General features: G+C 51.3%; 50 protein-coding genes (2 of these 50 running past the window's edge). 23 read left to right on the top strand and 27 right to left on the bottom strand.

Annotated elements, in window-relative coordinates:
- Together ACYVIY_RS06855 and ACYVIY_RS06850 are read right to left on the bottom strand one after the other, a co-directional pair.
- Positions 1-1,315, bottom strand: partial view of a tetratricopeptide repeat protein gene (locus ACYVIY_RS06855; protein ID WP_460975558.1) — the 5' portion only. Its footprint begins 89 nt before the window's first position; 1,315 of the gene's 1,404 nt are visible here — the first part of the coding sequence; it begins with the start codon at positions 1,313-1,315; its stop codon lies off the left edge, out of view.
- Positions 1,316-1,428: 113 nt separating this feature from the next.
- Positions 1,429-2,454, bottom strand: a complete 1,026-nt coding sequence (locus ACYVIY_RS06850; protein ID WP_460975557.1) for an NAD-dependent epimerase/dehydratase family protein — start codon at positions 2,452-2,454, stop codon at positions 1,429-1,431.
- Positions 2,455-2,766: 312 nt separating this feature from the next.
- On the opposite strand from ACYVIY_RS06850, the gene metG reads away from it, so the two are divergent.
- Positions 2,767-4,815 (top strand): methionine--tRNA ligase, encoded by a 2,049-nt coding sequence (gene metG / locus ACYVIY_RS06845; RefSeq protein ID WP_460975556.1) that lies wholly within the window; start codon positions 2,767-2,769, stop codon positions 4,813-4,815.
- Between the two features lie 90 nt (positions 4,816-4,905).
- Here the strand turns inward: metG and ACYVIY_RS06840 are convergent, their stop codons facing one another.
- A complete protein-coding gene (locus ACYVIY_RS06840; protein WP_460975555.1) occupies positions 4,906-6,153 on the bottom strand; it encodes a DUF2264 domain-containing protein in 1,248 nt (415 codons plus the stop codon).
- A 252-nt stretch (positions 6,154-6,405) separates the two neighbouring features.
- Between ACYVIY_RS06840 and ACYVIY_RS06835 the strand changes: the two genes are divergently transcribed.
- Positions 6,406-8,181, top strand: coding sequence for an ABC transporter ATP-binding protein (locus ACYVIY_RS06835; protein ID WP_460975554.1), 1,776 nt, complete (start codon positions 6,406-6,408; stop codon positions 8,179-8,181).
- A 4-nt stretch (positions 8,182-8,185) separates the two neighbouring features.
- Here the strand turns inward: ACYVIY_RS06835 and ACYVIY_RS06830 are convergent, their stop codons facing one another.
- Both ACYVIY_RS06830 and ACYVIY_RS06825 read right to left on the bottom strand, forming a co-directional pair.
- Positions 8,186-8,521 (bottom strand): hypothetical protein, encoded by a 336-nt coding sequence (locus ACYVIY_RS06830; protein ID WP_460975553.1) that lies wholly within the window; start codon positions 8,519-8,521, stop codon positions 8,186-8,188.
- A 62-nt stretch (positions 8,522-8,583) separates the two neighbouring features.
- A complete protein-coding gene (locus tag ACYVIY_RS06825) occupies positions 8,584-9,873 on the bottom strand; it encodes a hemolysin family protein (RefSeq protein ID WP_460975552.1) in 1,290 nt (429 codons plus the stop codon).
- Between the two features lie 118 nt (positions 9,874-9,991).
- Here ACYVIY_RS06825 and ACYVIY_RS06820 point away from each other — a divergent pair, with 118 nt between their 5' ends.
- Positions 9,992-10,699 (top strand): NUDIX hydrolase, encoded by a 708-nt coding sequence (locus ACYVIY_RS06820; RefSeq protein ID WP_460975550.1) that lies wholly within the window; start codon positions 9,992-9,994, stop codon positions 10,697-10,699.
- Between the two features lie 37 nt (positions 10,700-10,736).
- Here ACYVIY_RS06820 and coaD read toward each other — a convergent pair whose 3' ends face one another.
- The 4 genes from coaD to ACYVIY_RS06800 form a co-directional block, all read right to left on the bottom strand.
- The gene (coaD, locus tag ACYVIY_RS06815; RefSeq protein ID WP_460975549.1) at positions 10,737-11,204 is read right to left on the bottom strand and encodes a pantetheine-phosphate adenylyltransferase; all 468 of its coding nucleotides are present in this window, start codon (positions 11,202-11,204) and stop codon (positions 10,737-10,739) included.
- A 56-nt stretch (positions 11,205-11,260) separates the two neighbouring features.
- Positions 11,261-12,151, bottom strand: a complete 891-nt coding sequence (locus tag ACYVIY_RS06810) for a DUF3822 family protein (protein WP_460975548.1) — start codon at positions 12,149-12,151, stop codon at positions 11,261-11,263.
- Between the two features lie 104 nt (positions 12,152-12,255).
- Positions 12,256-12,741: an NUDIX domain-containing protein gene (locus ACYVIY_RS06805; protein WP_460975920.1), complete on the bottom strand. Its 486-nt coding sequence runs from the start codon at positions 12,739-12,741 to the stop codon at positions 12,256-12,258.
- 147 nt (positions 12,742-12,888) lie between these two features.
- Positions 12,889-13,326 carry a CBS domain-containing protein gene (locus ACYVIY_RS06800; protein WP_460975547.1) on the bottom strand — a complete coding sequence of 146 codons (438 nt, stop codon included), beginning with the start codon at positions 13,324-13,326 and terminating at the stop codon, positions 12,889-12,891.
- Positions 13,327-13,478: 152 nt separating this feature from the next.
- Here ACYVIY_RS06800 and ACYVIY_RS06795 point away from each other — a divergent pair, with 152 nt between their 5' ends.
- Positions 13,479-14,966 (top strand): ATP-dependent DNA helicase, encoded by a 1,488-nt coding sequence (locus ACYVIY_RS06795; protein WP_460975546.1) that lies wholly within the window; start codon positions 13,479-13,481, stop codon positions 14,964-14,966.
- Between the two features lie 85 nt (positions 14,967-15,051).
- On the top strand, positions 15,052-15,687 hold the full coding sequence (locus ACYVIY_RS06790; protein ID WP_460975545.1) for a DUF4126 domain-containing protein: 636 nt from the start codon (positions 15,052-15,054) through the stop codon (positions 15,685-15,687).
- 151 nt (positions 15,688-15,838) lie between these two features.
- Here ACYVIY_RS06790 and ACYVIY_RS06785 read toward each other — a convergent pair whose 3' ends face one another.
- The 3 genes from ACYVIY_RS06785 to htpG all read right to left on the bottom strand — a co-directional run bounded on the left by ACYVIY_RS06785 (position 15,839) and on the right by htpG (position 23,001).
- Positions 15,839-17,611 carry a RagB/SusD family nutrient uptake outer membrane protein gene (locus tag ACYVIY_RS06785; RefSeq protein ID WP_460975544.1) on the bottom strand — a complete coding sequence of 591 codons (1,773 nt, stop codon included), beginning with the start codon at positions 17,609-17,611 and terminating at the stop codon, positions 15,839-15,841.
- A gap of 18 nt (positions 17,612-17,629) precedes the next feature.
- The gene (locus ACYVIY_RS06780; RefSeq protein WP_460975543.1) at positions 17,630-20,920 is read right to left on the bottom strand and encodes a SusC/RagA family TonB-linked outer membrane protein; all 3,291 of its coding nucleotides are present in this window, start codon (positions 20,918-20,920) and stop codon (positions 17,630-17,632) included.
- 236 nt (positions 20,921-21,156) lie between these two features.
- Positions 21,157-23,001 carry a molecular chaperone HtpG gene (htpG, locus tag ACYVIY_RS06775; protein ID WP_460975542.1) on the bottom strand — a complete coding sequence of 615 codons (1,845 nt, stop codon included), beginning with the start codon at positions 22,999-23,001 and terminating at the stop codon, positions 21,157-21,159.
- A 166-nt stretch (positions 23,002-23,167) separates the two neighbouring features.
- Between htpG and ACYVIY_RS06770 the strand changes: the two genes are divergently transcribed.
- Together ACYVIY_RS06770 and ACYVIY_RS06765 are read left to right on the top strand one after the other, a co-directional pair.
- Positions 23,168-23,542: a hypothetical protein gene (locus ACYVIY_RS06770; RefSeq protein ID WP_460975541.1), complete on the top strand. Its 375-nt coding sequence runs from the start codon at positions 23,168-23,170 to the stop codon at positions 23,540-23,542.
- Between the two features lie 52 nt (positions 23,543-23,594).
- Positions 23,595-23,903 (top strand): rhodanese-like domain-containing protein, encoded by a 309-nt coding sequence (locus ACYVIY_RS06765; protein ID WP_460975540.1) that lies wholly within the window; start codon positions 23,595-23,597, stop codon positions 23,901-23,903.
- Here the strand turns inward: ACYVIY_RS06765 and ACYVIY_RS06760 are convergent, their stop codons facing one another.
- The 3 genes from ACYVIY_RS06760 to rplS form a co-directional block, all read right to left on the bottom strand.
- Positions 23,904-24,833, bottom strand: a complete 930-nt coding sequence (locus ACYVIY_RS06760; RefSeq protein ID WP_460975539.1) for a bestrophin family protein — start codon at positions 24,831-24,833, stop codon at positions 23,904-23,906.
- Between the two features lie 51 nt (positions 24,834-24,884).
- Positions 24,885-25,658 carry a diaminopimelate epimerase gene (dapF, locus tag ACYVIY_RS06755; protein WP_460975538.1) on the bottom strand — a complete coding sequence of 258 codons (774 nt, stop codon included), beginning with the start codon at positions 25,656-25,658 and terminating at the stop codon, positions 24,885-24,887.
- Positions 25,659-25,819: 161 nt separating this feature from the next.
- Entirely contained in the window at positions 25,820-26,191 is a 372-nt protein-coding gene (rplS, locus tag ACYVIY_RS06750; protein WP_460975537.1) for a 50S ribosomal protein L19, read from the bottom strand.
- 113 nt (positions 26,192-26,304) lie between these two features.
- Between rplS and ACYVIY_RS06745 the strand changes: the two genes are divergently transcribed.
- Positions 26,305-27,807 (top strand): NAD(P)H-hydrate dehydratase, encoded by a 1,503-nt coding sequence (locus ACYVIY_RS06745; protein WP_460975536.1) that lies wholly within the window; start codon positions 26,305-26,307, stop codon positions 27,805-27,807.
- Between the two features lie 465 nt (positions 27,808-28,272).
- Here the strand turns inward: ACYVIY_RS06745 and feoB are convergent, their stop codons facing one another.
- From feoB to ACYVIY_RS06730, 3 genes are all read right to left on the bottom strand, one after another.
- Positions 28,273-30,384: a ferrous iron transport protein B gene (feoB, locus tag ACYVIY_RS06740; protein WP_460975535.1), complete on the bottom strand. Its 2,112-nt coding sequence runs from the start codon at positions 30,382-30,384 to the stop codon at positions 28,273-28,275.
- An 88-nt stretch (positions 30,385-30,472) separates the two neighbouring features.
- Complete coding sequence (locus tag ACYVIY_RS06735; RefSeq protein WP_460975534.1) at positions 30,473-30,697, bottom strand: FeoA family protein; 225 nt, start codon at positions 30,695-30,697, stop codon at positions 30,473-30,475.
- A gap of 206 nt (positions 30,698-30,903) precedes the next feature.
- Positions 30,904-31,674, bottom strand: coding sequence for a sulfite exporter TauE/SafE family protein (locus tag ACYVIY_RS06730; protein WP_460975533.1), 771 nt, complete (start codon positions 31,672-31,674; stop codon positions 30,904-30,906).
- A 111-nt stretch (positions 31,675-31,785) separates the two neighbouring features.
- Between ACYVIY_RS06730 and ACYVIY_RS06725 the strand changes: the two genes are divergently transcribed.
- The 7 genes from ACYVIY_RS06725 (at position 31,786) to ACYVIY_RS06695 (ending at position 38,355) form a co-directional block, all read left to right on the top strand.
- Positions 31,786-32,460, top strand: a complete 675-nt coding sequence (locus ACYVIY_RS06725) for a heme exporter protein CcmB (RefSeq protein ID WP_460975532.1) — start codon at positions 31,786-31,788, stop codon at positions 32,458-32,460.
- 87 nt (positions 32,461-32,547) lie between these two features.
- Positions 32,548-33,207 carry a cytochrome c biogenesis protein CcsA gene (ccsA, locus tag ACYVIY_RS06720; protein ID WP_460975531.1) on the top strand — a complete coding sequence of 220 codons (660 nt, stop codon included), beginning with the start codon at positions 32,548-32,550 and terminating at the stop codon, positions 33,205-33,207.
- 68 nt (positions 33,208-33,275) lie between these two features.
- Positions 33,276-33,536 (top strand): CcmD family protein, encoded by a 261-nt coding sequence (locus ACYVIY_RS06715; protein WP_460975530.1) that lies wholly within the window; start codon positions 33,276-33,278, stop codon positions 33,534-33,536.
- A 6-nt stretch (positions 33,537-33,542) separates the two neighbouring features.
- Entirely contained in the window at positions 33,543-33,983 is a 441-nt protein-coding gene (locus ACYVIY_RS06710) for a cytochrome c maturation protein CcmE domain-containing protein (RefSeq protein WP_460975529.1), read from the top strand.
- Between the two features lie 61 nt (positions 33,984-34,044).
- Positions 34,045-36,729 carry a cytochrome c biogenesis protein CcsA gene (gene ccsA / locus ACYVIY_RS06705; protein ID WP_460975528.1) on the top strand — a complete coding sequence of 895 codons (2,685 nt, stop codon included), beginning with the start codon at positions 34,045-34,047 and terminating at the stop codon, positions 36,727-36,729.
- 55 nt (positions 36,730-36,784) lie between these two features.
- Complete coding sequence (locus ACYVIY_RS06700) at positions 36,785-37,012, top strand: hypothetical protein (protein ID WP_460975527.1); 228 nt, start codon at positions 36,785-36,787, stop codon at positions 37,010-37,012.
- Positions 37,013-37,077: 65 nt separating this feature from the next.
- Positions 37,078-38,355 (top strand): hemolysin family protein, encoded by a 1,278-nt coding sequence (locus tag ACYVIY_RS06695; protein ID WP_460975526.1) that lies wholly within the window; start codon positions 37,078-37,080, stop codon positions 38,353-38,355.
- Between the two features lie 53 nt (positions 38,356-38,408).
- On the opposite strand, the gene ACYVIY_RS06690 is transcribed toward ACYVIY_RS06695, so the two are convergent.
- The gene (locus ACYVIY_RS06690) at positions 38,409-40,316 is read right to left on the bottom strand and encodes a sensor histidine kinase (RefSeq protein ID WP_460975525.1); all 1,908 of its coding nucleotides are present in this window, start codon (positions 40,314-40,316) and stop codon (positions 38,409-38,411) included.
- Between the two features lie 178 nt (positions 40,317-40,494).
- Here ACYVIY_RS06690 and pyrE point away from each other — a divergent pair, with 178 nt between their 5' ends.
- The 3 genes from pyrE to ACYVIY_RS06675 all read left to right on the top strand — a co-directional run bounded on the left by pyrE (position 40,495) and on the right by ACYVIY_RS06675 (position 42,057).
- Positions 40,495-41,133 carry an orotate phosphoribosyltransferase gene (pyrE, locus tag ACYVIY_RS06685; RefSeq protein ID WP_460975524.1) on the top strand — a complete coding sequence of 213 codons (639 nt, stop codon included), beginning with the start codon at positions 40,495-40,497 and terminating at the stop codon, positions 41,131-41,133.
- Positions 41,134-41,197: 64 nt separating this feature from the next.
- Complete coding sequence (locus ACYVIY_RS06680) at positions 41,198-41,593, top strand: OsmC family protein (RefSeq protein WP_460975523.1); 396 nt, start codon at positions 41,198-41,200, stop codon at positions 41,591-41,593.
- A gap of 14 nt (positions 41,594-41,607) precedes the next feature.
- Positions 41,608-42,057 (top strand): (4Fe-4S)-binding protein, encoded by a 450-nt coding sequence (locus ACYVIY_RS06675; protein ID WP_460975522.1) that lies wholly within the window; start codon positions 41,608-41,610, stop codon positions 42,055-42,057.
- Positions 42,058-42,129: 72 nt separating this feature from the next.
- On the opposite strand, the gene ACYVIY_RS06670 is transcribed toward ACYVIY_RS06675, so the two are convergent.
- Entirely contained in the window at positions 42,130-43,761 is a 1,632-nt protein-coding gene (locus tag ACYVIY_RS06670) for an ABC-F family ATP-binding cassette domain-containing protein (RefSeq protein WP_460975521.1), read from the bottom strand.
- A gap of 162 nt (positions 43,762-43,923) precedes the next feature.
- Between ACYVIY_RS06670 and ACYVIY_RS06665 the strand changes: the two genes are divergently transcribed.
- The gene (locus ACYVIY_RS06665) at positions 43,924-44,595 is read left to right on the top strand and encodes a DUF2461 domain-containing protein (protein ID WP_460975520.1); all 672 of its coding nucleotides are present in this window, start codon (positions 43,924-43,926) and stop codon (positions 44,593-44,595) included.
- A 57-nt stretch (positions 44,596-44,652) separates the two neighbouring features.
- Here the strand turns inward: ACYVIY_RS06665 and murI are convergent, their stop codons facing one another.
- Together murI and alaS are read right to left on the bottom strand one after the other, a co-directional pair.
- A complete protein-coding gene (gene murI / locus ACYVIY_RS06660; protein WP_460975519.1) occupies positions 44,653-45,486 on the bottom strand; it encodes a glutamate racemase in 834 nt (277 codons plus the stop codon).
- An 83-nt stretch (positions 45,487-45,569) separates the two neighbouring features.
- Entirely contained in the window at positions 45,570-48,242 is a 2,673-nt protein-coding gene (alaS, locus tag ACYVIY_RS06655) for an alanine--tRNA ligase (RefSeq protein ID WP_460975518.1), read from the bottom strand.
- 81 nt (positions 48,243-48,323) lie between these two features.
- Between alaS and ACYVIY_RS06650 the strand changes: the two genes are divergently transcribed.
- Together ACYVIY_RS06650 and dprA are read left to right on the top strand one after the other, a co-directional pair.
- The gene (locus ACYVIY_RS06650) at positions 48,324-48,728 is read left to right on the top strand and encodes a MerR family transcriptional regulator (RefSeq protein ID WP_460975517.1); all 405 of its coding nucleotides are present in this window, start codon (positions 48,324-48,326) and stop codon (positions 48,726-48,728) included.
- Between the two features lie 229 nt (positions 48,729-48,957).
- Positions 48,958-50,070: a DNA-processing protein DprA gene (gene dprA, locus ACYVIY_RS06645; RefSeq protein WP_460975516.1), complete on the top strand. Its 1,113-nt coding sequence runs from the start codon at positions 48,958-48,960 to the stop codon at positions 50,068-50,070.
- Here the strand turns inward: dprA and eutC are convergent.
- From eutC to ACYVIY_RS06630, 3 genes are all read right to left on the bottom strand, one after another.
- Positions 50,003-50,809 (bottom strand): ethanolamine ammonia-lyase subunit EutC, encoded by an 807-nt coding sequence (gene eutC / locus ACYVIY_RS06640; protein ID WP_460975515.1) that lies wholly within the window; start codon positions 50,807-50,809, stop codon positions 50,003-50,005. The two genes, dprA and eutC, sit on opposite strands and share 68 nt — an antisense overlap.
- A gap of 14 nt (positions 50,810-50,823) precedes the next feature.
- Positions 50,824-51,153, bottom strand: a complete 330-nt coding sequence (locus ACYVIY_RS06635; RefSeq protein ID WP_460975514.1) for a DUF4377 domain-containing protein — start codon at positions 51,151-51,153, stop codon at positions 50,824-50,826.
- Between the two features lie 77 nt (positions 51,154-51,230).
- A complete protein-coding gene (locus tag ACYVIY_RS06630) occupies positions 51,231-53,840 on the bottom strand; it encodes a glycosyl hydrolase (RefSeq protein WP_460975513.1) in 2,610 nt (869 codons plus the stop codon).
- A 221-nt stretch (positions 53,841-54,061) separates the two neighbouring features.
- Here ACYVIY_RS06630 and ACYVIY_RS06625 point away from each other — a divergent pair, with 221 nt between their 5' ends.
- Complete coding sequence (locus tag ACYVIY_RS06625) at positions 54,062-55,060, top strand: glycoside hydrolase family 43 protein (RefSeq protein ID WP_460975512.1); 999 nt, start codon at positions 54,062-54,064, stop codon at positions 55,058-55,060.
- Between the two features lie 58 nt (positions 55,061-55,118).
- On the opposite strand, the gene ACYVIY_RS06620 is transcribed toward ACYVIY_RS06625, so the two are convergent.
- Positions 55,119-56,498, bottom strand: coding sequence for an ethanolamine ammonia-lyase subunit EutB (locus ACYVIY_RS06620; RefSeq protein ID WP_460975511.1), 1,380 nt, complete (start codon positions 56,496-56,498; stop codon positions 55,119-55,121).
- On the opposite strand from ACYVIY_RS06620, the gene ACYVIY_RS06615 reads away from it, so the two are divergent.
- A complete protein-coding gene (locus ACYVIY_RS06615; protein ID WP_460975510.1) occupies positions 56,484-56,738 on the top strand; it encodes a 30S ribosomal protein THX in 255 nt (84 codons plus the stop codon). The two genes, ACYVIY_RS06620 and ACYVIY_RS06615, sit on opposite strands and share 15 nt — an antisense overlap.
- A 61-nt stretch (positions 56,739-56,799) precedes the next feature.
- On the opposite strand, the gene ACYVIY_RS06610 is transcribed toward ACYVIY_RS06615, so the two are convergent.
- On the bottom strand, positions 56,800-57,671 hold the 3' portion of the coding sequence (locus ACYVIY_RS06610; protein WP_460975509.1) for a gliding motility-associated C-terminal domain-containing protein. 241 nt of this gene lie beyond the right edge of the window; the window shows 872 of its 1,113 coding nt (coding positions 242-1,113); its start codon lies off the right edge, out of view — the gene reads right to left on this strand; it ends in the stop codon at positions 56,800-56,802.

The following is a 57,671-nucleotide window of genomic DNA, read 5'->3' as shown; positions in this document are numbered from 1 at the left end:
CGTGGTTGAGCGACAAAGCCGCTTCCAGCTGAATCAGAGCTTCGCGGTAATAGCCGGCATGAATCAGATAAACCGCCGAGCGATAATACAGATCAGCCTCGGTGGGCATATCTTCAATACCCATTTGAATGATCTCATTCGCCCGCAGGAAGTCGCCCTGATCAAACGGCACTAGTGACCACGTCAGGTATACATCCGGATTTTCTGAATCGACCTCTGCCGCTTTCTCGAATGCCTCTACGCTCGAAATAACGTTTCCGATCTTGTACTCCGTTTCGGCCAGCGCTAGCAGGTACTCCCCGTTGTTATCGTTCAGCTTAACCGCCTTCTGCAGGAACGGTAATGCTTCGTACCACTTACCCGAGTCGCTCAGGCAAACGCCAATGCCGTACCAGGCTTCATCCCACATAGGGTCGAGCTTAAGCGCTTCGCGGTATTCTTTAACGGCTTCGGGCAGACGGTCCTGCTTTTCCAGACTTGCGCCCAGGTGGCAGTACGTATCAGCGGTAGCTTCTTCGTATTTGAGCGTCTCCCGATAACACACTTCGGCTTTTTCGAACAACCCTAAGTTCATGTAGGTGTTGCCTAAGTTAAAGTGTGCCGATGCGAAATCGCCTTTGATGATCACCGCGTAGTCGTAGGCTTCAGCCGCTTCAGCGTAGCGCCCCAGCTTGCTGTAAGCAATACCGATGTTGTACCAGGCATTGTACGAATACGGCTCCTGATCGATTAGCTGCTGATAGTACGAAAGGCTGTTTTCGAGCTCACCCGTTACGTCCAGACAAAATGCCAGTTCGTAGAGCGCATTCTCGTTATTAATGTTTAAGGCAATCGATTTTTTGTACTGTGTGATAGCCTCATCGTACTTACCCCAGTTCTGATAGCTTTGTCCTAACTGAAATAAAATATCGTCTTTATCGTCGGCTCGATCGAGCAACTCTTCCAGTACCTGAATCGACTCCTCATACCGGCCAGCCATGTTCAGGACAGAGCCCTGCATAAAGGGTACGTCAAGATCACCGGGGTTAAACAAAGAAGCCCGTTCCAGCAAATCCAGCGACTCATCAAACCGTTGGAAGTTAGCCAGAATCTGGGCTTTGTCGAGCATTAACTCCAGGGCGTAGGGGAAGTTCTCCAGACCGAATTCGGCGGCTTTAAAGGCCTTGTCTAAATCACCGTGGTTGAGGTAATGTTCAACCATTTGTTCATAAACGTCCAAATCGAAAAACTGGCTCTCCTGCTGGTCCAGCATCTGCTCAAAACGCCGGATTGATTCTTTTATGTCACCTTCTCGTTCTTCGAACTCTTGCTCCATGCTATTGCCTTCAAAATGTGGGGCGGATAGGGGCCGCGCCATCGGCGCGATTTATCCTTTGGCAGTGTAATATAAATTCAAAAAAGCGAAACTCCAACCCCTTTTCTGATTATTTACCCAGGGTTTGGGGCTGTTCTGAACGCGTCTGCCACGCGCTTCAGGGTGTCACTCAACGGTCGGTACTGAAAACCAAGCACCTGCTCAATTTTGTGACCGTTATAGGCATACAACGAACTTGCTGACCGGGCAGTCTCACGCGTGATGAGCTGAGATTTTCCCGTTACCCAAGCTCGTAGTGCTTCTAACGGCCAAAGTACCCGTGTTAAGGCGGGCGGCACCTGAATAGTCGGTGCCCGCTTGCCTACCGCAGCCGCTATCTGTTCTAACAAGGAACGGTACGGAATGGTGCCCCCATTCAGGATGTAGCGTTCAGCTGTAACATCCGACTGCATCAACGTAACGAGTGCATCCACCACATCCAGTACGTCTACGTAGTTCACCAGCCCCGCGGGGTAGAATTGTTTTTCGTCGTAGACGTATTTAATCAACTGTAAGCTGCTCCGGCTCCAATCACCCACGCCTAAAACGACCGATGGATTTACCATAACTGCCTGTAGCCCTTCGGCCACACCACGCCAAACTTCCAGTTCTGCCCGGTACTTGCTTTTTGCGTAAGCCGAGTTATTGGGCGATTCTTCCCACTTTTGATCCTCAGCAATGGTCACGGGTTCGTCGCTCTTTCCGCCTTTCGCCGTCGGACGACCTAATGCAGCAACCGAACTTACGTAACCGAGTTTTCGTACGCCCGCTTTCAGGCACACGTTTACTACGTTCGCCGTGCCCTCCACATTGATTCGCTCCATCTGGTCACGGTCTTTGGGTAAGAACGAGACAATGGCGGCTGCATGAATTACATCACAATTAGGCAGTATAGCGGCTTCGAGCGACGGAATATCGAGTATGTCGCCCTCCTGCCAGTTGATTTGATCGGCCACATCGGTTAAAAGACCATACCCACTTTCGGGACGTTTCAAGGCTGAAACCGTATACCCCAGATTCAGGTAATGCCGTGCGAAATGGGAGCCGATAAAACCCGTCGCGCCGGTGATAAAAACTGTATTAGGTAGTGATGATATCATTCAGAATTCGAAAGTAATTGGCGTCAGTTTGGTTTGCCGATGAAGATATGTATGCGCTTGCAGTCGAGCCGGATATCTTTGATCGATTTGAAGTTTTTGATTTCGACCACATCGGCGGCCCGGCCAGTTGAGGAAATTATTTGTATTCGACGTAGTGTTCTCTATAGCGCCCTTTTTACTCTTCGCGTAAACATAACAACGTTCGGGTCTGAATTGCTAATTTTGCGTCCGAATAGTGAATCTGGCGCTCTTTCGTTGTTACTACCACATAGATTCGATTAGCCGGTTGCTATTGACCACTGAACACAAAGCATGTTAGAAAATCCCCAACGCTATACCGTTACGGCGGCCCTCATCTACGCCAATGGCCCGATTCACATCGGCCACATCGCTGGTTGTTACCTACCCGCCGATATCTACGTACGTTATCTTCGCTCGACGGGCAAAGACGTTGCCTTTATCAGCGGTACCGACGAGCACGGCGTACCGATCACCATCAAAGCCAAAAAAGAAGGCGTTACGCCCCAGCAGGTTGTCGACAAGTACTACGTCCAGATCAAGAAAGCGTTTGAAGATTTCGGTATTTCGTTCGATATCTACTCGCGTACATCTAATCAGATTCACCACGAGACATCGCAGGAGATTTTTTTAAATCTCTACAACAGTGGCAACTTCGATGAAGAAGTGACTGAACAGTATTATGATGAAGTGGCTGGTCAGTTCCTGGCCGACCGTTACATCGTTGGTACGTGTCCCGTCTGTGCGAACCCAAACGCCTATGGTGACCAGTGCGAGCGTTGTGGAACGGCGCTAAGCCCTACCGAACTGCTTGAGCCTCACTCCACCTTATCAGGCTCTAAGCCCGTGATGCGTTCGACCAAGAACTGGTTTCTGCCGTTGGATCGGATGCAGCCGCAGATTGAAGAATACGTAAATAGCCACACCGAATGGAAAACGAACGTATTTGGTCAGTGCCAGTCGTGGTTGAAGGAAGGTCTGAAACCCCGCGCCATGACCCGCGACCTCGACTGGGGTATTAAAGTTCCACTACCCAACGCGGATGGCAAGGTGCTTTACGTCTGGTTCGACGCCCCCATTGGCTACATCTCCATGACCAAAGAGTGGGCCGAGCAGCAGGGCCGCGACTGGGAACTGTACTGGCGGGATGAGCATACCAAACTGGTGCACTTTATCGGTAAGGACAACATTGTTTTCCACTGCATCATCTTCCCGGCCATGCTGATGGCCGAGGGCAGCTATATTCTGGCGGACAACGTACCAGCAAACGAGTTTATGAACCTCGAGGGCGACAAGATCAGTACGTCGCGTAACTGGGCGGTTTGGCTGCACGAATACCTCGAAGAACTGCCGGGCAAGCAGGACGTATTACGTTACGTTCTTGCCGCAAATGCGCCGGAGACAAAAGACAGTGAATTTACCTGGAAAGACTTCCAGACCCGCAATAACGCTGAACTAGTCGGCATCTTTGGCAACTTCGTCAACCGGGCCATTGTCTTGACGCAAAAATTCTGCGACGGCAAAGTTCCGGTTCGAGGTGAGTTGACGGATTACGACTTACAAGTTCTAGATGCACTTGCAGAGTTACCTGATCGCATTGGCCAGGCCATCGGACAATATCGGTTTAGGGAAGCATTGGGTTATGTAATGGACCTGGCGCGACTCGGCAATAAGTATCTGGCTGAAACGGAGCCCTGGAAAACGGTTAAAACCGACCCGTTACGTGTCAACACGATCATGAACATCGCTCTACAGATCACAGCAAATCTGGCGATCGTTTGTGAGCCGTTCCTGCCATTTACCGCCCAGAAACTATGCGACCAGCTAAACATTCAGGACCGGCTTGACTGGCAGAATGCGGGCCGGGCTGATCTGTTGACCGAGGGCCACGAGCTAGGTAAAGGCGAGCTGCTATTCGCAAAGATTGAAGACGACGAAATCAACAAGCAGATTCAGAAACTGCTGAACGCAAAACGCATGAATGAGTTAGAAACGAAGACCGTACCGGCGCTACGTGGCGAAATCACGTACGACGATTTCGCGAAAATGGACATCCGTATCGGAACGATCACGGAAGCAGAACGCGTGCCTAAAAGCGATAAACTATTAAAGCTACGAGTTGACGACGGTATGGGCGGTCGGCAGATTTTAAGCGGTATCGCTAAGCACTTCGCTCCAGAAGATATCATTGGCAAGCAAGTAACTTTCCTGGCAAACTTAGCTCCCCGTAAAATGATGGGATTTGAATCGCAGGGCATGATTCTGATGGCCGAAGATCGCGACGGTAAACTCTCCCTAATCGCTCCCGGTGATTCCGTCTGGAACGGCGGAACAGTTTCCTAGCCTGAACCAGAATTTAATAGATTTGAGTGATCAAGCTGACAATCAAAAAGCCATGTGCAACCTGTACATGGCTTTTTAATTGTATGAGCTTTAGCCCTTGATGGCATGATCGGCTTTTACATCCTGCCCCGACCAAATTTTCTTGGCTGTCCAGTCTGCCGTAGGTGCTGACCAGAACGCGTCGGTAGCGGGTAAGCCAAGTGGAAGGAAAGCGACCGAACACAAATACAGGCTGCCCGTCGAAATATAGGTCTCTCCAATAGCTGGTTGATGCCCACACAGGCCGATTTGCAGCCAACCGTTTTTGTCGAATGTACCCGGCGCATCCATTGTGCGGTGGATCACGGCCGTTAAGGCGGATCGAACTTGCCCTGGCGTTACGTCAGGCGGTAAATATCCTTGCAACGCTATCTGTGATAACAACTGAAAAGCGCCACATCGATACGCCAATGATCGCCCAAAAGCCGCAAACGAGCCATCAGCGCCGATCATACGTTCCTGAATAATAGCATACCGCTGGGCTCTTGCCAGCAACGTATCGAACAGGCTCTTTTCGGCTTTACCAGCATCCAGCAGCGTCTTGACGACATCCAGCAGCATCGGTTGAATAACGTAGCTGTTGTAGTTGTCCCAGTGAAAATCGGGGCCATCGCCATAGGCTCCGTCTCCCTTATACCAGTTTAAATGTTGCTTAATGGCGTAATCCATGCGCAGTTCATCGCCCGAGCCCATAAACTTCAGCAAAGCGGCTTCTATCATGGCACTAAACAGCAACCAGTTGCTATAGCCTGGCTTAATCACCCGAGTCGACTGCAACGCCTTGATCAGATTCGTCTGTTCCGAGGCACTCAATGCACTCCACAATTTAGGTGCCCGCAGTAAGCCATGCGCCAGAAACGCGGCATCCACTAAGGGCTGACCACCTATCGTAAAATTCAGATAATCGGGCGAATTGGGGTTGACGCCATTGGCAATAGCAGCACATGTCAACTCGAAATAACGCTGCCGCAAACGCCCCTCTGCCGAATTATCAGCCGTTAGCTCAAGCCAGGGAGCTAGTCCAGCCACTGTTCGGCCGAGGGCTTCGAGGTGTGATACCGCTTTTCGACTTTCCAACTGTCCCGGTGCTGATTCAACCGGCATCGTTGCCTTTAGCTTGTTCTGCGACAAAGCCACTAGTACCGGATCAGCAACTTTCAACAAGGTTTGCAGCCAATACGTACGATCGTCTTTCCCATCAGTTGAGGAACCCGAATGAATAGTCAACGCGTTCGCCTGCGTACTTCCTAATCCTAACGGCATGGCAAGCGCCAACCGGCTAAATGTTCTTCGTTTCATACATAGTTTGTAACCGGTTTCCCAGCAACCGCCCTGTTTTAACTAAACGGCTGGAAGTTCATAGGTCTGGTTACGTAAATCAGTTAGTACAAAAATTGAATACTCTCTCTTTTTTCTGTTTACAACTACGTATCACCTATCTCCAAGGGGCTACCTGTCTCCTTTCTCATACAATTCTCAGTATCGCGCCAAAGTGGAAACGTTCGGATGTAAAATGCTGTTACACCCTAAACTCGCCATTTTTGCTTTCCCGTGAACCAAGAACAGAAAAGCGCCGGGTCGCCGGCCGGTCGAATATTTGACTGGGAGATTCTCCGTCGACTTTATACGTTTGTTAAGCCGTATCAAACCCGTTTTTATCTCTTAATCGGCATTATTATGTTGGCGGCCTGCCTGGCCCCGCTGACGCCCTTGCTCATCCGGCATACGATCGACAATGTTATTGCCGTGGGCGATTACCAGCAACTGACCGTCATGCTGGCCATTATGATCGGGGTACTGGTGGCGCAGGCTGTCATTCAATTCTTAAATACGTATTTATCAGGTTGGCTGGGGCAGTACGTCATTCGGGATATTCGGGTGCAACTGTATCGCAAGATATTACAACTCCGGCTTAAATTTTTCGACAATACGCCCATTGGCCGGTTGGTTACGCGCTCCATCTCGGATGTCGAAACCCTGGCCGACGTATTCAGTGAAGGCATGGCGGCCATTGCCGGTGATATTCTACAACTGGTTTTGATTATCGGTGTCATGTTCTACACCGACTGGCGACTGGCGGCCATCAGCTTATCGACGATTCCGCTGATGCTGTTTAGTACGTATGTCTTCAAAGAGAAGATTAAGAAATCGTTCAATGAAGTGCGTACGGCGGTGGCGAATCTGAACTCGTTTGTACAGGAGCACATCACGGGCATGAACATCGTGCAGATTTTCAGCAGCGAAAAAATTGAAGCTGACAAGTTTCGGGAAATCAATAATGAACACCGGCAGGCCAATATTCGCTCGATCTGGTATTATTCGGTGTACTATCCCGTGGCCGATATTATATCAGCCGTAGCCGTTGGACTGGTCGTTTGGTACGGCGCAAAACAGATTATAAACTCAGACATTACGTTCGGTACGGTTACGGCCTTTGTGATGTTTATCAACCTCTTCTTCCGCCCGATCCGAATGCTGGCCGATCGGTTCAATACGCTTCAGATGGGTATCGTCAGCACTGACCGGATCATTAAACTCCTCGACAGCGACGAGTTTACGGCCAACAACGGCACCCATGCTCCCGCTACGTTACGGGGCGAGGTCGAATTCAAAAACGTTTGGTTTGCCTACAATGACGAAGACTATGTATTACGTGACATTTCGTTCCGGGTTAAGGCCGGCGAAACCGTAGCGTTTGTGGGTGCCACTGGTGCGGGTAAATCATCAATTATTAACCTGCTGAGCCGGTTCTACGACATAAATAAAGGCGAAATTCTGGTCGATGGGCTTGACGTCCATGACTATGAGCTCGGTCATCTACGCCGAAATATAGGCGTAGTTTTACAGGACGTATTTCTGTTCTCTGACACCATCGAGAACAACATTACGCTGGGCGACAAACGAATTACACGCGATAAAATCGTTGAAGCCGCCAAACTGGTAGGCGTCCATGATTTTATCGAGCGACTACCGGGCGGCTACGAGTACAACGTAATGGAACGCGGGGCTACCCTATCGGTTGGCCAGCGTCAGCTCATTTCGTTCGTTCGGGCGATGGTGCAGGACCCAAAAATCATTGTGCTGGACGAAGCTACGTCTTCGGTTGACACCGAAACCGAAGAGATGATCCAAAACGCCATTAGCAAGCTCATGAAAGGCCGTACGGCGGTTGTGATTGCGCACCGATTATCGACTATCCAAAAGGCCGATAACATCATCGTCGTTGATAAAGGACGTATTGTCGAGCAGGGCAATCACGAAGAATTGCTCCAGCGCGAAGGTTTCTACGCGAATCTGTACCGGATGCAGTACAAAGAAGTGGTATGACGTACTACGTTCGCAGTGCGTCCTCTTCTTCATCGAGACTGGCCCCGGTGATACCCTCCGTAATGGTTTTATGCCCCGAGACATTGGGACGATCGTTGGTTGGGCCCGGGCCGCTGCCGTCTATCGCGTACGCAATCGAATCGGCCAGATTATCGGGCGCGATTTTAGCCTCAGCAGCGGGTTCCTCTACCGCCTTCGGGTATTGTTCACCCGCTTGCTGATTGATGATTTCTTCGTCGGCGTGCGGATCATTTTCCAGTACGGATGGTACCTCGCGGCTAGACCGTTGGGGCGATGGAGTGCCGCCTAAATCAGATGAGTCGGGGATGAAGCGTCGCATGGTTATTGAGATTCTGGTTCATCACAATAACCTACAACATCAATTGACTGTTTTAGAGAAGCTTATTCTTCGTCTAGTTTACGCACCAGCATCTTGTCAATTCGGCTCTTGTCCATATCCACGATTTCAAACCGGTAATTCTGCCAGACAAACGATTCGCCCGCCTGCGGAATGTCTTTGAGAATATGCAGGGCAAACCCGCCCAGCGTATCAAATCCGGTTAAATCCCGGCGGTTTTGAGCCGTTATGTTAATCTCGAAATAGGACAGAAAATCTTCAAAAGGAATCTGAGCATCAATCAGATAGCTCCCATCTTCACGTTCCCTGATTTCGTAATCCGAATCGCTGTCGTCGTTGATATCGCCAACCAGCACATCCAGAATGTCATTAAGCGTAACTACGCCGAGTACACCCCCGTACTCATCGACAATAACGCCGACGTACTGCCTGCGTTCCCGGAATCGTTCAAGTACCTGATACGCCCGATTATTTTCCGGAACGAAAAGTGCTTCGCGTTTAAAATCAGTCAGGTGCAGCAATTCCGAATCAAGGTCTTTACCCAGCAGATCTTTTGAGTAAATCAGGCCTACAACATCGTCGACACTACCGGCGCAAAGCGGGTACACCGAGTGCTTGTACTCCAATATTTTGTGTTTATTCTCAGCCGGATCGTCTTCCAGATCGAGGTAGATAATTTCCTGACGGTTGGTCATCAACGACGTAATCTTCCGATCGCCAAGCTGGAACACGTTCTGCACAATCTCTTGTTCGATTTCTTCGATGGCCCCCCCCGATGTTCCTTCCTGAATCAAACTTTTGATTTCTTCTTCGGTAACGGCACTCTCGTTCGGCCGTATCCGCAGCAGTTTCAGCAGCAAATCGCTGGAAACCGTGAGCAGCGCGATGAACGGCGAGGTCAGCCTCGACAGGATATTCATGGGAGCAGCCACCGTTTTGGCGATCCCTTCGGGATTGGAAAGACCGATACGTTTGGGGACCAATTCGCCGAAAACAAGCGATAAATACGTAAGCAACAGTAGCACCAGCACAACCGCGATCGAATGAGCGTACGGCTGGAACACCTCAACCTGGGCTACAAAATTCTGAACGTCGGTTGTCAGCTTATCGCCCGAAAAAATACCCAGCAAGATGCCAATTAATGTAATACCGATCTGCACCGTCGACAGAAACCGGTTGGGCGAATTGAATAAGTCGAGGGCGGTCTGCGCCTGGCGGTCTCCGTTCTTGGCCGCCGTTTCCAGCTTGGATTTACGGGATGAAACCAGAGCGATTTCTGACATCGAAAACACTCCGTTCAGAATTGTTAACAAAAGAATGATAAGAAGTTCCACAAAGGGAGAAGGTTGGCTTGTTGCAAAAATAGTAAACTCAAACTGTTTGTAATGGGTTCAACTGTGTGATAGCGCTTCTGTTTTACTACTTTTACAGCCCGAACTGCTCATTGCGTCAATGATTGTCTTTATAAACGACCGCCCAATCCGGCTCGTTGGCCCTAAAGCCGCTTCTCAACTAACTGATCCTTCAGACCCAAAGGCGTTTAAAGATTATGATCAAATCGTAGACGCCCGCCTTGAGGCACTCAAAGCCGATATGTTGCACGGGCATCTGCTTGTGCTGAACTCGACTCCTGCTACTATCGAGAAATTACTGCTCCTTCTTCAGAAAGCGGATGCGAACCAGTTGCTGTCGGTTACCCTGGGCTGTCTCGACAAAGTTGCCTGCGAAAACGCAATAAAAAAGCCGTTTAAAATCGTCAAAGCCGCGGGTGGTGTGGTCGTTAAAGATAACCAGATGCTGCTAATGTTTCGGCGGGGCGTCTGGGATCTGCCCAAAGGCAAGCTGGATGAGGACGAGTCGTCCCGACAGGGAGCCGCCCGCGAAGTCGAAGAAGAAACCGGCGTTGAAGTAGCCGTAGGCGAGCGCATCTGCACGACCTGGCATACCTACACGCTCAACGGTAGTCGTATTCTGAAACGCACCAAGTGGTATCTGATGAGCGTAATCGACGACAGTGGCATGGCTCCTCAGGAGGATGAGGACATCGAAAAACTGGCCTGGCTCGACCGCCGGGAAACGCAGTTGGCGCTCACCAACTCGTTCAGTTCCATTCGTTACGTAATCGACCAACTCAAAGAACTGGACGCACGCAACTACTAACCCGTTTGGTTTGGATAAGCCTATACTTACGAACGAATTATTCTTTTGGCTGTTCCAGGCGGTACGGCAGAAAGTCATCCACTTTCTGACCGTAGCGGTGGAGATCACGAATGATGCTCGAGCTGATCGGTGCCAGATGGGGCGAGGTAATCAGAAATACCGTTTCAACGTCTTCGTTTACGTAGCGGTTTACCTGCGAAATGCCATTTTCGTATTCAAAATCAGTAGTGTTCCGAAGACCACGTAACAGAAACCGCGCGCCAACGGCGCGGGCTACGCTGGCCGTTAAATCGTCGTAGCTGATTACACGTACGGCCGGATAGTCCCGAAACGCTTCTTCAATCAAAATCGTCATCTGCTCCAGCGGAAAATACCGTTCCTTTCGGGCATTCCGGCCAATACCAATTACAATTTCGTCGAACAGATTAAGCCCTCTCAGGACAATGTCTTCGTGGCCTTTGGTAAATGGATCAAAAGAGCCGGGGAACAAGGCGATACGCTTCATATCAGTGCGTGAACGAGCAAAGTAGTGATTTTGGGGTTGCTTATCCCCTCTTCTGCTTATTCGCTAAGTAATGCCAGACCAAATAAACTGAGGTAGCGATGCTCAGGAAGCTCGTCGAACTCCTTAGCCATCGTCAATCCGGAGGGTAAATGACCAAACGTTAAATTCGGCAGGAAGCGACTCAGTTCGGCATACTGCTCGGCGAATGGTGTAATCTCGCCGTAGAGCAGCACATTCAGCGCTTCGGGACGTAACGCCAGTTCATCGAGCACATACAAAACGTAGTAGGCTAAATCCTGCACATTTTTATAACCAAAGCGATTACAGTACCGAAGCTGTCGCTCGTTCCGATAAATAATCGAAACAAATTCATCCTCGAAGTACAGATGAATGGCTGCTGGCGTAAGCGATTGACGATCCAGACGGGCTGTGGCCTGAATCAGAGCGCCCATTTGATGGACAAACGTAAGCGGCTGGAGCGGATAGGCTTCCGAAAAATAGTCTGCGAGTGGATGCTCCAGGTTGAAAACCGACAGAAAATCTTCGGATTCATGGGCATACGCCTGAGCGAACTCATGAGCAGGCAGCGGATTACCCCGCATCAACGCCAGGTAACTGCCTGCGTACTCTTTCCTGTACAATTGCTTGGGCACCAGCGTAAACGAGGGGGAATTAACGCCTACCCGAATCTCCTGCCATGGCCCGGCCGACAGCACAGCATGCCCCCGGAACACATCGGGCAGCACATTGACCAGCGGCCGTTCGGTTAATAACGACGGAAAGGTGTACTCTTCAAGATAGACGCTCCGTCGCTGTGCGTTCTGCACTACAAACCGAAACCGATCCCGGCCCACTTCCAGACACAACACGGATTTTGCGGTATCCGTTGAGTCGAATGAGTGAGAACGAATAGTAACAGTCGGTGCTAAAGTCACAGCAAGTTGCACGAATTCAGGGCAGGTAAAATGTATTTCAAAAGAAGCTACTAAACATACGAAAAGTTTAACAGCTTGTATCAGGATAACGCCGTTGCGAAATAAGTTTAGGCCAGTTAATGCAGGTAGCCGCGCAGATTGAACACATCATCCAGTGACTGACAGTGCCGGAATACGGCATGCACCTCTTCGGGCGGGTAGCTTTTTATTTCTGCAAAGCTCATCAGCCGTACGTCCTGAATAATCTGTTCGTCTAAACCCATTTCCGGATCGATGCCCTGCCGAATGAACCCACCCGTCGCCTTTACGTCGAAGAACAACTCCATCGCGTGCAAAGGGGACTGCATAAACTCATTGACGAAGAGCAGCTTCCCAATTTCGACTTCGAGACCCGTTTCTTCAATGAACTCACGAACGAGGGCTTCGGGAGCGGTTTCGCCAAACTGAGGTCCACCACCCGGCGGGCACCAGAACGTATCAGTTACGCCAATCCCCCGGTGGCGCACCATCAGCAAACGGTCACCTTCCCGGTAGAGGCCACAGACGCGCAGTCGTAACCGATTTCCATACAGTTTAAATACCTCTTCTCGGGGCGAATCCATTGTACCGGCACTTAAACCGGGCTTTTCAACTACTTGCGTCACAATGCTCTTCCTATTTCGGGACGCAAAGGTACAAAAGAGTCTGTCAGTTTATTCGTTATGAACGACAAAGTGACTGCCCGGCTGTTCAATGATAGGATTAACGGGTTAGTAGGGACTGCCTGAGATGTAGCTCTCCAGCGAGTCAATGCGGCTCTTCTGATCCCGGATAATGGAGGTAACTACGTCATTGATGGAGATGATACCCACTAACTCTCCCTTGTCAACAATGGGCAGGTGGCGAATGTGCCGGTCCGACATGATCAGCATGCAATCTTCCAGACTCTGATCAGGCTCAATGGTGATGACATTAGCCGTCATTACGTCGGCAACCCGCGTATCGTCGGAGTGCCGGTCTTTTAAGACAATCTTCCGAGCGTAATCGCGCTCGGAAAAGATACCCGTCAGCTCACCCTGGTCTACGACTAGTACCGCACCGATATTTTTTTCGGCCATCAGCCGGAGCGCATCCAGAACGGTTTGGTCGGAAGAGACCGCGTACAGGGCGTTAACCGCTTTTCCCTGAAGAATTTGTCGTACATTCATGTGCGTGAAGGATTTAGTGCAGGTGAATGTAAGAAAAAAGGCGAACCGAGTAAAGCTCCCCCTCGAAAAGCACAAATATTATTTGTCGACCGACGTCCTGTTTGGCCCGGATCAGGCTTCCTTTTTTGCCGCTTTTTTTGTAACTTAGAAGCATGAACGAAACCCAAACGGCCGCGCATTTGCTGGCTAAACGCTTCCCTTACAAACCCACACCCGGCCAGGAGCAATTTTTTGAAAAAATCGGCGCGTTCATCACCCACGAAGATTTTGAGCACTACCGCGACTGCTTTCTGCTACGTGGATACGCCGGTACGGGTAAAACCACCCTCGTCGGAACGCTCATCAAAGTTCTCCCGCGTTTCGGGTATAAATCGGTGTTGCTGGCCCCTACGGGCCGGGCCGCCAAAGTAATGGCGAACTACGCCAAGAAACCCGCCCAAACGATCCACCGAAAAATTTACCGACAGGTGGCCGACCCAGGTTCGGGAACGCTCGCGTTTCAGCGCCAGAAGAACTACCACGAAGATACCCTATTCATCGTCGATGAGGCTTCTATGATCTCCGACGAAGCGGACTTTGGCGGTAAAGGACTGCTTACAGATCTTATCGACTACGTATTCGAGAATCCAGGGAACAAGCTTATGCTCGTGGGCGATACGGCCCAGTTGCCGCCCGTTGGCCGGGACTTAAGCCCGGCTCTTGATCAGGGCTTTTTAGCCAGCTCATTCGACATGACGGTGTATGAACAGGAGTTGACCGAAGTAATGCGGCAAGACGAAGAATCGGGTATTTTGTATAACGCCACGGGCTTACGCATGCTGCTGGATGAGCCGCAGTTAACCCCAAAAGCCGTTGGCTTCGACGCCCTCCTGAGCGATAATGCACCTGCGGCAACGGGCACTCCCGATATTCAGCTCAACGTCCGGTCGTTTCAGGATATTTATAAAATGCCTCTGACTAAGCTGGAAGATGGTATTCGATACGCTTACGACAAATACGGTCGTGAAAATACGGCGATTATCTGCCGTTCCAACAAAACGGCCGTCCAGTACAACCAGTTTGTTCGGCGGATGATTGACCAGTGCGAAGAAGAACTCGATGCGGGCGATATGCTGATGATTGCCCGTAACAACTATACCATACTTGATGAAGACTCACCGGCTGGCTTTTTGGCCAATGGCGAGTTTGCCGAAGTGCTGAAGATTCGAAATAAAGAGGAGCAGCATGGTTTCCGCTTTGCCACCGTTACGTTACGTCTGGTCGATTACGAAGACCAACCTGATTTCGACGCCAAGATTATGCTCGATACGCTTCACTCACCCGTGCCGTCGCTGACTTCGGATCAGTATAAGGCCTTGTACGAAAGCGTGATGAAGGATTATTTTTACATCAAGAGCAAAAAGGAGCGCACCGAAGCCATGCGACGCGACCCGTATCTGAACGCCTTACAGGTCAAGTTTGCGTATGCCCTAACGTGCCACAAAGCGCAGGGCGGTCAGTGGAGCGCGGTGTTCGTCGATCAGGGCTTTCTGCCCGATGGTCAGGTAAACGATGAATTCGTCCGCTGGCTCTACACGGCCCTAACCCGCGCTACCGACGAGGCCTTCCTGATGAACTTCAACCCGCAGTTTTTTGGGTAAACCTTTGGCTATGAAACGGGTTTATTGTAACGGTATGGTGGTTTTTAGAAACTGCACATACGCTTCATAAAACCCATTCACAACCATGACAATTGATTGGTTCATTAGTGCCTGTGTTGGTGTTGGTTTGGCCGCCTGCTGCGGGTTTCGGGTGTTTGTCCCCCTACTGATCGCCAGTCTGGCGACGAAGTTCGGTCTTGTTGGACCTGTGTCGGGTTTCGAGTGGATAAGCGGATGGCCAACCATTGGCGGACTCGCCGTGGCTACCGTATTCGAGGTAGGCGCGTACTACATTCCCTGGCTCGATAACCTACTTGATACACTAGCGACACCAGCTTCTATAGCCGCTGGAACTCTGCTGAGTACGTCCTTTCTGCACATCGACAACCCAGTCATACATTGGGGATTAGGCCTCATGCTGGGCGGGGGATCGGCGGGTGTTATTCAGGCCGGAACCAGCTTGTTACGTCTTGGGTCAACGGCGACCACGGGCGGTGTAGCTAATCCCGTAGTCGCTACCGGTGAGAACGTAGCGTCGGTTGGGCTGTCCATCTTCGCGGTGTTACTGCCGTTAATTGCGGTTGTATTAGTGGCTCTGGTGCTGATCTTCATCATTGGACGGCTTATCGCTCGCCGGAAAGTATGGTTTACAAAGGCTACCAATAAGTCCGCCGGAACTGTAGTTTCTCAGATACCACGTAGCCGGAATGGGCAAGCCTGACCTGTATCACGCCTATCTACTACGTTGTTAATCGCGATTCTGACTTAAAAATTAATGGTTACTATATGCCGTAAACCTAAGCGACTGAAATTTGTCGCCAAACTTCAGTCGCTTACGATACGTGTTAGCTATTCTTACTAATTACGAAGGCTCACCAGCCGGGATTTTGCAGCAGTTTGGGATTGGTAATGATGTCACCCGTAGGAATGGGATAATAGTAATTTTTGTCCGTCCATCTCCGGGGAATATTATTCAGCCAAGTCAGTTCTCCCGACGTTTCGCCAGACAACAGCTGCGAATTGGGCTTACCGGCTACTACGGGCGAAACGTCTACGTAGGTTACGCCCGCTGGCCGGTTGGCGGGTAGTGTCGTTTTATAGAACGCTACGTCCAGGATGCCGTCTTCATTTAAGTCCATGGGCGTATTGAGTTCGGGTACGTACATTCCGTTCCATTCCATTTGCATCAGTTCGCCCCGTTTCCAGCGGACGATGTCGTCGAAGCGGAATCCTTCCAGACATAATTCGATGCCCCGCTCCCGCCGTACTTCCAGAATGACAGGATCGTTGATACCCGGAAAATACTTGGATTGCAGATACGGGTCAACGACAACGGGTTTTGCGCTTAGTCCCCCCGTAATACCTGCCCGCTTCCGCAATGCTCCAACGGTCAAGGCCCAGTCGGCATCGGTGAGAGTTCCCAATTCGGCTTTGGCTTCAGCGTAGTTCAACAAAACTTCTGCATACCGAAAGATGCTAACCGAGTTGATGTTCAAATCCCGGGTATCGTAGTACATATCGTCCAACGCCCACTTGATGGGCATGTAGCCCGTGAATGTATAGGAGAAAAGCGGGGGCGACGGCACCAATACGCCGGCATTGGTTCGTTTGTAATCGCCGGTGCGAATGGTTTGCTGAAGCCGCTTATCCCGCCCTTTTACCTCATCCTTAAACAGCATGGTTTTATAGGCTGGATTGTTGGTAAAAGGCGTACCGTCAATGTTCAGGTAGGTATTGACGAAGGTGCGGATAAAACTGGCCTTATCCCCATACGTACCACTCGTCCAGTACCAGTTCGCGTCACTTAAGTTGTTCAGCGCCAGATCCAGTACGGCCGACAGCATAACTTCGGTGGCTATCGGAGCCGGATTGATAAATACCTGCCGGTACGATTTGTCCAGCCCGGAACCGTCGTAGAGTTTATAGCCACCCTCGTCAATAACCTTTTTTGCGGCTACGGCAGCCTGATTCAGTAAACCTTCCGCCGATGCCTGCAAACCTAAATTGGCGTGGTATTTTCGAAAGGTTCCTTCGTGCAGGCTTACCCGCGCCTTGAACGCATACGCTACGTATTTGGTCACTAAACTCCGCGAAGGCTCGCTGGTCGTGGTTATGTTCTGACAAGCATAATCCAGATCGGCCAGTACCGAATCCATCACCATCGTGCGCGAATCGCGTGCCTTAAACAGCAACTCTGTATCGCTCACATCAAGGGCTTTTCCATACCAGGGTACGTCGCCAAACCGTTTTACCTTATCAAAATAGAACCAGGCTCTGAAAAACCGGGCAATACCGAGGTAGTTTTTCCGGACTGCCACCGGCACTTTGGGGTCCGTGCAGTTCTGGATGAAATAGTTGATGTTTCGCAGGTCGGACCAACTCCAGCCCGTGCTTACCTGCGGACTATAATTGCCTTCGGTGATGAATGGTGGCGTGTCTTTCCGGGCCAGGTAGTCAGACATAGCATCGGCCCGGTGCAGGTTTTTGCCGTTAAACATCGTGTAAAACGAGTTGGTATACAGTACCAGGCCACTCTCACTGCCGAAGATAGGCCCTTTGGTGGTGGTAGCTTCCGGTAGTTCCTCCAGGTCACAGCTTATACAAAACACTGTGGCTAGTAAAACAAGGATATAGTTCAGTTTCATGATTGCTTCTTTAAGTGGTTAGAACGTAATGGATAAACCACAGGTAACACTCTTCATCAGGGGGTAATTGTAGGCATCGCCCGAGTTTCCGTTTGGATTAAATACCTGATCGGATGCAACGGCGTTTTCAACGTCAAAATCGCGGGTGCGTTTGAACAGCGGAGACACCGTCCAGACGTTTTCGGCTGAAACATATACACGCGCGGCAGACGCCTTAATCCTGGAAATAAGGGTACGGGGCAGATTATAGCCGATCTGAATGTTTTTCAGGCGCAGGTAGGCCACACTCTGCAGGTAACGGGTCTGCGGAGCAATCAGCGTACCGTTGGCATTACTGGCCAGACGCGATACGTAGCGGGGGAAGTATGCATCCGGGTTTTCTTCCGTCCAGATATTGCCGAGTTGACTTTTGGGGATGCCGCCATAGGGCCGGTTGTATTGCCCCCAGAACAGGCTGGCTTCACCACTTGGGTACCACTGCTGACTGCCGATGCCCTGCAAAAAGGCCGAGAAGAAGAAGTTGTTCCAGTCAGCCCCGATCATGGCCCCGTAGGAATATCGAGGTGTCGAGTTGCCGATAATCGACCGGTCGCCGGGGTTCTCGACCCGCCCTGTACCGGGCGTAATGGAGCCATCGCCGTTCACATCCTTGAACTTGATGTCGCCGGGAAACCACAGGCCGCTGGAGGCCGTTCGGAACAGATTCTGGCTGGCACTGTTTTTCACGTCCTCAGCCGATGTAAAGAACCCATCGGTGGTATAACCCCAGATCTCACCCAGGCGTTGGCCTTCGTAGTAATCGGTCAACAGCTTTTGCGGATTGTTGTATTTAGTAATGACGGAGGTGTAATCGGCCAGCGTCAGTCTTAGATCGTAATTGAAGGGTTTGGCACCGAGCGAAAACTTATCCCGGTACGACAGCATGGCTTCCCAGCCTTTGGTTTCCAGATTGGCGTAGTTTCCTTTAGGGGCAGTGGCACCAAAAACGGCGGGCAGGGTTAAACCAACCGTAAACATATCCGTTGTGGTACGGATGTACGCGTCGGCCACAAAATTCAGCCGGTTCGACAGCATGGATAAGTCGATGCCGACGTTTTTCGTGGTCGCCGTTTCCCAGGTTAGTCCTTCGGGCAATACCGTTGGGTTCCGGGTTTGTTGTGGCCGCTGACCGTTCAGGATAACGGACGACTGCGAAATGTTGAATTGCTCTAAGTACGCATACGAGTTGATGTTTCCGTTGCCCAATGAGCCATACGAAGCCCGAAATTTTAAATCCGAAACAACCTGGTCGGACACCTTCCAGAACGGCTCTTTCGACACCCGCCAGCCAACTGAATACGACGGAAAAAAGGCGAATCGCTGGTTAGCCGGAAATTTAGACGAGCCATCGTATCGGCCGTTTACTTCGAACAGATAGCGGTCTTTGAACGAATAATTGAGTCGCGCAAAACCACCCTGTATTTTCCACCGTTCCCAGCCGCCCGTTGTCGTGATCGACTGGCCGAGGGCTAAGTTGATATCGTTGGCATCTTCGAAAATCAGCCCGTTCCGCTGCGCCTGTAGTCGTTTGTAATTAGACTGCTCGTAGTTATAACCAGCCAGCACTTTTACGTAGTGATCCGTTTTAAACGTGTTCTCGTATTCGGTGTAAAAATTGGTGGTCATGTAGGCCGTTTCCCGGTACGTCTCTCCAATATAATTTGTCGTCGTGCCTACGTAGGCGATCACGCCGGGTTTAATGCTATACGGCACAGGGACAGCCTTGGCCCGGTCGTTGTTATCGGTGTTCTGAATCGTGAAATCCCCTTTAATTCTAAGCTTATCCCCGAAGAACTGGGTAACAAACCCGGTCGTATTCCGAAAAATCCGCTTGTTGTTATCGATGCCATTTTTGCCATAGTAGAAGTCACCAACGGTATAGGCAGCCGACGCGGTCAGAGTCCCATCGGGGTTCAACAAAGGTGATAAAGGGTGACCTTCGTCGGCAATGTTACGCCAGATACCACCGCCTTCGCCCACGTTGGATGGGTTGTGATAAAACATATCGGAGTACTGCGTCATGTTATTGATCTTCAGCCACGGAAACGCCTGAATAGATCCCTTACCCATGAAGTTGAATACCCGATAATCGTCGGAATTGTAACGGAAAAGTCCATTCTGACCGTAATAGCGACCGGTGACCAGGTAGCTGGCTTTGTCGGTGCTGCCCGAAATACTCAGATTCTGTTCGTTGGCCTGCGTGCGGGGTTTATACAATAAGTCGTAATAGGCCGTATTGCCGTAATACACGTACTCGCCAGTAACCGGGTCAATTTCGACCTCTGGCAAGCCACCCACTTCCGACCGTCTTTTGATCTCATTCAGATAAGGCTGCGAAAACTTAAGGGTTTTGTTGGCATTCTGGGGAAATGTCCCGCCAAAGTTGACGAACGATTCGGCAAACATGGAGGCCCAGGTATAGCCATCGGTGACCAGATCGGGTTTGGCAATCGGGCTTTTAAAGGAGTAATTGCTGGAATACGTAACGTTCGTCCGGCCTACGGTTGGATTTTTGGTGGTGATAAGTACGACGCCAAAAACGCCACGCGCTCCATAAATCGAGGCCGAAGCGGCATCTTTCAGAAGCGTAATGCTGGCAATGTCGTTGGGGTTGATCAAACTCGGATCGCCCTCTACGTTGTCGATCAATACCAAAGCACTACCGCCCTGACCAATCGACGTAGTGCCGCGAATGTTGAAACTGGGAGCCTGATTCGGTTTTCCGTCCCCCATTTTAATATTCAAGTTCGGCAAAACCCCCTGAAGTCCCTGATTCAGGTTGGTCATCGGCCGGTTGTCAAATACGTCACTGGTGATCATATCGACGGCCCCGGTCAGGTTGGCTTTCTTCTGCACGCCATAGCCGACAACGACTACTTCATTAAGGGTTTTCTGGTCGGCCTTGAGCGACACATTGACCGTGCGCAGATTGCCAATCGTTACTTCCTGGGTTATGTACCCAACGAAGGAGAATACCAGTACGGCTCCGTTACTGGGTACTGTAAGCGTATAGCGGCCATCGGCGTTGGTGGTTGTGCCGCGCTGCGTTCCTTTCGTTACCACACTCACGCCGGGCAGGCCAGCGCCCGTTTCGTCGGTAACGGTACCCGTAATGGTTTCATCGGCCGGTACAGCTAGTTCTGCTGGGTTCAGGCTGACTGGGGACGCGAGACTATTCCCGCTAGTAAACAAGCCAACGAGCAACGCCGGTAAGATTACCAGCCTAGGACGAAACCAGACTGAGGAAAAAATACGATAGATGTGTTTCATAATGTAGGGTTTATGCAGCTAAGACAAACCCTACTAATAGTTACTGTATTTTTATGTTTATATCCAGAAAAAATATAATATGTCTCATTTGTAGAGATAATATAGATCTAATCAGATAATCAAGAATAGCGCTGTTTTGAATGCAACGTAAAACTTAACAAAATCAGCAGGTTATATATGCAAAAACGCCCGACACTGCGTAGTGTCGGGCGTTCTATTTTTATAAATCGTACGTATTAAAGGCTGGCAACCGTCCGGCGCACGAAGGCGGTCAGATCAGCACCGGTTAGCATGTTCTGCGCCAGTAAGGCCAGGTCATAGACTTGCTTGATCAACGCCTTCTGCGTATCGGCATCTGTTTCGGCGATAATTTTACCGATCAATGGGTGGTTGGCGTTCACGACAACGTTGTAGCTTGCCGGTAGGTTACCGTAGAACGACTGCTCACCCGATAAGGCCGACATATCTTTCATCCGACGCATAAACTCGGGCTGGGTAATGGTAACCGGTAGCTCATCAGTAGGCTGCGCTTCGATGCTTACGGTCAACGTTTTGTTATCCAGCACCTGCTCAAAGGCCTCTTTTAACTTCGTCCGGTCATCTTCCGACAGCACGCTCTCGTTGTTGAGGCCTTTGTCGATCAGTTTATCGAGTGTATCGGCATCGACGCGCACAAAGTGTACTTTCTCGAGTTTGTATTCGAGTGCATTGATGAAGTGCGGATCAATGACATTGTCCATAACCAGTACGTCATACCCACGCCGACGAGCCGACTCAATATAGGCATCCTGCTGCTTGCGATCGGTGGTGTAAAGCAGCACCAGCGTTTCGTTCTTATCGGTCTGGTTCGCCTGAATCTTTTCCCGGTATTCGTCGGGCGTGGCATAGGTTCCTTCCGTATCCTTCAGCAAGACGAAGTTCTTTGCTTTCTCCCAGAACTTATCGTCGCTCAGAATACCGTACTTGATGAAGAGACCGATGTCATCGAATTTTTCTTCAAACGCTTTGCGGTCGGCGTTGAATAACTCGTTCAGCTTATCGGCCACTTTCCGGGTGATGTAGCCATTAATTTTCTTCACGTTCGCATCAGCCTGCAAAAAGCTGCGCGATACGTTCAACGGAATATCCGGCGAATCGATGACGCCGTGCAGCATCATCAGGAAGTCGGGCACTACGTCTTTTACTTCGTCGGTAATGAATACCTGGCGGCTGTACAGCTGGATTTTTTCGCGCTGGAAACGCAGCTCATTTTTAACGCGCGGGAAGTACAGAATACCCGTCAGATTGAACGGATAGTCAACGTTTAGGTGAATCCAGAACAAAGGCTCCTCGCTCATTGGGTACAACTCGCGATAGAACGTTTTGTAGTCCTCGTCGGTCAGGTCGCCGGGCGCTTTCGTCCAGATCGGCGTGGTTGTATTGACCGTCTGCCCATCAAACTCGATCGGCACGGGCAAGAAACGCGCGTATTTATCGAGAATGCCGCGCAGCCGACTTTTATCCAGGAATTCTTCGGAATCAGGCGCAATGTGCAGGATCACATCGGTACCGCGTTCACTACGTTCGGCAGTCGTCAGTTCGAACTCGGTTGAGCCATCACAAATCCAGCGAGAAGCTTGTGCCCCGTCGCGGTACGACTTCGTAACGATTTCGACCGACTCGGCCACCATGAATGCCGAGTAGAAACCGAGCCCAAAATGGCCGATAATTTGCCCTTTGTCGTCGGTTTTGTCTTTGTATTTTTCCAGAAAGTCCGTTGCACCGGAGAAGGCAATCTGGTTGATGTATTTCTTGATTTCATCGGCGGTCATACCGATGCCATTGTCGCTGATGGTTATGGTTTTGGCTTCTTCATTGAGCGAAACGGTTACTTTCAGCTCGCCCAGTTCGCCACCAAATTCACCGAATGAGGAAAGTTGACGCAGTTTTTGGGTTGCATCAACAGCATTGGAGACAAGCTCTCGTAGAAAAATTTCGTGATCGGAATAGAGAAATTTCTTAATAATCGGGAAGATATTCTCGGTATGGATCGAGATCTGGCCCCGCGTGGACTCGCCTTTTTCATTCTGTATGGCTTCCATAAGTTAGAAATGAGTAAGGAATAAATGCTTGTGATAGTTGGCTACCGGTGGGGAACAAATCCTGTTCCAGGATAAATTAGGCTGACAGATTGACAGAAATCAGGTTTATATACTAACCTTACAACCTGTTGTGCAGTAAGCGGGTCTTTATCCTAAAAACGAGATTATGAAACTGCCCATATTCCTGATTCTGGCAGCCCTATTCGGTTGTCAGTCCAAAAAAACAACGCTCTCGTCTCCTGAGCAGGAAGCCCTTGCGATTATTACCGGCAATAGTCTACCGGTTGACGGCTGCGAAGAATCTGTCCGAATCGAGTCGGAAGGCTCCTCCACTCCACTTATCCAGTACAAACCAACCGCGAGTTCGTTGCCAATTCTGCAGAATGCCTTATCCAGCATTCCCGCCGAGCAACGCTACTCTGCCCAGAAACCGGTCCGAATTCGGTTTTATAAAACAGGCCGACAGGTTGCGCTGGAGTGTGGGTGGGGAAGCCGCCCTCAGGTTGACGAGATCGAAATTCTTTCCATCAGCGACCGTTAACAAGTTGCGCCCGATGGGAACAGCGACCCGAAAATGACGGTTATGTCAGTGTATGACAACACAACCATACACTGACATACCGTTACGTGAACTCGAAGCCCTTCGCCAGCAACCCCACCTGGTTCTTGTGGACGTACGGGACGAATGGGAATTTGATGAGTTCAATCTGGGGGGGTTAAACATTCCCTTGCCCGACATTCGGGCTCGTAAGGACGAGTTGCTGCCGTACGAGTCCATTGTGGTAATGTGTACAAATGGCGTCCGCAGTCGGGTAGCGGCAAAAGATCTGTTACGTCAGCCCGAATTCCGCGACAAAGTCATTTACCACATACAGGGCGGCATCATCGAAGCCGAAGACTAGCTAGGTTACGATCGTAAATCCTGGCTTGGCTGCTTGCTTTTCAAGGTTCGGCAAGTCAATCTGTAGAATATCGTGTACGTTTACCCGAATCAGTTGGCTGAGTTGATTCAAAGGCAAATCATTACGTTCAAAACCGAAAGGCTCCTCAATTTCTTCCCCGATCATTTCGAGGCCGACCAGAATATACGACGTTAGCAGCACAGCCGGGATAGTTAAATAACCGTATACTTCGATGACTGTAAACGGCAGCACCCCCACGTACAGCATAATAAACAGCTTGATAAACAGATTGTACGAAAATGGGATCGGCGTACTCTTGATGCGTTCGCAGATACCGGCGATATCGATTAAGCTACCCAGGTATCGATTCAAGTTGATATGCTGCGAGTTGGATAGAACACCTTGCCGATACAATTCCTCGCTTCGTATCCAGAGCTGGCTCGACACCCCCGACGGTTTGTGATCGAAGTTAGCGAGACTCCGCCGTTCTCCTTCTTCAATCATGTCAAGCTCATCCGTTCCGGACTGATCACGGAGGTGATTTTTCAACGCAAACGGGAAATTAGAAATCGTTTTTGCAAAAAAGAGCCGATTGTCCTTGTCATCGACTGGCAGAACGGCATTGTAAAAGATGGCTAGATTTCGGGTATTGTTTACGAGCATTCCCCATGCCTGCCGTCCTTCGTAAAAACGGTCGTAAGCGGTGTTGGTGCGAAAGAGGAGCAGCAAACTCAGCAGAATACCCATCGCTCCCAGAAAAGCGGTCGGCGTATCTTTCAGCCGCAGGTCCTGATACCTAAGTTCAATGATGGTAATAATGACAACGTAGACAAACACAACCAGCAACCGGCGTAGTAATGAAATCGCCGTAGGGCCCGTATGAAAATGCCAGATGGCCGGTAACCAATCTTTCGACTTATAAATAATCATCCGTTGAGTGAGTGAATAAGAGATTTCTGTTAGGACGAACTACCTATTCAGCTAAATAGTTACTTCCCCGCCAAACACATAGGCAGCGGGCCCAATGAGGTATACGTCGGTGAAACCGCCGGTTTGCTGAGAGGTAAACGCGACCTGTAAATTCCCGCCCATCGTCCGAATCGACACAGGACTTAGCAGGCCGAGTTGCTGGCAGGCCACTAAAGCAGCCGCTGTTACCCCTGTACCGCACGAGTACGTTTCGTCTTCAACCCCACGCTCATACGTCCTGACAAACAACGTATTGTCACCAACGACCTGAACGAAGTTGACGTTTGTGCCTCCCGGCTGAAACGCACTGCTGTACCGGATGGCTCGCCCTTCGGCAACGACGTCGAGCGACTCCAGATCATCGACAAACCGAACGACATGGGGTGATCCGGTATTCAGAAAGGTCAGGCCGTTGCGCTCTTCAATGCCCGTTACGTCGCTCATTTTCAACGATACGCCTTGTTCATTAACTTCCGCTACGTGCTCACCGTCTACAGCGATAAAGCGTGTGTGTGTGTCGAAAATTCCCAGGTCGTGGGCAAACCGAACAATGCAGCGACCGCCGTTTCCGCACATGCTCCCTTCGGCACCATCGGCATTAAAATACACCATCCGAAAATCGTAATTCGGGTCCGTTTGCAGCAAAATCAGCCCATCGGCCCCAATGCCGAACCGACGGTGACAGAGCTGTTCAACCAGCCGCTGATCTGTAGCCGGAAATTCGCCGGTCCGGTCATCAATTAAAACAAAATCGTTTCCGGTGCCCTGGTATTTTGAGAAGTTCATCGTAAAAAAGTTGTAAAGCCATAAAGTTACAGCATTGTAAAGTTCTTCCAGTTGAGCTACGAGCGCCAGCAACTATACAACTCTTCGACTTTACAACTTTATAACTAATAAAAAAAGCCGCCTTTACAGACAGCTTTTGGAAGATGGGTGCTTGAGAGCAATTAAGCAGCTACTGCCTTTGGCTTACGCTCTTTCAGGCGGGCAGCCTTACCCTGACGACCGCGCAGGAAGAACAAGCGTGCACGGCGAACTTTGCCTAAACGGACAACCTCAACCTTGTCAACATTGGGCGACAGCAACGGGAAGATCCGTTCTACACCAACGCCATTCGATACTTTACGAACGGTGAACGTTTCGCCACCGCTGCTTGGGTTCCGGCGTTGAATAACCGTACCCGTAAAAATCTGAATACGCTCCTTATTTCCTTCGCGGATTTTGACGTGTACGTTCACCGTATCGCCCGCCCGGAACGTGGGCATCTCGGCGCGACGCTGCGCGTTGTCTGCCTCCACTAATTTGATTAACTCGCTCATGACCGTATATAAATCGCCAGATAACTATTTGCGAAATGAGCCGCAAAGATAGTAAATTTTTAGCGGGGAGAAAATACTTTTGTAAAATTACACTAGGTGACGACACCCAATTTATGAAGATACTGAACGTTGATCAGATCCGCGCACTCGATCAATTTACCATTCAGCATGAGCCTATTGCTCCTATCAACCTTATGGAGCGAGCAGCGCTGTCGTTCGTTGACTGGTTTGTTGATCGCTTCCCCAACACCACCTCTACGAAGGTTTTCTGCGGGCTGGGAAACAACGGGGGCGATGGCCTGGCCATTGCCCGGCTGCTGCTGGAACGGGCGTATCCGATCGAAGTCCACGTAGTGCGTTACGCTCCCCGCGAGTCCAACGACTTCATGCACAACCATCGTCGCCTGAAACTCGTTACCGAACGACTCAACTACATCGAAGATCCGCGTGACGTACCCGCCATTCGGCACAACGAGGTGGTGATCGATGCCATTCTAGGTTCCGGTTTATCGCGCCCAACCGAAGGCATTGTGAAAAGTGTTATTGAGAGTATAAACCGGGCTCCGGCTACGGTTGTCTCGGTCGATATTGCGAGTGGTCTGTATGCCGACCAGCCTAATCAGCAGGATGACGTCATTATTGAGCCCGATCATACCGTTACGTTTCAATTGCCTAAGCTGGCCTTTATGCTGCCTAAAAATGGTCGTTACGTCGGTAATTGGCACGTAGTGACGATTGGCTTGTCGAAACGCTACATCGATACTGCGCCAACGCCTTATTTTTACACGCAGCCGCGAGAAGCCCGTCTACTGCTTCGCACCCGCGATCGATTTTCTAATAAAGGCTCCTTTGGTCATGCCTTGCTGCTGGCGGGAAGTTACGGAAAAATGGGAGCGGCCGTGCTGGCCGCCAAAGCCTGCCTACGGGCCGGGGCGGGCCTGTTGAGTGTTCAGGTGCCACGTTGTGGCTACGACGTGCTGCAAACTGCGGTTCCCGAAGCCATGTGCCGCCCCGACCGGCATCCGAACTTTCTGACGGGACGAACCGAAATCGATGTTCCCGATTTTACAACGTATTCGGCCATAGGTATAGGCCCCGGTATTGGTAAAGCCCCGGAGACGCTGACCTTACTACGTGAACTCTTGCCGAGCCTGACGAAACCAGTAGTCGTAGATGCGGACGCCTTGAATTTGCTTTCTGAAAATCGGGATTTGCTCAGCCTATTACCCAAAAACAGCATCCTTACTCCCCACCCGAAAGAGTTTGAACGACTCACGCAAAGCTGGGAAAACGATTATGAAAAGTTAACGATGCTGCGCGACTTCGCCCAGCGCTATCAAGTAGTGGTTGTCCTGAAAGGAGCCCACACTGCCGTAGCAACTCCCGGTGGCGAAGTTCATTTCAACTCAACGGGTAATCCCGGCTTAAGCACGGGCGGCACGGGCGACGTCCTGACTGGCATCCTGACGGCCCTTCTGGCTCAGGGATACGATCCAGTGGAAGCTGCCGTATTGGGCGTCTTTGCGCATGGACTGGCTGGAGACCGCGTAGCTAAACAGCGGGGGCAGATTGGTATGATTGCTTCTGATGTTATTGGCGCGTTACGTTGGGAGTAGCTGTGGATTTTGGGCGACAGCAGTGTAGAAACATCACCACACTATTCCACAGATAGAGTAGATAGCTATATAGAATTATATAGGGACTAGACAGGATATAGCGAATATTAGATTCGTAAAGTTAGTTGTAACAAGCCGTTAACTTAATACATATCTGTAACTCATGTGCGCGGCTGAATGCGGTCTAAAATTTGTGTATGGGATAGTACCTCATTCCAACACATACTATGAAGCATACAGCACAAAGAGATTGGCGGGTTAACCGGAGTTCACGTAGAACCCGGGTATCCATTGACCAAACGACCGCCCTGGGCGGCCTGACAATAGGCTTGTTCACCTATATCATCTATCACTTCATTTACCCATTGATCTCTAAAGGATTATTATGGTAGTCTTTTTTTCAGTATATAAAAGCCCCGTTGAAGCATCTTCAACGGGGCTTTTTGTTTTCATACCGATGCTGACTTACTTCATGAGCTGATACGTAACAAAGGCAGAACCATAAGCCAGTATCATCATATACGCGAGTTGCACAGCAGGCCATTTCCAGCTTTTCGTCTCGCGCTGGGTAGCCGCTAACGTGCTCATGCACATCATTGCGAAAACATAAAAAATTAATAGCGAAAAAGCTACCGCCGGTGTGTACATAGCCTGGCCGGTCTCCGGATTTTTCTCCTGGCGGAGCCGCTCCCGAATGGTTGTCCCCGCGTCATCATCACCACCACCAATGCTGTAGATTGTCGACATCGTACCGACAAATACTTCGCGGGCCGCAAACGAACTGAGCAGGGCAACGCCAATCTTCCAGTCGTATCCGAGCGGCCGAATGCTCGGCTCAATAAAATGGCCAAACCGACCCGCGTAAGACGCTTCGAGCCGTTGCGAGGCAATCTGATTGTCGAGATCATCGGCGGCTATGCCTGTCTGCTGTCGTACGCGGGCTTCGGCTTCGTCCATTGAGTTTCCAGGACCATAGCTGGCCAGCACCCACAGAACGATTGAAATCGCCAGAATAACCCGGCCGGCCTCCCAGACAAACGAGCGAACGCTATCCCATACCGTCAGACCCACGTGGTTCCAGCGCGGCAGTTTGAACGTAGGCAGTTCCATAATGAAGAAACCGCGTTCTTTGGTACGTAACAGTTGTTTCAGGACGTAGGCAGCAACCAGGGCACTTACCAGGCCTAGCAAGTATAAGCCCATTAATACGATACCCTGCAGGTTGAAAATTCCCAGCAGAGGCCTATTCGGCACCACCAGCGCGATCAGAATGGTATAGATCGGCAAGCGGGCCGAACAGCTCATGAGGGGCGTCACCAGGATTGTGATAAGCCGGTCGCGCCGGGTGCCAATGCTCCGCGTCGCCATGATGGCTGGAACGGCACAGGCCACACCCGAAATGAGCGGAACAACGCTTCGGCCGTTCAGGCCAAACTTGCGCATGATCCGGTCCATGATGACCATTACCCTCGACATGTATCCCGATTCTTCGAGCAGCGCAATCAGGAAAAACAGAAAAGCAATCTGCGGAATAAATACGAGTATCCCTCCGATACCGGCCAGTACGCCATCCGTCAACAGATCCGTAAGTGGCCCATCTGGTAAACGTGTTTTCAACTCACCGTTCAGCCAGGCAACGCCCGTATCGATCGCATCCATGAACGGCTGCGCCCAGGCGAAAATGGCCTGAAAGATCAGAACCAGAATAAACCCAAAGATGGCATAGCCCCAGATGGGGTGTAGCAGCAACCGATCGAGCTTCTGGCTCCAGGTAGGTTGGTTAACCGGGCGGTTGTCGGCTACGGCTTCCGCCACAATGGACGCAATACGTTTGTAGCGGGTTATGGTTTCGCCCGCCTGAAACGGCGTTTCGCTAAACTGATGCTGATCAATGAGCTTATCCAGACCCACCTGCTGCGAACGGTTCAGAAACGTAAAGCCGTCGTGCTGAATGACGTATTGAAGCGCCAGATAGTTATTGTCCAGTTCGTATTGCTGCCGGGTGTCTTCGATGAGGGCGGACGCTTCTTCGGCGGGATCAAAAAATAACTTGCCAGGTAAGGTTGGCTCCCTCATCTGACCCAAGACGGCCTTCCTGACTTGATCAACCCCCTCGCCGGTTCGGGCATTGATCCGCACGACCGGAACGCCCAAGCGCATGGCCAGCCGCACACTGTTCACTTCTTTCGACTGCTGCCGGGCAACATCCAGCATATTCAAAGCCAGTACGGTCGGAAGACCCAAATCAGTGACCTGCGTGAACAAGAGCAGATTACGGTGCAAATTCGAAGCATCTACCACCACCACCACCACGTCAGGATAGTCAGGATGGGCCGGATTGGCCAGAATGTCGGTGACGAGTTGCTCGTCTAACGACTTTGGATAGATTGAGTATACACCGGGCAAGTCAACGACGGTGGCCGTGATGTTAGCATCAATGGGCCACGTTCCTGATTTTTTGTCAACCGTAACGCCTGGGAAATTACCGGTTTTTTGCCGTAGCCCCGTCAGTTGGTTAAACAGCGAGGACTTACCAGCGTTTGGGTTACCGATAAGAGCAATTATAGGGGAACTCAAGTTAGTATTCGGTTTACAGCGGGGTACGGAGCCCTTCGGTCTTCGGCGACCCTACGCACTGCGACCGCACGGCCTGATGCAGCGCCACCTAATCAACTAATATGGTAGCCGCTTCAGACCTACGCATCGCCAGGCAGTAGCCTGATACATTCAGACAGATCGGATCACCCAGCGGAGCTTTGCTTTGCAGGCATACTTCTGCACCCGGTAAACACCCCATTTCGAGTAGCTTGAGCGACAGTAATTGATCATTGAACGATTGAATGATCGCTCGTTCTCCAATTTTCAGGTCAGCTACACTGCGTTTACTCATGATCTGGATTACCGTAGTGACACGGTCGCCTTATTTAGATTCAGTTTAATTAACGCAAGATTACAACGGAAAGTTTGTCGATGCAAGGGCTGCCCTAAAAAAGACGGAGCATCCATGTATCAGCAAAGCAGACCGTCAGTAAAGCCTCGAGGATATTCTGCACAATACGTTAAAACGTATCTGTCAGCCCGTTGATCCGGGGATGCCTAGAAATACAGCTTCCCCAAATCCCAGCCGAAACGTAAGATGGTTGCCGTAATGACCAGTAAAAAGAACACCCGGATAAACCGGTTACCTTTCAGTATCGCTAATCGGGCGCCCAGAAATGAACCGGATAAATTAGCAATGGCCATTGGCAAAGCCACTGTATACAGAATAACGCCTTGCTTGGCGAAGAAAAGAACACTGGCCAGATTGGTTGCTGCGTTGACTAGTTTGGCGTGGGCACTCGCTTTCAGAAAGTCGAACCCAATCAGGGCGATAAACCCCAATACCAGAAAGCTACCGGTTCCCGGTCCAAAAAAACCGTCGTAAAAACCAATGGCGGCTCCCATTGCCCACATTCGGACACGCTGCTGTTGAGCCGTTACAACCCGGTGGGTCACTTGACCAAAATCCTTTTTTGCCAGAGTATACACGAACACGGCGATCAGGATGGCCAGGGCTAGTGGTTTCATAAAACTGTTCGGTACACGCGTCAGCGTCCACGACCCGAGCCAGGAAGCACCGAACGCAATCCCCATCATTGGGCCAATAAAGCGCCCCGCTACCGCTACCCGCCGACCGTACTGAAAAGCGCCCATTAGGCTACCCGCCAGCGACGGAATCTTCGTGGTGCCGATCAGGGTAGGAACCGGATACTGCGGCAACGTAAAGAGCATGGCGGGCGTCTGAATCAGGCCGCCCCCACCAATAATCGCATCAATAAAACCGGCAACAAACGCGAATGCACAGAGGAGAATAACAGAATACGTCATGCAAGTAAACGGCCTTTTCCCGGCAAAGGCCCTAACTGAATGCGCAAATAGCAGACTTTTCTTTTTACCATCGGCATTGCGCTGTAAATTTGCAGAATTAGAAGACGAAGCATGGCAGAATCGGTACGGCAATTGAGCGCATTGATGCGTAAAGAATTCCTCCTCGAATGGCGGCAACGCTACGCGCTGAATGGAATGCTGCTGTATATCGTCGGCGCTGTGTTCGTCTGTTATTTGAGTTTCAACGCCCGGCGGGGTCAGCTCACGCCGATTGTCTGGAACACGTTATTTTGGATTATTTTGTTGTTTACGGCGATCAACGCCATTGCAAAAAGCTTTGTGCAGGAACGGGCTGGGCGTCAGTTGTATTACTATACGCTCACGAGTCCGCAGCAAATTATTTTGTCGAAAATCCTGTACAATACCGCACTGATGCTGGTGCTGGCGTTGTTAGGATTTAGCGTGTATGCGTTTGTGCTGGGTAATCCGGTGGAAGATGTTGGGCTTTACCTGGTGACGTTGATACTGGGCGCTATTGGCTTTGCAGCTTCGCTCACGCTGGTGTCGGGCATTGCCAGTAAAGCCGAAAATCCGGCGACGTTGATGGCAGTCCTGAGCTTCCCAATTATTCTGCCGCTCTTGCTGATGTTATTGAAGATTTCGAAGAACGCGCTGGATGGCCTGGATCGGAGTACGAGCTGGGACGAGATTGGAATTGTGCTGGCTATCGACGCGATTGTCGTGACGCTGTCGTGGCTCTTGTTTCCGTTTTTGTGGCGGAGCTAATTATTGTTTGTCTATTTGATTGGTTGGCGATTAGACTTTACCACCATAAAAACAATCGAACAGATGAACAACAAAACTATTTAAACCATGAAAATCAACTGGTGGAAGGCCCTCGCGGTCGTAATTCTCACATACGTAGTGCTTCAGGGGTTGCTGGGTGTCGTACCGCGCCAGCCTATCCTGAACGAAAGCATCCGGAACGTCTATTTTCACGTTCCGCTTTGGTTCGGGATGATTGCCTTGCTGCTCACCTCAGCGGTATATTCAATTCGTTACCTACGTAACGGTCGTTTTGACGATGATCTGGTGGCCGTTGAGTTTGCGAACACGGCGATTCTGTATGGCCTTCTCGGCTGTGCCACGGGGTCGCTTTGGGCAAACTTCACCTGGGGCGAGCCCTGGCCCAACGATCCGAAACTCAACAGCGTAGCCGTGGGGATGCTCATGTACTTTGCATACCTCATCCTACGCGGTTCGTTCGATGATGAGCAACGCAGAGCCCGCATCTCGGCGGTCTACAATATCTTTGCATTTGCCGTTTTCGTGCCCCTGATTTTCATCGTTCCGCGCCTGACTGACTCCTTACACCCCGGCAATGGCGGCAACCCAGCCTTTGGCAAATATGACATGGATAACCACATGCGGATGGTGTTCTATCCAGCAATAATTGGTTTTATCCTGCTGGGCGTCTGGATTACTCAACTGCGCGTACGGTTACGTCGGATAAAAGCGGTTTTAGACGAGTAAGATTCCGGTTCTGAACCGGGAATGATTCAAGTCAATTTTACGTTATTTTTACATCTATTTAGACGTCCATGCGACTCCCCTCCTCCATAAAAGCCCTCTTAGCGGCACTACTTCTCTTTAGCCAGCAGGTGTTGGCGCAACAACCGGTCAGCGACGGCGTTGAAATGGCCGACCAACTGCGGGCGGATGGTAAAATCTGGGTTGTGGTAGCGGTTATTGCCGCGGTGTTTGCGGGCATCATTGTCTATCTGATCCGGCTCGACCGTCAGATTGGTAAGCTGGAAAAAGAGGTTAACCAAAAGAATACTACCAGTTCTGTTCGATTATAAACGCCTATGAAACTCTCTCATATTTTCGGCATCATCGTTATCGCACTCGCTATCGGCATCATCGTCGCCACGGCGGGCGACGCCAGCTCGTATGTTACGTTCAAACAGGCGTCGGAACTCGCCCAGGACGGTGACGATAAACTGATTCACGTAGTAGGAAAGGTCAAGAAAAACGAGCAGGGTCAGATTGTCGATATGCTTTATAACCCACAGATCGACCCCAACCATTTTGAATTTACCCTGGTCGATAATGACAACCGGTCACAGAAAGTCGTGTACAACAGTCCCAAGCCGCAGGATTTTGATCGGTCGGAGCAGATTGTCGTGATCGGTGCCATGCAGGGCGATCACTTCCAGTGCAACAAAATTCTGCTTAAGTGTCCATCAAAATACCAGGATGGCAAGCTTGAAACCACTGAACACGAAGCAAAAACCGCCAAGTTATAAAAGAGCGAAGCAGTGGATGAATTGCTCATTCACTCATTCATTCTTTCACTCTTTTTAATTTATGATACATACCACAGTAGGACAACTTGGTCACTTCTTCGTTATTCTGTCGTTCGTTACGGCATTAGTAGCGACGGTGGCGTATTTCATATCAGCCCTAGGCCGACGTTACGTCGGCCAGGCAATCGTCGTTGAAGAACCTCAACTTGCCTATGCGGGCGAGGAAAACCCGAATGGTGCATCGTTCGGCGGCAAGACGGCTAAACGAACGGCTGGCCCCAAAAAAACAGACACGAACAATACCCTGACTGACGTCGACGACTGGCGTAAGCTGGCTCGCTGGGCGTTCTACATCCATGGGGCCGCTATCGCTGGCGTGGTCGCTTCGTTGTTCTACATCATTTACAATCACTACTTCGAGTATCATTACGCCTGGAGTCACTCGTCGCGTGCTTTACCGGTGCAGTACATGATCTCCTGTTTTTGGGAAGGTCAGGAAGGGTCGTTCCTGCTCTGGCTCTTCTGGAATGCCTTATTAGGCGTTATCCTGATTCGTACCAATGGTCGGCAGTGGGAAGCTCCGATGATGGCCGTTTTTGCCCTGGTGCAGGCCTTTCTGGCGTCAATGATTCTGGGGGTTGTCTTTGGTGATACGTTCAAGCTGGGCTCCTCGCCTTTCCTGCTGCTGAGCGAAGCTATGCCCGATGCGCCGATCTTTACGGCCGATCCGAATTTTGTTCCCAAAGACGGAAACGGGCTTAACCCCTTGCTTCAGAACTACTGGATGGTGATTCACCCGCCTACCCTGTTCCTCGGCTTTGCCCTCACGTTAGTTCCGTTTGCGTTCTGCATTGCCGGTCTATGGCGGAATCAGCCGCTGGCCTGGATTCGTCCTGCCTTACCCTGGACGCTTTTCGGAGCCATGATTCTGGGCATCGGTATTATGATGGGCGGGTACTGGGCCTACGAAACGCTTAACTTCGGCGGGTACTGGAACTGGGACCCCGTCGAAAACGCGGTGTACGTACCGTGGCTGGTTATGGTTGGTGCTCTGCACACGATGTTGATTGCCAAGCGCAGTTCAACCGGGTTGAAGACCGCCGTTATTCTGACCATCACTCAGTTTTTGCTCATCCTGTATTCGACCTTCCTGACCCGGAGCGGTATTCTGGGCAATGCTTCGGTTCACTCATTTACTGACCTTGGCTTGTCGGGGCAGTTGCTGGTGTATCTGCTCGTTTTTGTAGTGCTAGCTACGTTGCTGGCGATCCGCAAATGGAAGCACATCCCGAGCGATGAGCAGGAAGCGTCGGTATATACGAAAGAGTTCTGGCTATTCATAGGCGCAACGGTATTGTGTCTGGCTGCGTTTCAGGTCGTTGCCACTACGTCCATTCCGGTCTATAACAAAGTGCTGGAACTGTTCGGAAAAGTATCTAACCTGGCGCTTCCGGCCAACCAGATTGCGCACTACAACAAGTTTCAGGTTTGGTTTTTCGTGATCATTGCGGTGCTGACGGGCATTGGTCAGTTCATGTGGTGGCGGAAAATCGACAACAAAAAGTGGGATGCACTCATTACGCCCGGTATCATTACGTTGCTGATTAGCGCTGGCCTGATTGCCTACAATTCGATGAGCAATCCGGTGTATATGGCGCTGCTGGTGGCATCGGTGTTTGCGCTGGTCGCTAACGGTACCATCCTGCTCGGCATCATCCGGGGCAATTACCGCTTGTCGGGGGGAGCCATCGCGCACATCGGCATGGCGCTGATGCTCATTGGTATTCTGTACTCGTCGGGGTATTCGCGGGTGATCTCGCTCAATACGAGTGGGCTGATGATTTCTAACTCGGATGATTTCACCAAAGACGGTAATAAAGAGAATAAAGAGAACGTTCTGCTCTGGCTCAACCAGCCCGAACGGATGGACAACTACCAGGTTACATACCGGGGCCAGCGAATGGAGGTGCGGGGTGTGCCGGGTTACGTGTCACGCAACGACGTATCGGTAATTGAAGGTGATTTCCACGGCATTGCCCAGCGTGATATTGAACAAAACGGTAAGGTGTATTACAAAAAAGGCGATACGCTGGGACTGTACCCCGAGAACGTCCACTACGCCGTTGAATACCGTGAGCCGAATGGTCAGGTCTTTACGCTCTATCCCCGTATCCAGGTGAACAAGCGGATGGGTGTCGTATTGTCGCCCGATAGCCGCCACTCGATCCAGCGTGACATCTATACGTACATCGCTACTGCGCCAGACCCATCGGAAGAGAAGAAGTGGGAGAAAACCGAGACGTATTCTGTAGCCATCAAAGACACGTTCTTCCTGAATGATTACGTAGCCATTCTGGATGACGTTATCCGAACGAATGAAGTTGATGGTACGCAACTTGGGCCGAATGATGCGGCCGTAAAAGCGCAGGTGCGGGTACTCAGCAAGAACGGCGAGCAGGTTCTTAACCCGGTGTTTATCATCAAAGATCGGATGGTGGGGCGCCGGGCTGATACCAGCGACGAGTTGGGCATCCGGCTTCAACTCAACGAAATCAACCCACAAACGGGCCAGTTCGTGTTTGCCGTTAACCGGACGCAACGAGATTACATCGTGATGAAAGCGTACGAGAAACCGCTGATCAACGTACTTTGGATTGGTACGTTGGTCGTGATGCTGGGCTTTGCCATCTCAACCATTCGGCGCTACCGCGAGTTTAGTAAGATGCGGGACAAACAACTGGCCTAGTCAGTACTGAGCTGCTGATTCCATTGAGTCGGCGGAACACGATTAAGTCTATTTTATGAAGCTTTCTGAAATTCTTCTGCTAGCCGTTGCCGCTGGCTTCCTGATCATCTGGATTGCGGAGTACCAGCGGACCGATTTTGCAGATAGTTACTGGCTGTTGATGCTGTGTTTAGCCTCGCTGCTGGCATTTCAGTACGTTAAGAACCGGCGGCTGGAACGAGAAAAAGCGGTGTCGCCAACCATTAAGCAAATGGCCGCTGACCGCAAGAAGAAGAAAAAATAGTAATGCACAGAAAGCGGCTGACCTGGTAGGTGTCAGCCGCTTTCTGTTCTGTTCAACCACCATTCATGGAATCCTACGTCTTGCTTTTTGGTGCCTTTTTAGCCCTCGTTCTGGCCGGTTTTTTTTCGGCCGTCGAGATGGCCTACGTCTCCGTAAACCGCATCTATTTTGAACTGCACAGCAAGCAAGGGCCCTTGGGGGAGAAACTGGTATCGGGGTTTCTGAAGAATCCGATTCTATTTGTTGGAACCACATTAACCGGTAACACTTTGTTTCTGGTTATCTATGCGGTTCTAGGCGTTACGTTCCTGAACCCGGTGCTAATGCAGGTCATTCCGGATGCGTACAACAGTCCATTACTGCTCGTTGGGCTGGAGACGCTGATTCTTACGGTTGTTTTTTTACCCATAGCCGACTATCTCCCAAAAAGTCTGGCGCTTATTCATCCTGACCGGTTTCTGGAGTGGTTGGCGATTCCGATCTGGGTTATTTTCAAAGCCATTGCTCCCATCGTTCGAATTTTGGTAGGCACCGCCCGTTTTTTCATCCGCTTCGTGATGGGTAATCGGAACCCCGAAATAAAGCCGGTATTCGGTTTGACGGATCTGAACCACTACCTGCAACAGTTGAATCAGAAGTCGGACACGGCAGAAGACGTAGAAGTAGACACCCGAATTTTCACCAATGCCATTGAATTCCGGGATGTTCGGGTGCGCGACTGTCTGGTGCCCCGCACGGAGATTACAGCCATTGATGTAGAGGATAGCGTTGAAGAACTACGGCAGGCTTTTCAGGACAGTGGTCACTCCAAGATTATCGTTTATCGGAACACAATTGATGATGTAATCGGCTATTGCCACGCGTTGTCTCTGTTTAAGAAGCCAGCTACGGTTGCCGAAATAAATACGCCCATTATCACCGTCCCGGAGACCATGCCCGCGCAGGATCTATTACTACGCTTCCTGACGGAGCGCAAAAGCCTGGCCCTGGTCGTTGACGAATTTGGAGGTACCGCCGGTATTGTGAGCGTGGAAGATATGGTTGAGCAGATATTCGGTGAAATTCAGGACGAGTACGACACGAACGAAGACTGGGTTGAGCGGCAGCTTGACGACACAAACTGGCTCCTCAGTGCCCGGCACGAAATTGACGACCTCAACGAGAAATACGGCTGGAGTATACCCGAAGGCGATTATGATACGCTGGGTGGCTTGATTCTGGCCACCAACGAAGACCTGCCCAAGGTAGGCGACGTTATCGATTACGCGCCGTTCTCCTTCACCATCGTGTCGATGGATGGCACCCGGATCGATACGGTGAAAGTTCGGTTAAATAAAGAGTAAAGAAACCTGACTTTCTTCGTAGGTCGCCTACCGACTCGTCTGGTAACAGGCTTTTATTGGGGGAGGTACACCCGGAACGTAGCGCCTTCGTTCAACTCGCTTTCCGCCGTGATCAGTCCATAATGATTCTCTACAACCCGCTTGCAAATGGCCAGACCTACGCCCGTGCCTTCGTAGCGCTGCCGGGTATGGAGCCGTTGAAAAACCTGAAAAATGCGCTCCGCGTGTTTGTTCTCGAAACCAATCCCATTATCTGTTACGCTGATTTCGTAGTACGTAACACCGGGTTTCAACCCAGCCGGCCCCTCGGTACCAGATATGGTTTTACAAGTGATTTGAACCGCACAAGGCCGGTCTGACAGGCGAAATTTAAGCGAGTTGGCCAACAGATTGCTGAACAGCTTATACAACTGCGACCGATCGCCCTGAACTGTGGGCAGTTTATCTACGTGCAGGCTTAAATTACTTTCCTGAAATTCTCTCTGGTATTCGTTCTCGACCTGAAGGAGAATATCGTTGAGCGAAACGGGCTGAAAAGGCTCTCGGTGGGTTGTAATGCGTGAATACGCCAGCACGTCTTTGATCAGCACCGACATTCGCTCCGTGGCGAGTTGCATACGGTTGACGATGTCCTTTCCGGTTTCGCCCAACTGAGGAGCAAACTGTTCCCGGAGCATATCACCAAAGGACGTAATTTTCCGTAGCGGCTCCTGCAAATCATGGCTGGCTACATACGCAAACTGACGCAGGTTATCATTAACGTGCAGCAGCTCACGGTTCGCCTGTTCAATCTGTTGTTGGTAGCCTTTACTGGCCGTAATGTCGACTAGGGTCAGCACAATGCCATCGTCCCATTTCACGACCGATAGCTCATACCAGCCACTTAACTGGTCATAATTGTATTCCTGCTCAAAACGGACTGGTTCACCCGTGTCGACTACCTGCACGTAACGGTCAAACAAACCGGTAGGCACTACGTTCGGAAAAAATTCGAGCATGGTATGACCAATCACCTCTTCGTCCGTCCGGACTGGGTTTCGACGGTTGGCTTCGTTCTGCGCAACGTATCGAAAATCGATTATCTGATTGGTCTGCGCATCCCGAACGGCCTTGAATGCAATGATCGCGTTCGATGAACTGTCTAAAACCGAGCGTAATAGATCGGTCTGCTTCTGGTTATCCAGCTCAGCCTGTTTTAACGCCGTTACGTCTACAAACGTAGTGATCACTCCATCGTGGAACGGCCGGATCCGGATATTGTACCAACCGTCGTAACCATCAACCGAAATATTTACCCCGTTTATTTTCGCCGGTTTACCGGTTTGGGCGACCGCAATATGCCAATCGAGTACGCCATTTGTTTTCGCTTCGGGCCAGATAAGCGAATAATACTGCCCAATCAGCTCACCTTTCAACCGTTGTGTAATCCGCTCTGCATCAACATTTATGTGCGTAAACTGAAAATCAACGATCTCTCCGGCCTGGTCACGAACCGAATGCATCACCGCTATGCCCGTCTGTGTATTGTCCAGAATTGCCTGCAAAAGCTCGGTTTCCTCTTGACGGGCTTTTTCAGCTTCCTTTAAACTCGTTATATCAGACCACGAAGCCAGTACACCATCACCAAACCTGGCCAGCGACTGCGCCATCCAGATGTTTCCTCCTCTAAAATAGTGCTCGATGTGCATCGGCAGTCCTGTTTTAACCACCTGAGCGTATTTCGAAAAAATGCCACTACTATGTCCATCGGGGTCTACAGTAAGCATAGTCTGATTTAGCATCTGCTCGCGTGACCGACCCGTTATGGCTACGGCCCGGTCGTTGCACCAAACAACGCTGAAGTCCACAATTCGCTCCTGTTCATCACGAATTGCCTGGCATAGCAGGATGCCATCCATCGAGTTTTGCAACACACTTTGCAGCAAGAGATCAGGCGGTTGAGTCGGTGGGTTCGGCATCATTACGTGAGAAGTGAGGAAGGAAATGCGGTCAATCCGTCTAAGATACTGGGTGTTACCAATCCTCCGCATTCAGGAACAAGAGTTGGCAACTGTTTTTATTAAACGGACTTATCGCCTAAACACTAAAGAACAATTACCAGGTTTGCTTACTTTTGAGGGTGTCATTATTTGTTAATCTGTGGACTCATTAGCCATTCAACAAGCCGTAGCCCGGCATCTGTTAGCGGTGCAGGCTGTACGACTACAACCTGACTCGCCGTTCACCTGGAGTTCGGGCTGGAAATCCCCTATCTACTGCGACAACCGGGTCACCCTCGCTCACCCAGACGTACGTACCTTTATTAAGAATGCGTTGGCGGATGCGATCCGGCAGCAATTTCCAGAAGCCACTGTTATTGCGGGCGTTGCCACAGCGGGCATTCCACAGGGAGTTTTGGTCGCCGACGTATTAGGTCTCCCCTACTGTTACGTTCGGCCCGAGCCCAAAGCTCATGGCATGGGTAAACAAATTGAAGGCCAGCTCGAAGCGGGTGCACGCGTAGTGGTTATCGAAGATCTGATTTCGACCGGCGGTAGCTCTCTGAAAGTTGTGGACGCCCTGCGGGCAGCGGGCGCTGAAGTGCTGGGGATGGCCGCTATTTTCACCTATGGCTTTCCGCTGGCTGACCAAAACTTCGCCAATAAGAACGTACCACTGGTTTGCTTAAGCAACTACGATGCCCTGCTCACCGAAGCGCAGACCCTCGACTACATCCCGGCTGAGGCAATGGCTTCGTTGTCAACCTGGCGGCAGAACCCCGGCGAATGGGGTAAATAACACGCTGCCTCTGGTCGGTGCGTACAGCATCGAACTCGTAAAAACTTAACCTAACGTTTGCTTAATGGCCACAATCTCTGCCCGTATTGAACGTACTCCGTACGAAACCCACCTCACCACCGGATCGCAGGTGATTGTTGTCGATGAACCGCCGGAAGTGGGCGGTCAGGACCGTGGTATGCGGCCAGGTGAGTTACTGGCGGGGGCGCTGGCTTCCTGTACGGTCATTACGTTACGTATGTATGCCGACCGCAAAGGCTGGCCGCTCGATGCGGTAGTGGCGCACGTCAACTACACCCATGATCCCGTTACCAAACGATCGCTGTTCAGCCTGCAATTGGTTTTGACGGGTGATTTGGATGCCGACCAGCGGGCTCGTTTGCTGGAGATGGCCGACCGATGTCCTATTCATCGAACTTTACAGGAGCCCATTGACTTTGAGACTACCTTAGTTCCATAACTAACCGCACGACTATGAATACGGCTGAACACGACTCCGAAGAAAACATCACAAAAACGTATACCAATGGAGAGATCACTGTTCTATGGAAGCCCAGCGTTTGCATTCATTCTAAATTATGCTGGACGCAGCTGATCGAAGTATTCAACCCCAGAGCCAGACCATGGGTCAACATGCGTGGTGCCACAAGCGAACGCATTGCTGAGCAAGTGGAGCGCTGTCCGTCGAAAGCCTTAAGCTACGTTCGGAATGTCGACCATATAAAGGCGGAAGATGTGCGGGCGGAAAGCCTGGTAGAAACCGTCCCTAATGGACCGCTCCTGGTGTACGGCAATATAGTCGTAAAAGATACAAATGGACACGAAACGCCTAAGCACAAAGTCACCGCCTTTTGTCGTTGTGGGGCTAGCAATAATAAGCCCTATTGCGATGGCTCACACTTGCGGATAGGCTTTCAGGGCTGATACGTCACCTGCTGTAGATAAACAAAAGGCAACCCCGAATGAGGTTGCCTTTTTCAATTATAGGTAACGAGCTTACGCCACGGCCTCGTACAGCTCCTCGCGCTGGGCTTTTACCCGGTCGTCGGAGATGTATTCGTCGTAGGTCATTAGTTTATCAAGAATACCCGCTGGCGTAATTTCGATGATGCGATTGGCCACGGTCTGCGCAAACTGGTGGTCATGCGAAGTGAACAGAACTGGGCCTTTGAAATCGATCAGACCGTTGTTAAGGGATTCAATCGATTCGAGGTCGAGGTGGTTGGTCGGCTCGTCGAGCATGAGGACGTTGGCCCCCGACAGCATCATTTTCGACAGCATACACCGCACCTTTTCGCCCCCACTCAGCACGGTCGCTTTTTTCAGCGATTCTTCGCCCGAAAAAAGCATTCGGCCCAGAAAACCGCGAATAAAACTCTCATCTTTTTCCACTGAATACTGCCGCAGCCAGTCGACCAGGTTCAGATCGGTCTGGAAGTATTTCTCTTTCTCGGTATCGTTTGGAAAATACGACATCGTAATGGTAACGCCCCAGCGGAACGTACCCGAATCCGCTTTCCGCTCGCCTGACAGAATATCCATCAGGGCAGATACGGCCAGGCCATCCCGGCTGTACATGAAAATTTTATCCTGCCGATTCACCGTGAACGACATGTTCTCGAACAGCTTGGTGCCATCCTCCGCCGTGTACGTAAGGTTTTCGACCGTCAGGATCTGATCGCCGGGTTCACGTTCCGGCTTAAAGTTCACGTACGGGTACTTCCGCGACGACGGCTGAATATCCTCAATCGTTAATTTTTCGAGCAGCTTAGCGCGGCTGGTCGCCTGCTTCGACTTCGACGCGTTTGCCGAGAACCGGCGAATGAATTCTTCCAGTTCTTTCCGTTTGTCTTCCGTCTTTTTGTTCTGATCCTGCCGTTGTTTTAAGGCTAACTGGCTTGATTCATACCAGAAGGAGTAGTTTCCGGTAAATAACTTAACCTTGGCAAAATCAATGTCGACAATCTGCGTACAGACCTGGTCGAGGAAGTGACGGTCGTGGGATACCACAATGACGGTATTGTTGAAATTGGCCAGGAAGTTCTCCAGCCAAATACTCGACTCTACATCCAGGTTGTTGGTCGGCTCGTCAAGCAGCAGAATGTCCGGATTTCCAAACAACGCCTGTGCCAGCAGCACCCGTACTTTTTCCGACCCGTTGAGGTCCGACATCAGGCTGTAGTGAATGTCTTCTTTGATACCCAGGCCCGACAATAACGACGCAGCATCAGATTCAGCGTCCCAGCCGTTCATTTCGGCAAATTCAGCTTCCAGTTCAGCCGCCCGCTCGCCGTCTGCATCCGTGAAATCAGCCTTGGCGTACAGCTCGTCTTTTTCCTGCATGATGTCGTACAGGCGCTGGTTGCCCATAATCACCGTTTGCAGCACCGGATACTCGTCGTAGGCCGACTGGTTCTGCTTCAGTACTGACATGCGTTCACCGGGCGAAATGCTTACCGAACCGGTTTGCGGCTCAATTTCACCCGATAGTATTTTAAGAAATGTTGATTTTCCGGCTCCGTTGGCACCAATGACACCATAGCAGTTGCCGGAAGTAAATTTTATGTTGACGTCGTCGAACAGCACCCGCTTTCCATAGCGGAGCGAGACGTTTTGTACCGTGATCATGGCGCGTTATTTCCCGTTCAGATTGAAAGACAAAGGTACGAACTTTTGGCGGGAAAAGGGAATTATGGCCGTTTACGCACCCCGACCCAACGGGCAAACGGTTATCGTACTCTGCCTTAAAATGAATAGCTTTGCCAGCCAAGCTTAAGCGTATCGCTACCCATGCTGCAACCGACCACCCTATCGTTCCTGACCGACCTAAAAGCGAACAACAGCAAAGCCTGGTTCGATGAGAACAGAAAGGCTTACGAAGCCGCCAGAGTTGATTTTGTTCAATTTGTAGCTAAGCTGATTGAAGGCTTGGGCGCACTGGACCCAGACATTGCCGAAACGCCTTTACAGGCTAAAAGCTGCCTCTTCCGCATCAACCGCGACGTCCGATTTTCAACTGACAAATCGCCCTACAAGACCAATTTTGGTGCCTGGTTCAACAAAGGTGGCAAGAAACTGGAATCAGCCGGGTATTACGTGAATATCCAGCCCGGTAACTGTTTTGTTGCGGGTGGCTTGTACATGCCCGACCCGACGGTGCTGGCTACGGTTCGCCAGGAGATTGATTACAATCTGGAAGAATTTGAGTCCCTGCTAAAAGCGCCCTCTTTCACGAGTCACTTCGCCGGATTAAACCGCGACGAAGCCTTACAACGGCCACCCAAAGGGTATACGGCTGATAATCCTGCCGTTGAATATTTGAAGTTGAAGAGCTTTACGGCTTCGCATAAGCTCCCTGACTCCGCACTGACGAAACCAACCTTTACCAAACAGGTACTGAGTGCGTTTGCGGGTTTGCAGCCGTTAGTAGCTTATCTCAATCGGGCCGTTGTGGAGCGATAATGGCCTCCCTTAGCGAACCACCGTCGCAGTGACCCGCCAGGGAAAATGCAATACGTATTATAGTGCCAGATGCTTCGATTGAACGGGTTCTCCGTAGAAGATGGCAGCTTGTCGGTCGAAATCGTCGGTAGAATCAGTCGTCAGAAAAGCCCGCTGGCCATGCTTGCTGCATTGCATTTCGATCTCGGGGTGCCGGTGCAGGTAGTCAGCCAAACGGTCAGCGACAATACCGCCCTGGCTGACTATCGTTGCGTTGACCGGGGTGTATTGCCGGATCTTGTCCAGCAGCAACGGATAATGCGTGCAGGCGAGCAGCAACGTATCAATCTGACTTGACTGCGCCAGCAATCGGTCAATGTGCTGCTTGACAAAATAATCGGCTCCAGCACTGGCGTATTCGCCGTTTTCAACCAGTGGGACCCACATCGGGCAGGCTTCCTGATATACCTCCACTCCGGGAAAGAACTTCTCGATCTCAACCCGGTAAGACTCTGACGTAACGGTACCACGCGTCGCCAGAATGCCCACATTACCCGTTTTCGAATAACTACCGATTACTTCGGTGGTGGGCCGAATAACACCTAATACCCGAACTGGGCGGTCCGGGCGTTCGAGAGCGAGTTTGGGCAGATCAAGCTGCTGGATGTTACGTAACGCCTTGGCCGAAGCTGTGTTGCAGGCCAGAATGACCAGCTTACACCCCTGATCGAAAAGATGTCGAACGCATTCCAGTGTATAGTGGTACACCGTGTCGAAAGAGCGCGTACCGTAGGGCGTACGGGCATTATCGCCCAGGTATACGTAGTCGTACTGAGGCAGTTTCCGAACGATTTCGCGCAGTATGGTTAAGCCGCCATAGCCCGAATCGAATACGCCAATGGGTTGAGTCATAAAAGTCGCTAGTGGTCATTACTAATCATGGATGGTCATTGTTCTACAACGAATGACCGTCCATGACTAATAATGACTAACAATTATCCCAGCAGCGCTTTCCCCTGTTCCAAGGCAGCATCGAGGCCGCTGGAATCGGAGCCACCAGCTGTGGCAAAAAACGGTTGGCCACCACCGCCACCTTTGATGTTTTTAGCCAGTTCTTTCACGACCTGACCCGCGTTCAGATTCTTGGATTGGATCAACGTATCGGGCAGCATAACCGCCAGTTGGGGCTTGCCGTTGATGTCGGCTCCGAGTACAACAGCGAGGTTGTCAACCTTGGCTTTGAGATCGTAGGCCAGTTGCTTGAGGGCATCAGCGTTCGGGACGCTTACTTTCTCAACGAGAACGCTGTGCCCATTCACGGCGACAACCTTCTCCAGCAACTGGTTCTTGAGTTGCTGTACTTTTTCGTTTTGTAAGGCTTCGACCTGCTTCTGTAGGGCGCTACGTTCTTCGAGCAGCGTCTGAACCGCTTTCACTACGTCTTTCGGAGCTTTAAGCAACTCTTTGAGTTCGCTCATGACGGCCATCTGCTCGTTGATCAGTTGCTCAGCCCCAGCCGAAGTTTTAGCCTCTACCCGCCGAACGCCCGTTGATACGGAACCTTCGCCGGTGAACTTGAACAGACCAATATGGCCCGTAGCCGGTACGTGTGTACCACCGCATAGCTCAACAGAATAGTTTGGATCGAAGGTGATCACCCGAACGAAATCGCCGTACTTCTCGCCGAACAACGCGGTAGCACCCATTTGCTTCGCCTGTTCGATCGGTACGTTACGTTTCTCATCGAGCTTAATGTCTTCGCGGATTTTCTCGTTCACAATCCGTTCCACTTCCGCTAATTGCTCGTCTGTCACCTTGCTGAAGTGCGAAAAGTCGAACCGCAACGCGTCGGGACCAACATAAGAACCTTTTTGTGCTACGTGCGTCCCCAGCACATCGCGCAGGGCGGAATGCAACAGGTGCGTAGCGGAGTGGTTGCTGCTGGTTAGGCCACGACGGGCCGTATTGATCACCGCATAAACCGAATCGGCTTCCGTCAGCAGATCGTCAATGCCCTCCACGTTCTGGACAATGTGAATGACCAGGTCGTTTTCTTTCTTGGTATCGAGCACCGTCAACGTAGCGATCTGCTCAGAACCAGCCTCACCGTTGCGGAATAGTTCAAGCGTACCCGTATCGCCAATTTGTCCGCCGGATTCGGCATAGAACGGCGTTTTGTCGAGGACGACCTGAACCTGCGTTCCCTGCTTGTTCTGAATCTTGCGATATTTCACAATCTGGGCATACGCTTCGGGCTGGTCGTAACCGACGAACTGAACTTTATCATCTAGTTCAGCCAGATCGATCCAGTCACCCGCCGACGATTGAGCGTCCTTCCGCGAGCGGGCTTTCTGCTCCTGTAACGCCTTCTGGAAACCTTCCTCGTCGATGCTCAGCCCTTTTTCGCGAGCGATCAGGGCTGTCAAATCGGCGGGAAATCCGAACGTATCGTTTAGTTCAAAAACGGTTTCGCCAGGGATTTCCGACTTGCCTTCGGTGGTCAGTTGGCTAATGATCTGGTCCAGACGGCCCAAACCAGTACCCAACGTCCGAAGGAAAGCGATTTCTTCTTCCCGAATGACCGTTGCCACGAAATCGCGCTGAATATTCAGTTCGGGGAAGACATCGGCAAACTGCATGGCCAGCGTTGGCACGAGCTTGGTCATAAACGGCTCGGTCAGGTTCAGGTACGAATAGCCGTAGCGAATAGCCCGACGCAGAATCCGACGGATTACGTAACCCGCCTTGGCATTGCTCGGCACCAGCCCATCGGCAATCGCAAACGACACGGCCCGAATATGGTCGGCAATCACGCGCATCGCTACGTCCGATTTCTCCATCGTGCCCTTATACTGAACTCCTGACAGCTCTTCGATGACGTTGATCGTACCCGAAAAGACGTCCGTATCGTAGTTTGACCGCTTCTGCTGAATGGCCATGCATAAGCGCTCGAAGCCCATGCCCGTATCGACGTGACGGGCTGGCAGCGGCTCCAGCGATCCGTCGGCCTTGCGGTTAAACTGCATGAACACCAGGTTCCAGATTTCGACAACCAGCGGGTGATCGGCATTGACTAATTCCTTACCGGACTTTTCGGCTACCTCTTCGGCCGAGCGCAAGTCGACGTGGATTTCGGAGCAGGGACCACACGGCCCCGTATCGCCCATTTCCCAGAAATTATCTTTCTTGTTGCCGTAAATAATCCGGTCTTCGCCAACAATAGGTTTCCAGAGATCGAACGCTTCCTGATCAAAGGGGACGTTGTCTTTTTCGTCGCCCTGAAACACCGATACGTAGAGCCGGTCTTTCGGTAGTTTATAGACCTCCGTTAGCAATTCCCACGCCCAGGCGATGGCTTCTTTTTTGAAGTAATCACCGAACGACCAATTGCCGAGCATCTCGAACATAGTGTGGTGATACGTATCGAAACCGACATCTTCGAGGTCGTTATGCTTACCGGAAACGCGCAAGCATTTTTGCGTATCAGCTACGCGCCGGGAAGGCGGATTTCCGTTGCCTAAAAAGAAGTCTTTAAACTGCGCCATACCCGAGTTATTGAACATCAGCGTGGGGTCGTTTTTGGCGACCAGCGGGGCCGATGCAACAATCAGGTGATCTTTGGAGCGGAAGAAGTCGAGAAAATGCCGACGTATTTCGTGGGAAGTCATAAGTTTAAGCTCTACTCACATATGAATACTAATTAGTGTCATTCTGCTTCGGCGTGTACACTAATCAAAATCCATTAACTCTTGATACTGTGCAAAATTACGCCAAAACTTGCGTTTATTCAGGCAGATTGGCAAGTTTGTCATATGGACGGTGCGGGCAAGCTATACTATGGGATTAAGGAGGTGGCAGAGATGTTTAAGATCAATGCCTCCAAGCTGCGCTTTTACGAAAAGGAATTTCCGACGCTCCAGCCCAAAAAGAACCGTTCTGGCGATCGGGTTTACACCCAGTCCGACATCGATCAACTGAAAGAAATTTTCGAGCTGATCAACGAAAAAGGCTACACCTTGCCCGGCGCGCGTGAGTACCTGAAGAAGCGCGACACCAGCCGACGTGAAAGCGCCCGATTAACTGCCAAACTCTTAGAGTTAAAAGCTTTTTTGAAACAGATGCGCGACAACCTGGACCATTTAGACAATTCGTAACGCCAATATCTGCACGTACACTATTCAGACGTTAGCCTGGACTACATTATAAGGCTTTCATAAAAGCGATCAGAAGGCCGGTTAAGATCTACCGGATTCATTAAAACAGGTTAAAAGCAATTTGTTAGCCTGATCCGACGGCGGGAGCTTGGGTTTTCCAGCCAGAAATCAGTAAGCTTGCACGAGCCTCTTTCAGGCTGTACTTACCCACCGCTAATCATTACGTTTCGTGTCCACCGACAAACACCATCAAATTGCTTTAACCCTTGTTCCCGGCGTTGGTAGCATTCTTATTCGCCAGTTAATCAGTTACTGCGGCTCGGCTACCGACGTCTTTCGTTCGCCATTGGCGCGCCTGCTCAAAGTACCCGGCATTGGCGACGTTACCGCCCGATCCATTCTGAAACCCGATGTACAGGTTCAGGCGGAGCAGATCATGAATCGATTAGCTAAAATGGGTGCTACGGCCCTTTTTTATACCGATAAAGCCTATCCGTCCCGGCTCAAATCGCTTTACGATTCACCTGCTTTACTGTATTTTCAGGGATCAGGCGACCTCAATGCGCTACGTACCGTAAGTTTGGTTGGCACGCGGCAAGCAACGGATTATGGCCGTCGAATGACTGCCGAGTTGGTTGAAGCGTTAGCCCCGTTCGGGGTCAGCGTGATTAGTGGATTGGCCTACGGCATTGACATTGCTGCTCACCGAGCCAGTTTAGTCAATAGTCTGCCCACGATTGGCGTGATGGCGAGTGGGCTGGACATTATCTATCCGAATGTGCACCAGAAAACGGCGCAGGACATGCTCGTTACGGGCGGTTTACTCACCGAAAGCCCACCCGGCACAAAACCCGATGCGCACTTATTTCCGGCTCGAAATCGAATCATTGCGGGCTTAAGTGATGCCGTTATCGTGGTTGAAGCAGCCGCTAAAGGTGGCGCTTTAATTACGGCCGAATACGCTAATAATTACCATCGGGATGTGTTCGCCGTTCCCGGCCAGCTTACTCAGGCGTTTTCGGCGGGCTGCAACAAGCTGATTCGGGAGAACAAAGCGCAGATTTACACCAGCCCTAAAGATTTGATCGAAGCCCTCAACTGGGATCAGCCGACGAACGTCATTTCAAGCAAAGCGATTCCGCCTGCCTTACCCGTGAACATTACCGAAGAAGAAAGTCAGATTGTCTCGCTGTTACGTCAGGTCGCCGATCTGCACATTGACGACCTGAGCTGGCAGTCGCAGATTCCGATGGGACGGTTGGCGTCGCTGCTGCTCAATCTGGAATTTCAGGGGTTTGTGCGCTCGTTGCCGGGGAAGAAGTACTCGGTAGTATATGTGTAGGCATTTCGTCTTTCAGGTCCACGCCCGACAAGCGCCGGGTCTTCATTTCGGTGAGCAGGTAGATCAATTTGTCAACGGCCAGATCGCCCGGTAACCCGTCGGGCCGGATGTTCGATACGCAGTTTCTTGACTCGTCGGTCAAGCCCGGCTGGGGCTGGTAGGTTAGATAAGCACCCAGACTGTCGGGCGACGATAACCCCGGCCGTTCGCCAATCAGGACAACAACCAGTTCAGCTCCCAGCGCGTGGGCAATCTCGTCGCCGATGGCTACGCGCGCCTGCTGAACCAGGCAGATCGGGGCCAGCGTCCAGCCGAGTTGCCCGATCTGTCTGACTAGCTTTGTTACAACGGCCACGACGTGTTCATTGACGGCCATGGCTGACAATCCATCAGCCACAACAATGGAAACCGTGTAGACTGGGCTGCGCTCGGAAAAACGAATTGCCTGTAGAAACAACCGGGACGAATCGTCGAGCAGGCGGCCCAGATCAGGGCGCTGGAGGTACGTCTGGCGATCCATGGCCTGACTATGCAGCTGCTGAGTCTGAGGCCGGATCGTGTTGAACTGGGCAACCAGCCGGTCTGAGTCAAGTTGCGAATATACAGCATCACGCGCCCGGGCATGATCGAGCTGAAACGCCAGCAAGGCCTTCGTAGGGAGGCTGTGTCCGGCACGTCCCTGCGCGATTCGGGCAGCAGTATGGTCTCGAAGAAAAGCCCAGGGATCAACGTGTGTCATACCGGCAGGATAACTTATTTTTTGATCTTATCCACTAGCTCAATCAATGTATAGCGATTGGATGAGCCGTCGGCGGGTGGATTTGCTACGTGTTCGCGTTTCACCACCAGTCTGTACTCGTAACCTTCTTCGTACGTAAAGCCCCGAATGGGATCGTAAAACAGCTGCCAGTCGGTCGAGTCATTGATTTTGACCTGCATACACTTCCGGGGCCCTACTCCCATGCAATCTTTGTATTGGTCGGCAATTTGTAGCGTAAGCACTTCTGGCTTAACCGTGCTTTTGTCGCAGGCTGACAATACGGTTAAAAACCCAATGGCGAATAAGACGAGTAGACGATTCATTCTCTGATTTAGTAGCAACGTAGTAAACATACACCTGAATGACCCAACTTGGCTACGATTGGTTGCAAGCCGTTATGTTAAGGTAGTAAACGTACTGGACCCAATAAGCCCGACGGCACAGGCTCCCATTGAGCAGCATCGAACGGGCGGTAGCGAATATCAACAATATTGATATCGTAAAACTTCTTCCATTCAGGATGCTGTCGGTCATAAAGTCGCATATAGTTTGCCGACAGATTGGTCACGTCAATTACCAGTTGATTCGTCCCCGGCTTCAATCGCCCGGCTGCAATCGTCAACTCGAAAGGCAGGCACCAGACTGTACCCAATGGCTGCCCATTCAACTGCACATCGGCTACTTCGCGCACATCCCCCAACTCAAGCCGATACGGTTTCGTTACGTCTGTAGTGGCGGGTACATCAAACGTAGTAGTATACCGGGCTGTACCCGAAAAATAAGCCGCCGAATCAGACGAATCAGCTCCACCCGCCGTTGTCCACGAAACCAGTTTTGGCAGGGTCATAGTACCAGTTAGTGCTGGGCGGCCACGCAAGAACTGCACCTGCCAGGTCCCCGTTACGTCCAGTAATGGTTTAGGCGTCGACTGATCTGTCCGTCTAGACGCACCGGCGATTTGAGCACGATTGTTCTGACCTTGACCTGAATGAGAGAGCGTCACAAAACACGATTTGCCGGGTGGTAGGCGCAGATAGACTGCCGTGTTTGCCTGAGCGCCTTTCCGCATCGGCACCGATCGATGCTGGTCATCGGTAAGCGGATCATTCAGGAAAGCCGTATTTGCGGTAGTGGCCAAGTTTACCCAACCAGCCCGAAAGCGGTCGCTTAGGTTCGTGATAAAATACTGCGTTTCGCCCGCAGGTGTCTTCTTTCGCACGAATGATAAACCTGCTTCGGCCATTGGCTCCCGCCGGGCACCCGCCCGTTCCAGCGCATCGACTACGTCCGCCGTTACCAAAACTGATTTTTGCTGACTCAACGCCTTTCCTAACGACGCTATATTCGCAGTACGCTGCTGCCAATTATAAAAACCCGCAGCCTGTTTCGGCACAGTGCCTTCGAACACGATCCGAACGCCCTGGCGGGCAAACGTCAGCAGCTTCTGTAGCGTCGTCTCCGGAATATACGTAACGGCTGGCACCACAATGACCCGGTACGTAGCGCCATCGGCACGTACTGATCCATTCTGACCTACGGTAAGCCGGTTCATCAACTCATCCGATACGTAATCGAACGAAAAACCACGCTGTTGCAACTGCTCGCCTAACCGCCCGAACGGCAACGGCAGCAGCCACCGCTCGGCATGGTGCACTTCAAGCATGTGTACGCCCCCAGCCGATTTTGCGGGTTTGGCCCATAAATCATGAATGGGGAAGTAAACCAGCACATCGTTGTCCGGCTTGCTTTGTTGCAGCAGTCGCTGGCAGCGTTCGACGTATTGATTGAGTAGAGGTAAATGCGGCCACAGATGCGACGATGGGCCGTAGTTCGTGGACGCATAGAAGAGCCAGCCGGGATACGCTTCGGCCTGGGGTGAATACGTGGTACCGTGGTAAAATACATGGTTAATTCCGGCCGTAAACAGCTCGTCGATCTGGGGTTTTATCTGCGACAGCGCTACGTTGAAATGATCGGCCAGCCAGGTGCCCGTTTCTGAACTCACCAGCGTTTTGCCCGTCAGGTGCGCGGCCGACGAAGCAAATTTCATGGCCAGCGGATGGGGCGTTCCAAACCGGTCGACTTCATAATTTTTGTCGACGCGCAGGCCCGGAATCGGAAAGCGGCTGCTGCCGAACGACTCTGTCTCTGGAATATCCGTCAAGGCGTATAAATCCAGGAGATTGCCCGGCGAACCATGCGCCTGATTACGCGTCTGGTAGCCCTTTGTTCGCGCCCAGTTCGTCCAGGTAGCGGTAAACCCGTCCCGCAGCAGTTCCGCGAGGGTCTGGTGGTAATCCTGTCGCACTCGAACGCCGTCTTCATTGCCGGTACTATCCAGAAAAGCTGTTAGCTGACTGTTCAGATCGTAGCCCCGTCGTTTCTTAAATTCAGCAGTAAATCGATCGGTCCAGTTGGCGCCATACACTTCATACGAATCATTGTATACCGCCCTCGGCTTCTGGGGTAAGCGCGTCAGCGTCGAGTCGAAGCGTTGCAGATACCGGCGAACCGCTGTGCTGTCGAAATAGTCGAGCACTAAACCTGCCCCACCCGGCGCGGCCCGTTTCACCTGTTGTTTGGTCGGTACCGACGTCAGCTGGCCATTTTCAACCTTCCACTGTTTCGCGGCCATATCACCCGATACGTTCGGGCCACCAAATGGCCAGCCGGTACCGGTCGTTACGTCGACACCCAGGCCCAACCGATTGGCTTCGTTAACCGTATGCGCAAACACGGCAAGCCATCGTTCGCTCAGGAACGGAATAAACGCATGTTCGTATCCTTTCACCCCGTAAATCGGAATGATGTGTACCCCGCCCAGGCCCGCTTTGGCAAACTGGCTAAGCTGGTTCGTTACGTCGGCTTCGTTAACGGCGCTCCCCATCCACCACCAATACGTCCAAGGACGGCTCGTGTTTAGTTTTGCCACACGGGCGGGCTGAGCCTGTAGCGTAAAGGCCGCAAGCAGCAGCGCAACAATACTGTATAATCGAATCTGAATCTTCATGGCAGGTTTTTTCTTAAAAGGCAAACAAGGCTTTGTTTTCCTGTTCTAGTCATCATCTGCCTACTCTCGACTAACTTATCCCAGGATTGCCGAAGTAAGCCTGCTACGCTCCTACTTCACTGGCCCCATCAATTGGCACTCACTACTCAATTTGGGCTAAACAGCATTACCATCTCAACCAATACTATTAACTTCGGCGCTCTCAACCTTTTATGCTGACCATGCTACGTACGCTCCATTTATTTGCCTTACTTCTGTGTACATTACCTTCCTTTGCTCAATCTAAAACCGCGACTTCGGCCCCGTCAAAATCAGCCGGCAACCCGGTTTTCCCCGGCTGGTACGCTGACCCTGAGGGTGTGATCTTTGGGAAGCAGTATTGGATTTATCCGACCTATTCGGCTCCTTATAATCAGCAGGTATTTTTCGACGCATTTTCGTCGACCGATCTCAAAACCTGGACCAAGCACCCGCGTATTCTAGACTCAACCGCCGTCAAATGGGCAAAACGAGCCATGTGGGCTCCGGCCATTATTGAAAAAGGCGGCCAATATTTTCTCTTCTTTGGTGCCAACGACATTCACGATCCCAAGAAAGAAGTGGGCGGCATTGGCGTATCGGTAGCCGATAATCCAGCAGGCCCTTTCCGCGATTACCTGGGCAAGCCACTGATCGGCGAGATTCACAACGGCGCTCAGCCCATTGACCAGTTCGTGTTCAAAGACAAGGATGGGCAGTATTATTTGATTTACGGCGGATGGGGTCATTGCAACATTGCGCGGCTCAAGGATGATTTTACCGGCGTGGTTCCGTTTGCCGATGGCACTACGTTCCGCGAGATTACGCCCAAAAACTACGTAGAGGGTCCGATCATGTTTATCCGCAACGGGAAGTATTACTTTATGTGGTCGGAAGGCGGATGGACAGGCCCAAACTACTCGGTGGCGTATGCTGTCGGTACGTCGCCGTTTGGGCCGTTTGAGCGCGTGGGCAAGATTTTGCAGCAGGATCCAACGGTTGCTACCGGCGCCGGTCACCACTCGGTTATTCAGATTCCGGGTACCGATGAATGGTACATCGTGTATCACCGCCGTCCCCTTACTGAAACCGATGGTAACCACCGCGAAACCTGCATCGACCGGATGTACTTCGACGAAAAAGGGCTCATCAAGCCGGTTAAGATTACCGTAGAAGGCGTTGAAGCGCGACGTATCAAGTAAAAAGCAGACGCGCAGTCCAGACATTTCAGGACTGCGCGTCTGCTTTTATAAAAAAACGTTACGTATTGATACTCTGGATAAGGTGGTGCCGGGCAGTTACAGGCATCAGTTGTCCTTGCTCGTTGAATAGCCCCATCGCTACAAGCCATTGCTCAAATTCAGGAGCAGGACGCCGGTCGAGCAGATTACGGATATACAAGGCGTCGTGAAAACTGGTGCTTTGGTAATGCAGCATCACATCATCGGCTCCTGGAATACCCATGATGAACGTAACGCCAGCCGCACCAAGCAAGGTTAGCAACGTATCCATATCGTCCTGATCAGCCTCGGCATGATTGGTATAACAAATGTCGACGCCCATCGGCAGCCCCAGCAATTTACCGCAGAAGTGATCTTCTAAACCCGCCCGGATAATCTGTTTGCCGTTGTAGAGGTATTCGGGACCAATGAACCCAACCACCGAGTTGACCAGCAGCGGTTCATACGCCCGCGCCACCGCGTAAGCACGAGCTTCGGCCGTTTGCTGGTCCATGCCCTGATGCGCATTGGCGGATAACGCACTTCCCTGCCCGGTTTCGAAATACATTACGTTGTTACCCACCATACCTCGATTTAGGGAACGAGTGGCCTCCAGCCCCTCCCGCAGCAGCGCCAGGTTTATACCGAACGACGTATTGACCGCTTCGGTACCGCCAATGCTCTGAAACGCCAGATCGACGGGAGCACCCAGCTCAATAGCCCGCAACGTAGTGGTTATATGACTCAGCACACACGACTGCGTCGGAATAGCGAACCGCTCCCGAATGCTGTCCATCATCGTCAGCAGTCGGACAGTTGTCTGCACGTGGTCGGTGGCCGGGTTGATGCCAATAACCGCATCGCCCGATCCGTAGAGCAGTCCATCCAGCAAACTGGCAGCAATACCGCGGGCGTCGTCGGTGGGGTGGTTCGGTTGCAGGCGCGTCGACAGGCGTCCCCGTAACCCGATTGTGTTCCGAAATTTGGTAACGACCTCACATTTGGCGGCTACGGTAATCAAATCCTGATTACGCATCAGTTTTGAAACAGCCGCCACCATTTCGGGCAGTAATCCAGGAGCCAGCGCCCGAAGCGTTTGCGTATCGGTTTGATCGGAAAGCAGATAATTCCGAAAATCGCCTACCGTCAGGTGACGTATTAACCTGAATGCCTGCGGGTTGTGCGCATCAATGCTCAGCCGCGTCACTTCATCCTGTTCGTAGGGCACGACCGCTTCGTTCAGAAACGTCGTCAGAGGCAGGTCAGCCAGGGCCATCTGAGCCGCTACCCGCTCTTCCGCAAATTGTGCCGCGACTCCCGCCAGTTGATCGCCCGAACGCAGTGGTGACGCTCGCGCCAAAAGCGTTTTCAGGTCTTCAAAATAATACGTTGTCTGACGGATGGTATGACGGTAGGGCATACGGACACGGTTGCGGTCAGTAAAGATACAGGAACCGCAGATTTATTGAGTTACCAAACAAATCGACTGATTTTCGGGTACTACAGGCGTACACCAAAACTAAACCAATCACCAGTTATGGGAAAAGGCGATAAAAAATCACGCAGAGGAAAGATTTCGAGGGGTTCGTACGGCAGAACCCGCCCTAGTAAAGTTAGCACAGATGCACCGAAGCCTGCTGAGAGCAAATCAGCGGAGTAAGCGGTATTTTACCCCTCCTGACCTCCCCTCGTAGTGAGGTCAGGAGGGATACAGTAAAAAGTCAGCGTACCAATTGCAGCCTCCCACTTCTCTGACTAATCTTCCCCGTAGGTAGTTCAACCCGTAGTTGGTACACATATACACCCGTTGGTGCCGGTGCTCCATCCGCATCTCCATCCCAGGATCGCTTCTGATCATTCGCATTAAATACAATCCGCCCCCAGTGATCAAAAACGGTAAGTTGATAACGCAGGGACGCCACCTGGTTAACCGGCCCGAACGTATCATTCAGGCCGTCGTTATTTGGGCTGAAGGCATCCGGGAAATAGACCTCGCCGGATGAGTTCGGCAGCGGTTTGGTTGGCGGAAAGGTATAGCATATTTCGGAAGAAGGGTTCGTGCCGGGACAGTTGTCAGCGGGCACAAGCCGGTAACAGGTCGTTCCACTCGTATCGGCCGGAGTTTTCAGGCTCCCCATCGTTCCCGCCGGAACGGGTTGCCCATTACCCCACGCGCCACTATCGACCCGCTGCTCAAGCGTCAGCGGCAGTGCCGACGGATTATCGACTTGAATCCGGACCATAGCCAATCCCGCTGGCTCAACGAGTCGGATTTGTGGAGGCTGGTTCGGCGTAAATGTCAGGCGCGTAGTACCTCCGCAGTTTCCCACTTCATGAATACCCTGCACCTGTATCTGACGCGCGGCACTACCCACAAAAATGTGCTCCCGTTCCGTTTGACCCTTTCGAAGCGTATCGACCTGCCCGTCTCCCCACCGGATCAGAACGTAATCGTATTTACCAGGGTCGGCCAGTACATCGTTAACCGAGAGATTCAGTTGATTTCCGCAGGCGGTCATAGCAACGGCAGGCGGCAGTGTATCATACGCCCAGACGATAGCACAAGCCCGTAGCGGTAAGCCCTTATACTCAC

The organism is Spirosoma knui (assembly GCF_054780635.1).
Note: the sequence above shows the minus strand (reverse complement) of the source record. Positions and strands in the feature narration are given on the sequence as shown.

Bases quoted from the DNA above. Each gene is read 5' to 3' on its own strand.
- ACYVIY_RS06850 (WP_460975557.1), bottom strand. From the start codon at position 2,454: ATGATATCATCACTACCTAATACAGTTTTTATCACCGGCGCGACGGGT.
- metG (WP_460975556.1), top strand. From the start codon at position 2,767: ATGTTAGAAAATCCCCAACGCTATACCGTTACGGCGGCCCTCATCTAC.
- ACYVIY_RS06840 (WP_460975555.1), bottom strand. From the start codon at position 6,153: ATGAAACGAAGAACATTTAGCCGGTTGGCGCTTGCCATGCCGTTAGGA.
- ACYVIY_RS06830 (WP_460975553.1), bottom strand. From the start codon at position 8,521: ATGCGACGCTTCATCCCCGACTCATCTGATTTAGGCGGCACTCCATCG.
- ACYVIY_RS06820 (WP_460975550.1), top strand. From the start codon at position 9,992: ATGATTGTCTTTATAAACGACCGCCCAATCCGGCTCGTTGGCCCTAAA.
- coaD (WP_460975549.1), bottom strand. From the start codon at position 11,204: ATGAAGCGTATCGCCTTGTTCCCCGGCTCTTTTGATCCATTTACCAAA.
- ACYVIY_RS06805 (WP_460975920.1), bottom strand. From the start codon at position 12,741: ATGGATTCGCCCCGAGAAGAGGTATTTAAACTGTATGGAAATCGGTTA.
- ACYVIY_RS06800 (WP_460975547.1), bottom strand. From the start codon at position 13,326: ATGAATGTACGACAAATTCTTCAGGGAAAAGCGGTTAACGCCCTGTAC.
- ACYVIY_RS06795 (WP_460975546.1), top strand. From the start codon at position 13,479: ATGAACGAAACCCAAACGGCCGCGCATTTGCTGGCTAAACGCTTCCCT.
- ACYVIY_RS06790 (WP_460975545.1), top strand. From the start codon at position 15,052: ATGACAATTGATTGGTTCATTAGTGCCTGTGTTGGTGTTGGTTTGGCC.
- ACYVIY_RS06785 (WP_460975544.1), bottom strand. From the start codon at position 17,611: ATGAAACTGAACTATATCCTTGTTTTACTAGCCACAGTGTTTTGTATA.
- ACYVIY_RS06780 (WP_460975543.1), bottom strand. From the start codon at position 20,920: ATGAAACACATCTATCGTATTTTTTCCTCAGTCTGGTTTCGTCCTAGG.
- htpG (WP_460975542.1), bottom strand. From the start codon at position 23,001: ATGGAAGCCATACAGAATGAAAAAGGCGAGTCCACGCGGGGCCAGATC.
- ACYVIY_RS06770 (WP_460975541.1), top strand. From the start codon at position 23,168: ATGAAACTGCCCATATTCCTGATTCTGGCAGCCCTATTCGGTTGTCAG.
- ACYVIY_RS06765 (WP_460975540.1), top strand. From the start codon at position 23,595: ATGACAACACAACCATACACTGACATACCGTTACGTGAACTCGAAGCC.
- ACYVIY_RS06760 (WP_460975539.1), bottom strand. From the start codon at position 24,833: ATGATTATTTATAAGTCGAAAGATTGGTTACCGGCCATCTGGCATTTT.
- dapF (WP_460975538.1), bottom strand. From the start codon at position 25,658: ATGAACTTCTCAAAATACCAGGGCACCGGAAACGATTTTGTTTTAATT.
- rplS (WP_460975537.1), bottom strand. From the start codon at position 26,191: ATGAGCGAGTTAATCAAATTAGTGGAGGCAGACAACGCGCAGCGTCGC.
- ACYVIY_RS06745 (WP_460975536.1), top strand. From the start codon at position 26,305: ATGAAGATACTGAACGTTGATCAGATCCGCGCACTCGATCAATTTACC.
- ACYVIY_RS06735 (WP_460975534.1), bottom strand. From the start codon at position 30,697: ATGAGTAAACGCAGTGTAGCTGACCTGAAAATTGGAGAACGAGCGATC.
- ACYVIY_RS06730 (WP_460975533.1), bottom strand. From the start codon at position 31,674: ATGACGTATTCTGTTATTCTCCTCTGTGCATTCGCGTTTGTTGCCGGT.
- ACYVIY_RS06725 (WP_460975532.1), top strand. From the start codon at position 31,786: ATGGCAGAATCGGTACGGCAATTGAGCGCATTGATGCGTAAAGAATTC.
- ccsA (WP_460975531.1), top strand. From the start codon at position 32,548: ATGAAAATCAACTGGTGGAAGGCCCTCGCGGTCGTAATTCTCACATAC.
- ACYVIY_RS06715 (WP_460975530.1), top strand. From the start codon at position 33,276: ATGCGACTCCCCTCCTCCATAAAAGCCCTCTTAGCGGCACTACTTCTC.
- ACYVIY_RS06710 (WP_460975529.1), top strand. From the start codon at position 33,543: ATGAAACTCTCTCATATTTTCGGCATCATCGTTATCGCACTCGCTATC.
- ccsA (WP_460975528.1), top strand. From the start codon at position 34,045: ATGATACATACCACAGTAGGACAACTTGGTCACTTCTTCGTTATTCTG.
- ACYVIY_RS06700 (WP_460975527.1), top strand. From the start codon at position 36,785: ATGAAGCTTTCTGAAATTCTTCTGCTAGCCGTTGCCGCTGGCTTCCTG.
- ACYVIY_RS06695 (WP_460975526.1), top strand. From the start codon at position 37,078: ATGGAATCCTACGTCTTGCTTTTTGGTGCCTTTTTAGCCCTCGTTCTG.
- ACYVIY_RS06690 (WP_460975525.1), bottom strand. From the start codon at position 40,316: ATGATGCCGAACCCACCGACTCAACCGCCTGATCTCTTGCTGCAAAGT.
- ACYVIY_RS06680 (WP_460975523.1), top strand. From the start codon at position 41,198: ATGGCCACAATCTCTGCCCGTATTGAACGTACTCCGTACGAAACCCAC.
- ACYVIY_RS06675 (WP_460975522.1), top strand. From the start codon at position 41,608: ATGAATACGGCTGAACACGACTCCGAAGAAAACATCACAAAAACGTAT.
- ACYVIY_RS06670 (WP_460975521.1), bottom strand. From the start codon at position 43,761: ATGATCACGGTACAAAACGTCTCGCTCCGCTATGGAAAGCGGGTGCTG.
- ACYVIY_RS06665 (WP_460975520.1), top strand. From the start codon at position 43,924: ATGCTGCAACCGACCACCCTATCGTTCCTGACCGACCTAAAAGCGAAC.
- murI (WP_460975519.1), bottom strand. From the start codon at position 45,486: ATGACTCAACCCATTGGCGTATTCGATTCGGGCTATGGCGGCTTAACC.
- alaS (WP_460975518.1), bottom strand. From the start codon at position 48,242: ATGACTTCCCACGAAATACGTCGGCATTTTCTCGACTTCTTCCGCTCC.
- eutC (WP_460975515.1), bottom strand. From the start codon at position 50,809: ATGACACACGTTGATCCCTGGGCTTTTCTTCGAGACCATACTGCTGCC.
- ACYVIY_RS06635 (WP_460975514.1), bottom strand. From the start codon at position 51,153: ATGAATCGTCTACTCGTCTTATTCGCCATTGGGTTTTTAACCGTATTG.
- ACYVIY_RS06630 (WP_460975513.1), bottom strand. From the start codon at position 53,840: ATGAAGATTCAGATTCGATTATACAGTATTGTTGCGCTGCTGCTTGCG.
- ACYVIY_RS06625 (WP_460975512.1), top strand. From the start codon at position 54,062: ATGCTACGTACGCTCCATTTATTTGCCTTACTTCTGTGTACATTACCT.
- ACYVIY_RS06615 (WP_460975510.1), top strand. From the start codon at position 56,484: ATGACGGTAGGGCATACGGACACGGTTGCGGTCAGTAAAGATACAGGA.
- ACYVIY_RS06620 (WP_460975511.1), bottom strand. From the start codon at position 56,498: ATGCCCTACCGTCATACCATCCGTCAGACAACGTATTATTTTGAAGAC.